This is a genomic window from Rheinheimera sp. (assembly GCF_030690345.1).
Lineage (GTDB): Bacteria > Pseudomonadota > Gammaproteobacteria > Enterobacterales > Alteromonadaceae > Alishewanella.
Window position 1 is genome coordinate 461,374 of sequence record NZ_JAUYGV010000008.1, and the last position, 57,126, is coordinate 518,499.

General features: G+C 51.6%; 55 protein-coding genes and 1 riboswitch (2 of these 56 cut by a window edge). Of the genes, 20 read left to right on the forward strand and 35 right to left on the reverse strand.

The features are described from left to right. The 4 genes from Q8O77_RS17065 to Q8O77_RS17080 form a co-directional block, all read right to left on the reverse strand. Positions 1-2,201, reverse strand: the 5' portion of a protein-coding gene (locus Q8O77_RS17065) for an insulinase family protein (protein ID WP_305556081.1). The gene continues 679 nt to the left of window position 1, outside the view; only the first 2,201 of its 2,880 coding nucleotides appear in the window; the start codon lies at positions 2,199-2,201; the stop codon falls past the left edge of the window. Between the two features lie 160 nt (positions 2,202-2,361). Continuing rightward, on the reverse strand, positions 2,362-4,257 hold the full coding sequence (locus Q8O77_RS17070; protein ID WP_305556085.1) for a hypothetical protein: 1,896 nt from the start codon (positions 4,255-4,257) through the stop codon (positions 2,362-2,364). Between the two features lie 144 nt (positions 4,258-4,401). Then, the gene (locus tag Q8O77_RS17075; RefSeq protein ID WP_305556088.1) at positions 4,402-5,292 is read right to left on the reverse strand and encodes a ZIP family metal transporter; all 891 of its coding nucleotides are present in this window, start codon (positions 5,290-5,292) and stop codon (positions 4,402-4,404) included. Continuing rightward, positions 5,289-5,897 carry a superoxide dismutase gene (locus Q8O77_RS17080; protein ID WP_305556091.1) on the reverse strand — a complete coding sequence of 203 codons (609 nt, stop codon included), beginning with the start codon at positions 5,895-5,897 and terminating at the stop codon, positions 5,289-5,291. Before Q8O77_RS17080 ends, Q8O77_RS17075 begins: the two co-directional genes overlap by 4 nt. Before the next feature lie 97 nt (positions 5,898-5,994). Here Q8O77_RS17080 and Q8O77_RS17085 point away from each other — a divergent pair, with 97 nt between their 5' ends. Together Q8O77_RS17085 and Q8O77_RS17090 are read left to right on the forward strand one after the other, a co-directional pair. Continuing rightward, on the forward strand, positions 5,995-6,456 hold the full coding sequence (locus Q8O77_RS17085) for a hypothetical protein (protein WP_305556094.1): 462 nt from the start codon (positions 5,995-5,997) through the stop codon (positions 6,454-6,456). A gap of 32 nt (positions 6,457-6,488) precedes the next feature. Beyond that, positions 6,489-6,857 (forward strand): hypothetical protein, encoded by a 369-nt coding sequence (locus Q8O77_RS17090; protein ID WP_305556097.1) that lies wholly within the window; start codon positions 6,489-6,491, stop codon positions 6,855-6,857. A gap of 34 nt (positions 6,858-6,891) precedes the next feature. Here Q8O77_RS17090 and bfr (Q8O77_RS17095) read toward each other — a convergent pair whose 3' ends face one another. Further along, the gene (bfr, locus tag Q8O77_RS17095) at positions 6,892-7,359 is read right to left on the reverse strand and encodes a bacterioferritin (RefSeq protein WP_305556100.1); all 468 of its coding nucleotides are present in this window, start codon (positions 7,357-7,359) and stop codon (positions 6,892-6,894) included. Next, a complete protein-coding gene (gene bfr / locus Q8O77_RS17100; protein WP_305556103.1) occupies positions 7,360-7,833 on the reverse strand; it encodes a bacterioferritin in 474 nt (157 codons plus the stop codon). 258 nt (positions 7,834-8,091) lie between these two features. On the opposite strand from bfr (Q8O77_RS17100), the gene Q8O77_RS17105 reads away from it, so the two are divergent. Next, positions 8,092-9,594 (forward strand): S10 family peptidase, encoded by a 1,503-nt coding sequence (locus Q8O77_RS17105; RefSeq protein WP_305556106.1) that lies wholly within the window; start codon positions 8,092-8,094, stop codon positions 9,592-9,594. A 90-nt stretch (positions 9,595-9,684) separates the two neighbouring features. Here Q8O77_RS17105 and Q8O77_RS17110 read toward each other — a convergent pair whose 3' ends face one another. Then, entirely contained in the window at positions 9,685-10,074 is a 390-nt protein-coding gene (locus Q8O77_RS17110; protein ID WP_305556109.1) for a RidA family protein, read from the reverse strand. Positions 10,075-10,286: 212 nt separating this feature from the next. On the opposite strand from Q8O77_RS17110, the gene Q8O77_RS17115 reads away from it, so the two are divergent. Further along, complete coding sequence (locus Q8O77_RS17115; protein WP_305556112.1) at positions 10,287-10,862, forward strand: TetR/AcrR family transcriptional regulator; 576 nt, start codon at positions 10,287-10,289, stop codon at positions 10,860-10,862. A gap of 34 nt (positions 10,863-10,896) precedes the next feature. On the opposite strand, the gene Q8O77_RS17120 is transcribed toward Q8O77_RS17115, so the two are convergent. Beyond that, the gene (locus Q8O77_RS17120) at positions 10,897-11,187 is read right to left on the reverse strand and encodes a hypothetical protein (RefSeq protein WP_305556115.1); all 291 of its coding nucleotides are present in this window, start codon (positions 11,185-11,187) and stop codon (positions 10,897-10,899) included. A 149-nt stretch (positions 11,188-11,336) separates the two neighbouring features. Here Q8O77_RS17120 and Q8O77_RS17125 point away from each other — a divergent pair, with 149 nt between their 5' ends. Then, positions 11,337-11,969 carry a hypothetical protein gene (locus tag Q8O77_RS17125; protein ID WP_305556118.1) on the forward strand — a complete coding sequence of 211 codons (633 nt, stop codon included), beginning with the start codon at positions 11,337-11,339 and terminating at the stop codon, positions 11,967-11,969. A 59-nt stretch (positions 11,970-12,028) separates the two neighbouring features. On the opposite strand, the gene Q8O77_RS17130 is transcribed toward Q8O77_RS17125, so the two are convergent. From Q8O77_RS17130 to Q8O77_RS17165, 8 genes are all read right to left on the reverse strand, one after another. Further along, positions 12,029-13,864 (reverse strand): hypothetical protein, encoded by a 1,836-nt coding sequence (locus tag Q8O77_RS17130; protein ID WP_305556121.1) that lies wholly within the window; start codon positions 13,862-13,864, stop codon positions 12,029-12,031. Positions 13,865-13,947: 83 nt separating this feature from the next. Then, positions 13,948-14,358 (reverse strand): biopolymer transporter ExbD, encoded by a 411-nt coding sequence (locus tag Q8O77_RS17135; protein WP_305556124.1) that lies wholly within the window; start codon positions 14,356-14,358, stop codon positions 13,948-13,950. After that, the gene (locus Q8O77_RS17140; RefSeq protein WP_305556127.1) at positions 14,359-15,087 is read right to left on the reverse strand and encodes a MotA/TolQ/ExbB proton channel family protein; all 729 of its coding nucleotides are present in this window, start codon (positions 15,085-15,087) and stop codon (positions 14,359-14,361) included. Beyond that, positions 15,084-15,773, reverse strand: coding sequence for an energy transducer TonB (locus Q8O77_RS17145; RefSeq protein WP_305556130.1), 690 nt, complete (start codon positions 15,771-15,773; stop codon positions 15,084-15,086). Before Q8O77_RS17145 ends, Q8O77_RS17140 begins: the two co-directional genes overlap by 4 nt. 68 nt (positions 15,774-15,841) lie before the next feature. Then, the gene (locus Q8O77_RS17150) at positions 15,842-18,175 is read right to left on the reverse strand and encodes a TonB-dependent hemoglobin/transferrin/lactoferrin family receptor (protein WP_305556133.1); all 2,334 of its coding nucleotides are present in this window, start codon (positions 18,173-18,175) and stop codon (positions 15,842-15,844) included. 27 nt (positions 18,176-18,202) lie between these two features. After that, a complete protein-coding gene (locus Q8O77_RS17155; protein ID WP_305556136.1) occupies positions 18,203-18,811 on the reverse strand; it encodes a hypothetical protein in 609 nt (202 codons plus the stop codon). Positions 18,812-18,841: 30 nt separating this feature from the next. Beyond that, the gene (locus tag Q8O77_RS17160) at positions 18,842-19,651 is read right to left on the reverse strand and encodes a DUF4198 domain-containing protein (RefSeq protein WP_305556139.1); all 810 of its coding nucleotides are present in this window, start codon (positions 19,649-19,651) and stop codon (positions 18,842-18,844) included. Between the two features lie 154 nt (positions 19,652-19,805). Then, a complete protein-coding gene (locus Q8O77_RS17165; RefSeq protein ID WP_305556142.1) occupies positions 19,806-21,929 on the reverse strand; it encodes a S9 family peptidase in 2,124 nt (707 codons plus the stop codon). Positions 21,930-22,119: 190 nt separating this feature from the next. Here Q8O77_RS17165 and Q8O77_RS17170 point away from each other — a divergent pair, with 190 nt between their 5' ends. Beyond that, positions 22,120-22,302, forward strand: a complete 183-nt coding sequence (locus tag Q8O77_RS17170) for a MerR family transcriptional regulator (RefSeq protein WP_305556145.1) — start codon at positions 22,120-22,122, stop codon at positions 22,300-22,302. On the opposite strand, the gene Q8O77_RS17175 is transcribed toward Q8O77_RS17170, so the two are convergent. The 4 genes from Q8O77_RS17175 to Q8O77_RS17190 are packed head-to-tail and all read right to left on the reverse strand — an operon-like array spanning position 22,297 to position 26,107. Beyond that, positions 22,297-23,163 carry a phosphotransferase gene (locus Q8O77_RS17175; RefSeq protein WP_305556148.1) on the reverse strand — a complete coding sequence of 289 codons (867 nt, stop codon included), beginning with the start codon at positions 23,161-23,163 and terminating at the stop codon, positions 22,297-22,299. The genes Q8O77_RS17170 and Q8O77_RS17175 overlap by 6 nt on opposite strands. Further along, positions 23,115-23,744, reverse strand: a complete 630-nt coding sequence (gene pnuC / locus Q8O77_RS17180; RefSeq protein ID WP_305556151.1) for a nicotinamide riboside transporter PnuC — start codon at positions 23,742-23,744, stop codon at positions 23,115-23,117. Before pnuC ends, Q8O77_RS17175 begins: the two co-directional genes overlap by 49 nt. Next, the gene (locus Q8O77_RS17185; RefSeq protein WP_305556154.1) at positions 23,741-23,989 is read right to left on the reverse strand and encodes a YkoF family thiamine/hydroxymethylpyrimidine-binding protein; all 249 of its coding nucleotides are present in this window, start codon (positions 23,987-23,989) and stop codon (positions 23,741-23,743) included. Before Q8O77_RS17185 ends, pnuC begins: the two co-directional genes overlap by 4 nt. Positions 23,990-24,019: 30 nt before the next feature. After that, the gene (locus Q8O77_RS17190; protein WP_305556157.1) at positions 24,020-26,107 is read right to left on the reverse strand and encodes a TonB-dependent receptor; all 2,088 of its coding nucleotides are present in this window, start codon (positions 26,105-26,107) and stop codon (positions 24,020-24,022) included. Positions 26,108-26,146: 39 nt separating this feature from the next. Next, positions 26,147-26,243, reverse strand: a riboswitch (TPP riboswitch). A 112-nt stretch (positions 26,244-26,355) separates the two neighbouring features. Here Q8O77_RS17190 and Q8O77_RS17195 point away from each other — a divergent pair. After that, on the forward strand, positions 26,356-27,204 hold the full coding sequence (locus Q8O77_RS17195) for a hypothetical protein (RefSeq protein ID WP_305556160.1): 849 nt from the start codon (positions 26,356-26,358) through the stop codon (positions 27,202-27,204). Here the strand turns inward: Q8O77_RS17195 and Q8O77_RS17200 are convergent. After that, positions 27,201-28,847: a methyl-accepting chemotaxis protein gene (locus tag Q8O77_RS17200; RefSeq protein ID WP_305556163.1), complete on the reverse strand. Its 1,647-nt coding sequence runs from the start codon at positions 28,845-28,847 to the stop codon at positions 27,201-27,203. The genes Q8O77_RS17195 and Q8O77_RS17200 overlap by 4 nt on opposite strands. Positions 28,848-28,989: 142 nt before the next feature. Between Q8O77_RS17200 and Q8O77_RS17205 the strand changes: the two genes are divergently transcribed. The 8 genes from Q8O77_RS17205 to Q8O77_RS17240 all read left to right on the forward strand — a co-directional run bounded on the left by Q8O77_RS17205 (position 28,990) and on the right by Q8O77_RS17240 (position 38,969). After that, positions 28,990-29,763 carry a metalloregulator ArsR/SmtB family transcription factor gene (locus Q8O77_RS17205; protein ID WP_305556166.1) on the forward strand — a complete coding sequence of 258 codons (774 nt, stop codon included), beginning with the start codon at positions 28,990-28,992 and terminating at the stop codon, positions 29,761-29,763. 17 nt (positions 29,764-29,780) lie between these two features. Continuing rightward, positions 29,781-30,791: an ArsJ-associated glyceraldehyde-3-phosphate dehydrogenase gene (locus tag Q8O77_RS17210; RefSeq protein ID WP_305556170.1), complete on the forward strand. Its 1,011-nt coding sequence runs from the start codon at positions 29,781-29,783 to the stop codon at positions 30,789-30,791. 23 nt (positions 30,792-30,814) lie between these two features. Then, complete coding sequence (gene arsJ, locus Q8O77_RS17215; protein ID WP_305556172.1) at positions 30,815-32,017, forward strand: organoarsenical effux MFS transporter ArsJ; 1,203 nt, start codon at positions 30,815-30,817, stop codon at positions 32,015-32,017. 58 nt (positions 32,018-32,075) lie between these two features. Further along, on the forward strand, positions 32,076-32,939 hold the full coding sequence (locus Q8O77_RS17220) for a cation diffusion facilitator family transporter (protein WP_305556175.1): 864 nt from the start codon (positions 32,076-32,078) through the stop codon (positions 32,937-32,939). A 68-nt stretch (positions 32,940-33,007) separates the two neighbouring features. Further along, complete coding sequence (locus Q8O77_RS17225) at positions 33,008-34,906, forward strand: bifunctional diguanylate cyclase/phosphodiesterase (RefSeq protein ID WP_305556178.1); 1,899 nt, start codon at positions 33,008-33,010, stop codon at positions 34,904-34,906. A 300-nt stretch (positions 34,907-35,206) separates the two neighbouring features. Further along, entirely contained in the window at positions 35,207-36,592 is a 1,386-nt protein-coding gene (locus Q8O77_RS17230; protein ID WP_305556181.1) for a hypothetical protein, read from the forward strand. Further along, a complete protein-coding gene (locus Q8O77_RS17235) occupies positions 36,589-37,917 on the forward strand; it encodes a glycosyltransferase (RefSeq protein ID WP_305556184.1) in 1,329 nt (442 codons plus the stop codon). Before Q8O77_RS17230 ends, Q8O77_RS17235 begins: the two co-directional genes overlap by 4 nt. After that, positions 37,917-38,969 carry an HlyD family secretion protein gene (locus Q8O77_RS17240; RefSeq protein WP_305556187.1) on the forward strand — a complete coding sequence of 351 codons (1,053 nt, stop codon included), beginning with the start codon at positions 37,917-37,919 and terminating at the stop codon, positions 38,967-38,969. Before Q8O77_RS17235 ends, Q8O77_RS17240 begins: the two co-directional genes overlap by 1 nt. 7 nt (positions 38,970-38,976) lie before the next feature. Here the strand turns inward: Q8O77_RS17240 and mgtE are convergent, their stop codons facing one another. Beyond that, positions 38,977-40,320 carry a magnesium transporter gene (mgtE, locus tag Q8O77_RS17245; RefSeq protein ID WP_305556189.1) on the reverse strand — a complete coding sequence of 448 codons (1,344 nt, stop codon included), beginning with the start codon at positions 40,318-40,320 and terminating at the stop codon, positions 38,977-38,979. A gap of 354 nt (positions 40,321-40,674) precedes the next feature. Between mgtE and Q8O77_RS17250 the strand changes: the two genes are divergently transcribed. Next, entirely contained in the window at positions 40,675-42,294 is a 1,620-nt protein-coding gene (locus tag Q8O77_RS17250; RefSeq protein ID WP_305556191.1) for a BamA/TamA family outer membrane protein, read from the forward strand. Here the strand turns inward: Q8O77_RS17250 and mutM are convergent. The 5 genes from mutM to radC all read right to left on the reverse strand — a co-directional run bounded on the left by mutM (position 42,291) and on the right by radC (position 44,920). Further along, entirely contained in the window at positions 42,291-43,100 is an 810-nt protein-coding gene (mutM, locus tag Q8O77_RS17255) for a bifunctional DNA-formamidopyrimidine glycosylase/DNA-(apurinic or apyrimidinic site) lyase (RefSeq protein WP_305556194.1), read from the reverse strand. The two genes, Q8O77_RS17250 and mutM, sit on opposite strands and share 4 nt — an antisense overlap. A 2-nt stretch (positions 43,101-43,102) precedes the next feature. Beyond that, positions 43,103-43,585, reverse strand: coding sequence for a hypothetical protein (locus Q8O77_RS17260; protein ID WP_305556197.1), 483 nt, complete (start codon positions 43,583-43,585; stop codon positions 43,103-43,105). A 92-nt stretch (positions 43,586-43,677) separates the two neighbouring features. Continuing rightward, positions 43,678-43,833 (reverse strand): 50S ribosomal protein L33, encoded by a 156-nt coding sequence (gene rpmG / locus Q8O77_RS17265; RefSeq protein ID WP_008219722.1) that lies wholly within the window; start codon positions 43,831-43,833, stop codon positions 43,678-43,680. 11 nt (positions 43,834-43,844) lie between these two features. Beyond that, positions 43,845-44,081, reverse strand: coding sequence for a 50S ribosomal protein L28 (rpmB, locus tag Q8O77_RS17270; RefSeq protein WP_040551802.1), 237 nt, complete (start codon positions 44,079-44,081; stop codon positions 43,845-43,847). 164 nt (positions 44,082-44,245) lie between these two features. Continuing rightward, the gene (gene radC, locus Q8O77_RS17275; protein ID WP_305556223.1) at positions 44,246-44,920 is read right to left on the reverse strand and encodes a DNA repair protein RadC; all 675 of its coding nucleotides are present in this window, start codon (positions 44,918-44,920) and stop codon (positions 44,246-44,248) included. Between the two features lie 82 nt (positions 44,921-45,002). Between radC and coaBC the strand changes: the two genes are divergently transcribed. The 3 genes from coaBC to slmA all read left to right on the forward strand — a co-directional run bounded on the left by coaBC (position 45,003) and on the right by slmA (position 47,493). Continuing rightward, entirely contained in the window at positions 45,003-46,214 is a 1,212-nt protein-coding gene (gene coaBC / locus Q8O77_RS17280) for a bifunctional phosphopantothenoylcysteine decarboxylase/phosphopantothenate--cysteine ligase CoaBC (RefSeq protein WP_305556226.1), read from the forward strand. 48 nt (positions 46,215-46,262) lie between these two features. Next, entirely contained in the window at positions 46,263-46,721 is a 459-nt protein-coding gene (gene dut / locus Q8O77_RS17285; RefSeq protein ID WP_305556229.1) for a dUTP diphosphatase, read from the forward strand. 181 nt (positions 46,722-46,902) lie between these two features. Beyond that, the gene (gene slmA, locus Q8O77_RS17290) at positions 46,903-47,493 is read left to right on the forward strand and encodes a nucleoid occlusion factor SlmA (protein ID WP_305556232.1); all 591 of its coding nucleotides are present in this window, start codon (positions 46,903-46,905) and stop codon (positions 47,491-47,493) included. A gap of 173 nt (positions 47,494-47,666) precedes the next feature. Here the strand turns inward: slmA and Q8O77_RS17295 are convergent, their stop codons facing one another. The 3 genes from Q8O77_RS17295 to rph all read right to left on the reverse strand — a co-directional run bounded on the left by Q8O77_RS17295 (position 47,667) and on the right by rph (position 49,608). After that, positions 47,667-48,038, reverse strand: a complete 372-nt coding sequence (locus tag Q8O77_RS17295) for a diacylglycerol kinase (RefSeq protein ID WP_305556235.1) — start codon at positions 48,036-48,038, stop codon at positions 47,667-47,669. A 185-nt stretch (positions 48,039-48,223) separates the two neighbouring features. Next, on the reverse strand, positions 48,224-48,871 hold the full coding sequence (gene pyrE / locus Q8O77_RS17300; protein ID WP_305556716.1) for an orotate phosphoribosyltransferase: 648 nt from the start codon (positions 48,869-48,871) through the stop codon (positions 48,224-48,226). Between the two features lie 23 nt (positions 48,872-48,894). Then, a complete protein-coding gene (gene rph, locus Q8O77_RS17305) occupies positions 48,895-49,608 on the reverse strand; it encodes a ribonuclease PH (protein ID WP_305556238.1) in 714 nt (237 codons plus the stop codon). Positions 49,609-49,733: 125 nt separating this feature from the next. Between rph and Q8O77_RS17310 the strand changes: the two genes are divergently transcribed. Then, positions 49,734-50,594, forward strand: a complete 861-nt coding sequence (locus Q8O77_RS17310; RefSeq protein ID WP_305556241.1) for a YicC/YloC family endoribonuclease — start codon at positions 49,734-49,736, stop codon at positions 50,592-50,594. Positions 50,595-50,599: 5 nt separating this feature from the next. On the opposite strand, the gene Q8O77_RS17315 is transcribed toward Q8O77_RS17310, so the two are convergent. From Q8O77_RS17315 to Q8O77_RS17335, 5 genes are all read right to left on the reverse strand, one after another. Beyond that, on the reverse strand, positions 50,600-51,061 hold the full coding sequence (locus Q8O77_RS17315; RefSeq protein ID WP_305556244.1) for a very short patch repair endonuclease: 462 nt from the start codon (positions 51,059-51,061) through the stop codon (positions 50,600-50,602). Between the two features lie 10 nt (positions 51,062-51,071). Next, the gene (locus tag Q8O77_RS17320; RefSeq protein WP_305556247.1) at positions 51,072-52,214 is read right to left on the reverse strand and encodes a DNA cytosine methyltransferase; all 1,143 of its coding nucleotides are present in this window, start codon (positions 52,212-52,214) and stop codon (positions 51,072-51,074) included. A 98-nt stretch (positions 52,215-52,312) separates the two neighbouring features. Then, positions 52,313-53,764, reverse strand: a complete 1,452-nt coding sequence (locus tag Q8O77_RS17325) for an NAD-dependent succinate-semialdehyde dehydrogenase (RefSeq protein WP_305556250.1) — start codon at positions 53,762-53,764, stop codon at positions 52,313-52,315. 110 nt (positions 53,765-53,874) lie between these two features. After that, a complete protein-coding gene (locus tag Q8O77_RS17330; RefSeq protein ID WP_305556253.1) occupies positions 53,875-56,301 on the reverse strand; it encodes a TonB-dependent receptor domain-containing protein in 2,427 nt (808 codons plus the stop codon). A gap of 88 nt (positions 56,302-56,389) precedes the next feature. After that, on the reverse strand, positions 56,390-57,126 hold the 3' portion of the coding sequence (locus tag Q8O77_RS17335) for a sugar MFS transporter (RefSeq protein ID WP_305556256.1). The gene runs 517 nt beyond the window's last position; the window shows 737 of its 1,254 coding nt (coding positions 518-1,254); its start codon lies beyond the right edge, outside the window; the stop codon is at positions 56,390-56,392.

The following is a 57,126-nucleotide window of genomic DNA, read 5'->3' on the forward strand; positions in this document are numbered from 1 at the left end:
TATGGCAGTTCAGTGCGCTGTGCCGGTAAGGCTTGTTTTACCGTGGTTACTACTTGCTCTACCGCGGCCTTATCGTAGTTACCAAAAGCAAAAATACGCAGTTGGTTATGCGCCAGCGTAGTGGCAATAAAGGCCTGTAGCTCATCTGCAGTTAACGCATTTGTAGTTGCTATTAATTGCTCTGTTTCATAATTGCCGTTGCGGATCAGGCTATTGTAAGCGTTAAATGCCTGATAAAACGGGAACTGTTTAGCCTGATTTTGCAAGCCGCGTACGTAGCGATCTTTGGCCTGAGCAAAGCTTTGCCCATCGCTGCTTAGCGTTAAACCGGCCAACGCTTGCTGCAATAGCTGCGGTTGTTTGTCGGTAAAACCGGCTACCGTCAGCGCCATGCCACTGCCGGCAGTAAGGCGTAGTTGCATACCGGCAATATCGGCTTCAGTGGCCAGGGCGCTTTGCTGCAGGTTGTATAAGTCGTGCCACAGTGCCAGCAATACTTTGGCTTTAATGTCCTGTTGCGGCGCACCGGTATTAAAGAAAATCTCCAGCACACCGCGTGGCTGGCCGGCAAACTGTTGGCTGGGATACAACCAGGCGCTGATGCCATCCTGTTGCAGCACTAACTCCGGCTTTTGCTGTGCCTGTGGCGCTTTAACGGCAAAGTTCTCCGGTAGCAAGCGGTTTACCGCCGGCAGTGTCAGGGCCAGTTGCGGGCTTTGTTGCCAGCTTTGCTGCTCTTCCGCGCTGATATCGGCAATTTTGTATTTGCCGTCATAAAAATGCAGGCTGCTGTTATGCGGCTCCTGCTTGCTGATATACCACACCCGTAAGCGCTGTGGCGTTAACTGCGCCAGCACATCGCGGATCGCATCAGCGTCAAAACGTTGATAGTAAAACGGCGCATTAACAGCGTGGCGCGCCGGCACTTTTTGCATTGCATCGGCCAGGTTAGACACATAACCAAACTCATCGCCCTTTTCTAAAAAGCGGAATTGGTTATTCAGGCTGGTTTGAATTTCGCTGAAGTATTTGCTGTCCACGCCCTGACGTTTTACCAGTTCAATATACTGCATAATAGTGGCCACTATGCCTTCACGCGCTTGCATACCGGCATCGGTTAACTCGACATCAATGCTGAGCGAGCCATAATTGCCGTATAAGTCCGGCGTGGCACTGGCATTTAAGTTAGAAATAAGCCCCATGGCTTTTAATTGCTCTGCCGGGGTGCCGGGCATCTCTGAACCCAGCAGGTAGCTGATAAATTCGTTTGGTTTAACCGCAAAGCGGTCGCTGTTATTACTGATGGTAAAATCCAGCCGCAGCTGTTTTACATCCTGGTTCGGCACATAGTGAATGCGTTTGGCACCCAGCTGGCTGAAATCTAACTGCGCCGTAACGGCTGGCTTCTGAATGTTTTTATTCTCAATGCTGCTGAAATGTTTTGCCGCCAGTTGCTCCATCTCAGTCAGCGGTAAATTACTCAACAGCGCCACTTTCATAATATTGGCTGAATAATATTTTTGGTAAAACGCTACGGTTTCCGGGTGTAGCTTGCTGTCGTCTTTGTCGCCGAGCGTTTCCAGGTTACCAATTAAAAACCGGTTTGCCGGATGGCTGCCCATCATACCGCGCGATAAATTGTACTGGCCGAAAAAGTCCATCTCACGGCGCATTGACCACTCAGCATTGACCGCATTTTTCTCTTTATCGGTGTATTCCGGGTATAACTTGGGCGCTTTAAAAAAGTCGGAGAAGCGGTCCAGCGCTTCGTCGTAAGCGCCATTATTTACCTTAAACATATAGTTGGTAATATCAAGCCAGGTGTAGGCATTTTGCGCACCGCCATTGGCGGTCATAAATTCGCTGTAGCCCTTGGTATCCGGGTAGCGTTCAGTGCCCAAAAACAGCATATGCTCTAAATAATGCGCCATGCCTTGCTGGCTCATCGGGTCTTGTAATAAACCCACACCAACGCTTAAGGCAGCAGCAGATTTCTCGGCCGTAGGATCAGACACCAGCAGCACTTCCAGTTTATTTGGCAGCAGCAGAGTTTTATAAGCGCGGTTATCATTCGGGCTTACCAATACCTGGCCCTGCAGCTGTTGCTGAGTGGCTTGTGCATCGGCAGATAAACTACGTTCACCGGCACAACCGGTCAGCACTGCCAGAGCTACTGCACTGATAACAAATAATTTTTTCATCTTAATACCTGTAGATAAACAAAAGGTGGGTGTCTGTTTGCTTTAATGTAATGAATTGGCCGGCAGGCTGCCAGCAAAGGCTGCTGCGGGATTGTAATAAAATGTGTCGGTAGCCTGACGATGAGTCAAGCTACCTTAGATAAAGCATAAAAACCGGCTGTTATTCGTTACACGTTACCCAGCTTTGACCTTCATCAGTACTACAGGTTTTAATGTAAGTACCATCGGCTTGATATTCCAGTTTCTCCCACGGCTGGTCGGAATATTTATCCACTTGTACACGGTTAGTTGTACGATCATCGGTGGCGTTTTTGTGCCAGCTGCTGACATCCAACAAGACAGTGTCATCAAACTTATAGCCGCTGTTGTTCAGGTGCGTAGTTAAATCTGCCAGATTTAATATACCAGCTTTAGCCTGCAGGTCATTCCATTGCACAAAGGTTTGATATTCAGCTGTATCTTCTGCGATAACAAACCTGGTGTGATAAACAACAGCGTTTTCAACATAGTCGACGCTGTAATATTTGTAAGGGCCATTACTAAAGCTAGTATTTACACATTGTGCCACAGAGGCCGCAGTAGCCGAACTGCCATCGTTTGACAGGCCAAAGGTTATGCCATCCAACGTTACCGATACGGCTTCAGTATTAGTACAGCTATAATCCGTACCATCACCACCGTAGCTGTAAATATCCCTGGTTTGGCTTAACACACCAGCCCCCCAGGTAGTTTCAGTATTTTCACGCAGGTAAATGTCACGCAGCACTTCCGTCAGCTCGTCATTCATTTTTACCAGCTCGGTACTGTAGCCGCTATCGAATGACAACATAGTGTCGCGATACCATGCCTGTGGGTAGGCATTATTGTTGTCTATGTCGCTGCCCTGATAAAACTGGCTGCGGATATAGTTTGCTGTCGGGTGCTGTTGCTTCAGTTGCTGCTTGTAGGCATAAGCGGCTTTTAAGCCTTTAACGATACTTTGTGCCAACTGGTAACTTGCCTCATCATCAGCAGCAATAAAGTCAGCGAAGATTTTATCCGCGGCAATATTATATTTACTTACTGTCGTTTGAATAATGTCTTTAACTTCGTTGCTGATTTGCACACCCAGTTCATTATTTGCAATAAGATCTGCACACGACAAACTCTGTTGTCCATTGTTTGACAATTGCGCCTGCACCTGTTGCCATAACACCGACGTTAACGGCGAAATATGCAACAATGCCGCTTCATCTAACGGCTGTAACTGCGCCGGCCGGGCCATTTGATAGGCTGCGGTTACTTCACCGCTGTCTTCATCTATTGCACCTACCGGTACATCAACATACAAGGTGGCATAAGGTACGCACTCGCGCTGCTCTTCGGTTAATTCCAATGCATACTCACCGGCCGCGATTGATACAGTAGAAGGCTCATCTTCATCCTGTACGCCGTTGCCGTTAATATCCAGCCATACCTTAGCACCACTGACATAGCCATCAATAACCTTGCCATTTAATAACGACGTTGCCACAGGCAGCAGCTCAAAGCCTGCTGTCACCGTACAGGCAGCACTGACAGGTGCAGTAGTAAAAGTAGTGCCGTCTAATGCTCCACCACAGCCGGTTACCGACGTTATGCCATAACCGTCATTAGCACTAACCGTAAAGCTGGTACTTTGACCGGCAGTAACAGCACGATCACCTGGCGAGATAGTACCGCCAGCGCCCGCTGTTGCAGTTACAGTATAGCTAACGGGTAGCTGTTCAAAGCCGGCAGTTACCGTACAAGCAGCGCTGATTGACGCGGTAGTATAAGTAGCGCCATTTAATGTTCCGCCGCAGCCGGTCACTGACGCTATACCATAACCGTCATTAGCGCTAACCGTAAAGCTGGTGCTCTGGCCGGACGTAACAGCACGATCACCGGGCGAAATAGTACCGCCGGCACCTGCTGTAGCGGTTACAGTAAAACTCAGCGGCGCCGTCTCAGAGCTGCTACCGCCACCACAAGCCGCCGTGCCACAGGCCAACGATAATATTAGAACCGCTTTAAACGCGTTATATTTAACTTCCATGCTAATTCCGTAAGTTGATGTAAAAGAATAATTTTTAGCAGTACATATTCATTTCACATTACAAAATAAGCAAGAATTTTATTTAAACAAATCAAATTAATTACATAAACACTTTAGTAGTAACAATAATGCCCGTTTTCACTGTCAGCCCAGGGCGGTATCCAATAACATCATCAAGACAAAGCCCAACATTAAACCATTAGTAGCAGCCAGTTCGTGGCCCTGCCGATGTGACTCCGGGATCATTTCATGGCTTATGACAAACAACATGGCACCGGCGGCCAATGCCAGACCCCAGGGTAACAACAGGCTGGACTCGCCCAGCACCGCGGCCCCAATAATCGCCATTACCGGCTCAGTTAAACCAGACAATACTGCTATAGCTACCGCCAGTGCGCGGCTGTACCCCACCGCCAACAACGCCATCGCCACCACCAGCCCTTCGGGAATGTCCTGCACCGATATGCCGGTAGCCAAAGCTGTAGCCGCAGCGGTGTCGCCACCGGCAAAAGAAGCGCCGATGGCCAAACCTTCAGGGATATTGTGCAGCGCTATGGCAAACACAAACAGCCAGCTGCGGCGCAGAGTTTGGCCGCGCAGCCGGTCTTCATCTTTAATAAAATGCTGATGCGGTACCAACCGCTCCAGCAGCAGCATAAAGGCACCGCCAAGCAAAATAGCCAGCGCCACACTGGCGGAGCTGCGCCAGGGCGACGCGCCACTGTCGGTTAATAAGGCCAGCGCCGGTACGATCAGCGAGAACATGCAGGCGGCCAGCATCACACCGGCACCAAAGCCCAACATTACATCCAGCAGCTTTTGCGATAACCGCCGCATAAACAAGGCCGGCACAGCGCCGGCAGCGGTGGCTGCAGCGGCCACCATACCGGCATAAAAGGCATAGCGCACATTAGCTTGCTGTTGCATCAGCATTACCAGCTGCTGCAAGCCATAGCCGGTGCCCAGCAATACAATGGCCGCCCCCGACAGCTTGCGGCCACTGCGCCAGGGCGACTGCAACAACGATAACCTCATGCCTGCTCCGAATACCACTGTGCAACCTGTGGCCAGTTAATTACATTGAAAAAAGCCGCGACATAGTCCGGCCGCTTATTCTGATACTGTAAATAATAAGCATGCTCCCACACATCCAGTCCCAGTATTGGTGTCAGGCCGTCCATCAGCGGGCTGTCCTGATTCGCGCTGCTGCTCACCGCCAATTTACCCTCTGCATCTGCGACCAACCACGCCCAGCCGCTGCCAAAGCGGCTTAGTGCCGCCTGAATAAACAGCTGTTTAAATTCGGCAAAGCTGCCAAAAGCCTGTTGTATTGCCTGTGCCAGTTGTCCTTGCGGTTCACCACCGCCATCCGGTGCCATCACCTGCCAGAACAAGCTGTGGTTAGCATGGCCGCCACCATGGTTACGTACCGCCTGTTGCAACCCTTGTGGCAGGGTGTGTATTTCACGCAGTAAACGCGTTAACGACCAGTCAGTATAGGTGCTGCCTTGCAGCGCCGCATTTAAGCCGTTGACATAGGTTTGATGATGCCGGCTGTGGTGGATTTGCATGGTTAAGGCATCCAGATGCGGCTCCAATGCGGTATAGGCATAAGGTAAATCCGGCAGGGTAAAAGGCATAATGCGCTCCTTAATTTATTAATGATAACCATTATCATTTGCATTTAAGTGAAAAACAAGCCATATTTTTAACCGGACTTCCGACAGGGTGAGTGATATGGATGCAATAGAACACTGGAAACACATTATTCGTCAGGCAAACAGCGCCTTTGCCCACGACCATTACGCACTGGCCGCCGATTTATACCAGCAAGCCACACTGCTGCTGGCGCAAAGTTGGCCACAATATGAAGCCAGGTTGGCCGGCCCGGCCTTAGCGCCCAATCAGGACGGCACCGCGCTGCTGATCATCTGTTTATCCATCAGTGTGCAAAATCTGGCCGAAACCTATGCCAGGCAACAGCGCTGGCGCCGTTGCCTCAGTACCTTAAACCGTGCTTTGCAGCAAGTAATACAGCTGCAGCAACAAATTCCGCCGGCGCACCCGGCCAATATCGCCCTGCTGCGCGAAAGCTGTAACCTGCGCCGCGAGCTGTGCCGCTTTAGTCAATTGGCTGCGCCGACGGCGCCTTACGCTGTATTGCCGCATACGCTGCCGGCATCGCGCGCGCTGCATTAACTGTTTAACATTGAAACCGGGGGTGAACCTTTATGCTGATCGATACCGCACTGTGGCAGGATTTCAGCCGTCTTAGCCGGCTGTTAAAACAAAGTGATGTGCAGCCTTGCGATTACTACCGGCTGGTGTCTGATTATTGCGGTTGCTGTTGCCGGCTGGCCACGCAGTTGGCATTGCAACGCAACAGCCTGTTGCAGGAATGGTGTTTGCGTTATGCCTTGTTTACTCTGGCCGATGCGGCGGTAGATGCCGGCCATAGCGACGAGCAAAAACGTCTGTGTTTGGATATGCTGTATATGCCGCTGATAGCCCTTACCAGACTGTATCGTTGTCAGCCGCAGGGCCAGACTGAACTGGCGGCGTTACATGCAAAACTAAAACAGTGTTTTGCATGTAACTAAAAACATATATTACAACTGCGATTGCAGCCGGCAGTTACATCTGTGATTGCAAATAGTTGGGCAGACCCAGCAGTTTAATCAGGTTAAGCTGTTGCTCCAGCCAGTGCGCGTGGTCTACCTCGGTATCATCCAATAGCTGCTGCAGCATGGCGCGGGTAACGTAATCCCGCTCTTGCTCACACAGTGCCATGGTTTGCTTTAACAGCTTTTGCACCGTGTATTCCACGTTTAAGTCGTTTTGCAGCATGGCCGGTACATCTTTGCCAACGTGAATAGCATCACGCTTGCTCATATCCGGCACACCTTCTAAAAAGATAATGCGTTCAATCAGTTTGGATGCATGGCCTTTTTCATCATCGAACTCGTGGTCGATACGCTCAAACAGTTTATGCAAACCCCAATCGTGGTACATGCGCGAGTGAATAAAATACTGATCCATTGCCGCCAGCTCATTGGCCAGCAGTACGTTCAGTGCGTCAATAATCTTGTTGTTGCCTTTCATTTACTCGCCTCCCAGCTGCGCTTGCAGGTAATTTGCCAGCCCCATAATACCAATTTGATGCTGCTGCGTTTCCAGCCAGTCCAGGTGCTCTTCTTCGTATTCCAGTATTTCTGTCAGCATATCGCGGCTGACATAATCCTGCTCTGCTTCACACAGCGCTATGGTAGCGCGCAGCAACGGCAGTTGCTCCAGCTGAAAATCCATATCGCACTGCAGCATTTCTTCGCTGTCTTCACCAATGCGCAGCTTGCCCAGTGCCTGTAAATTCGGCAAGCCTTCGAGCATTAAGATGCGTTCAATCAGCTCATCGGCCTGCTTCATATCTTTAATCGACTTTTTATAGCAGGCGTCGTTAAGCGCTTTTAAACCGCGGTTTTTATAAATACGGGCATGTAAAAAGTATTGATTAATCGAGGTTAATTCAGCTGTCAGCACCTCGTTCAGTTTTGACAGCACCTGTGGATTGCCTTTCATTGCGTTAACCTTGTTTATCTAAGCAGAAAATATGTTGCCAAGTGTAGAGTAAAAAGCTGCCTTAAGCAAAATTATGTTTAAATTCAACAGCATACTACTGATAACAATTCGCGTTATTAACTTGTTTCGCTTCCCGTTTTCGCTGAGGTATATGGCAGCGTTTTTTCGTCGGCTGGTCTCAAGCCTTTTGTATTTAAGCGCATTTTGCGCTACACAGAGCAACGATAATATTTTTTATAATAATAATCCGGGGGTCCGATGAAACTGTTTCAACCTTTTGCCCTGCTGCTATTGCTTTGCAGCACGGCTTTAATGGCCACTGAGCGCCAGATAGAAATTGACAGCACTGTGGTAAGCGAACATAAAACCGAAGTCAACGGCAAGCGTTTCAGCTACAGCGCCACTACCGGTACCCAGCCGGTGTGGGATGAAGACGGCGTGCCTACTGCCACGCTGTTTTATACCTATTATAAGCGTAGCGATATTAAAGATCGCAGCAAACGCCCGCTGCTGATCTCCTTTAACGGTGGCCCGGGCTCTGCCTCGGTATGGATGCATGTCGCCTACACCGGACCTAAATCGCTGGTAATTGACGACGAGGGCTACCCGGTACAACCGTACGGCGTAAAAACTAACCCCTATTCCGTGCTCGACGTGGCCGACATTGTGTTTGTTAATCCGGTAAATACCGGTTACTCGCGCGTGTTACCGGGCAAAGACGGCAAAATGCCGTCAAAAGAGCAGCAGCAAAAAATGTTCTTTGGCGTAAATGCCGATGTGAAATACCTGGCCGAGTGGATCAATACCTTTGTAAGCCGTAATGAGCGCTGGCAGTCACCGAAGTTTTTAATTGGTGAAAGCTACGGTACCACCCGCGTATCCGGTTTAGCGCTGGCACTGCAGAACCAGCAGTGGATGTACTTAAACGGCGTGGTACTGGTATCACCTACCGATTTAGGCATAGAGCGCGCCGGCCCGGTAAAAGCCGCTAACCGCCTGCCGTATTTTGCCGCTACTGCCTGGTATCATAAAAAGCTGAGCAACGAGCTGCAGCAACAAGATTTATACGACATTCTGCCGGAAGTAGAAGCCTTCACCTTAAACCAGTATTTACCGGCGCTGGCCAAAGGCAATGCGATAAGTGCGGAAGAAAAACAACGCGTAGCGCAACAAGTGGCCACTTATGCCGGCCTTTCCGTTGAGGCCGTGCTGCAAAATAACCTGGATATCCCCACCAACTTCTATTGGAAAGAACTGCTGCGCGACCGCGGCCAAACCGTTGGCCGGCTGGACTCACGCTACTTAGGTATTGATAAACGCGATGCCGGTGACAAGCCGGATTATAACGCTGAGCTGACATCCTGGCTGCACTCGTTCACCCCGGCCATTAACTACTACCTGCGGAATGAGCTGAATTACAAAACCGACATTAAATACAATATGTTCGGCCCGGTGCACCCGTGGGACAGAAGTGACGACAGCACCGGCGAGAACCTGCGCCAGGCGATGGCACAAAACCCCTATCTTAAAGTAATGACACAGTCGGGCTACTTTGATGGCGCCACCAACTATTTCGACGGCAAATACAATATGTGGCAGTTGGACCCAAGCGGTAAAATGAAACATCGCCTTAGCTTTAAGGGCTACCGCAGCGGCCATATGATGTACCTGCGCCGTGAAGATCTGAAAAAGTCGAACGACGATCTGCGCGAGTTTATCCTCGGCGCTTTACCGGCCGAAGGTGTAGCAGCCAAATACTGATAGCGTGATAAAACAGTTTTGTATAACAAAAACCCCTGCAGTGCAGGGGTTTTCATTTCAGCGCTAAGCCGGTGGCGCAACGGTATGCCGCTACGGAATACGCGCAATAACCTTGATTTCAAAATCAAACCCCGCCAACCAGGTAACACCAACCGCAGTCCAGTTTGGATAAGGCTTAGCAGGAAACACTTTTTGCTTCACCTGCATAATGGTATCAAACTGGTTTTGCGGGTCAGTATGAAAGGTTGTGACATCCACAATATCATCCAGGCTACAACCTGCAGCAACCAGCGTAGCCTGCAGGTTGTCAAATGCCAGCTCAACCTGGCGGGCAAAATCCGGTTCCGGGCTGCCATCAGCACGGCTGCCGACCTGGCCGGAAACAAACAGTAAATCACCGGAACGGATGGCGGCAGAGTAGCCGTGTTCTTCATACAGTGCATGCCGGTTGGCAGGGAAAATAGCTTCGCGCTTGGACATAGTTTTCACCTCAGGTTAGATAATTAGGCCAGACAGCCACAACAATGCACTGCGGCTCTTCACAAGCGGCTGCTGTTTCTGGTATACGATACACAGAGAAAAACAAACATACGCCGCGTATATAAACTACAGTTATACGCAGCGTATGTCAAATTAATATACGACACGTATGTGACATTAAGGATAAACCATTGAACCGACGCGCTGTAACAATGGCAGATAATCGCGCCAAGCTAATCTCCGCGGCAAGAAAAGCTTTTGCCGAAAAAGGCTATGCCGCAGCATCTATGGATGAGCTAACGGCAGAAGCAGGCTTAACCAGGGGCGCGCTGTATCACAATTTTGGTGACAAACGCGGGCTGCTGGCGGCGGTGGTCGATCAGATAGACTCTGATATGGCACAGCGTGCCCAACACATTGGCGCGCAGGAAAAAGACGACTGGCAAGCGCTGTTGGCCGAAGGCGCAGCCTATATCCGCATGGCACTTGAGCCTGAAGTGCAGCGCATTGTATTGCTTGATGGCCCGGCTGTACTGGGCGACCCGTCGCAATGGCCCAGTCAAAGCAGTTGCCTGCAGGCCACCAGACAGAAGTTGGAGCAGCTGATGGCACAAGGTGTATTAAAAACGGTAGATGCCGAAGCCGCGGCTCGGCTACTGAGTGGTGCGGCACTGAATGCCGCGCTGTGGATTGCCGCCAGTGCCTCGCCGGAAGATGTTACCGCCAAAGCTGTTGAAGCGTTCAGGTTGTTAGCATCCGGTTTGCTGAAGGCCCCTGCCGGCTATTAGTTCCGAGCTTGTTGTTGCTATTGGATTAGGCGAATCACTGCCACAGATAAGCTAACAAGGTACCGACGGCAATAACACCTACCACTCCAAGCAGCGGCAGCCAGGAGCGTTTTTGACCATCCGCTTGCTTTGCACCAATCAAGTGGTATGAAGCCGTGCCAAGCACTGCAGTTACCACAACAAAGCCGGCAATAGCAGCATACACAGATCCGGTCTGCCACCAGATCACCGCAGCAGAAATTAAGCCGGCATACAGAAAAATCTCAAAAGACAGGTCCGCCAGAAAACGACGCACCCCGAATACAAAGCGAGAGGTTCCACTCATTTAAAAAGACCCTTATTACATACCGGTGATTAACTCAGGGGCAGACAGCCGCTGAGTTTCAACAGCCATTTTACCGGTTATGTGGCCGGCAATTCCAGCCCTCAAATCCTTGGCTATACTCTGTTTACCTGCTTATCCCGGGCGTCTGTGTGAAACCATCTGTGCTTGCTTTGCTGTTACTGGCCTGTAGTTGTGCTTTGGCGCAACCGGTGCGTATTGGCATGCCGCTGGGTGACTCCGCGTTGCGGCAAAAGCTGCAGCAACAGCTGACGCAGGCTTATACCGCCCTGGGTTATCAACCACAGTTTATTGCCCTGCCGTCGCAGCGACGCTTCCGGCTATTAAAAGACGGGCTGATTGATGCTGATTTGTTCCGCATTTGCCAATTAGATGAAACACATGCTGAACTGCTGGTGGTGCCGGTACCTTTAGATACCTTACGGCTAAATGCCTACAGTTTATCGACAGAAAAGCTGACTAACTGGCAACAGCGCAGCGATTTGCTGATAAGCCATATTCGTGGTTTTAAGATGGCAGAGCAGCAGGAATTTGCCGGAGTAAGAGTACTGGTTAACAGTGACGAACAAGCGTTTGGCCTGATGTTGCAAGGCCGGGTAGAAATAGTGCTGGAAGACAGCCGCACCGCAGAGCGGTTTTTAACACAGCAGGCTGAATTGGCCGGTATTGCCATGCAGCAGGTGGCTGATTTTGATGTGTGCCATATCCTTAACCACAATTGGCAGCAACTGTTGCCTGCGCTAGCAGAGCAACTGCAACAATAAACCAGATCAATGTTAAACCGAAAAAAAGCCCTGCGAATTCGCAGGGCGTTAAAACACTTTTATTGCAGCGGCACGTTTATCAACCGCAACACACTTTGCACACTCTGGTTATACGAGCGATTGCGATAGTCATAACTGGACTGGATAAAAGTTTCCCGCTCAGTTTGCTTGATGACTTTGAAGTTCCGATAATTGACGGTTACATATTCACCATCTGCCAGCCGTTGCTCCAACTCTGTTGCACACTGGCTGAACGTCTGCTCATCGCCACAGGCTGCGCTGTATACAAACGTGACAGAACCGTCGTTTTCTTGCTGCCATTTATAGGACTTGTAATTGTAGCCATATACATCTTTGCTATTACTAAACAACGACGCTGTATTATCTGCAAAAATATTATGGTAATAAGGCGTCACGTTTACATACTGCTCGGTTAAGAAGTTGCCAATTAACGCCTGCGCATTGTATTGCTGCTCTGCAACCAGCAGCGGAGAATACAGGTTATTCTGGTCAACAATACTAAGCCCATTTACCGGGTGCTGAATAAACCGGTAGCGATAAACTTCACCAGCTAAAGTGATAACCAGCTGCTGACCGTCAACAGTCCAATCAAATTCACTTTCTTGCTGTGCAAAAGCCTGTGGCACACTAAAACGTGCTACACCTTGCGAATTGTTGGTGAACAACACTTCGCTACCACCGAATAACATATTTTGGCCATCAAAGTCGGGTTTTAGCCTGAATGATGCGTAATATGATGTATTTAAAACAAATTGTGGCACCGCCAATTGTTCATTTAAGCCAAGCTCGAGATGTCCGGTATAAGGCTGTGCTAATGCTTCTGTCATACCGTCAAAATCTTGCGGATCAACAGTGCTGTCGTTAAGCACGAAAGAAAGTTGGTATTGAATGGTTAAACGCCCGTCAGCTGATGGCAATATTTCACCAACGACAAAATTAACCCCAAATTCAATATTGACATAATCATCGGTAGTGTAGCGATAGAGGTTCATCGTAAACTGATCAATATTGCTTTGTGCCTGCAATCCCCCATCTGCTGTAAGCTGCGTTTCAATCTCGGCCCACGAATTTAAACTACTTCCTGACACCATAAACTTAAACGGAGCATAAATATGTGCACTTGAACCATCGATACTGTACACATAATCTACTGCTAAATGATTTAAACTATACAAACCTTCCTGCAATGGCTTGGTATTATAAGGCGTCACTGTAACAGCAAGCATTTCCTCGTCTGACTCCAGCACCAAACGTTTTCTGCCTTCTTCAGTGGCGATTACGTAGACTTCAAAATAATCATAACACTCGTCTGAGACGCAATTCACCTGCGTCGAGCTGATTTCAATATAGCCATTCATGCCATACCAAACCAAATCAAACACATCACCGTCTGCAGCCAGGTAACGCCCGGTTTCATTGGCATACAGATGCAAGCTGTCGCCGTTATCCAATGCCCACTGGCCGACAAAATCCACTTTAGGCGTGCTAATTTCAACCCATTTCGACGGGTCGTCTGCCACATTCAATGTAATGGTATAGTCAGAGTGCAACTTACCATCCGATACCCGCACCTCAAACTGATGTGCGCCTACACTGAAAAAGTCCGGTGTCGCTGTTAACTGCAACTGATTACTGCTCAGCGTACCCTCAACCCAATCGGGTTTATTGGTGTAACTGACTGTAAGTTGATCATTTTCTGCATCCAACAAAGCAAAATTCACACTACCGGCAGCGGCGGCAGTTAATTGCAGACTAAGCTGCCCGGTAAGCACCGGTGCAGTATTGGTTGTGGTATTAGCTGTATCATCTGAACCGGAAGAACCTCCGCAACCAGACAATATACTTAACAATAATAACCCTGTTAAAGCGCGCATTATTCCCTCTTTTATGTTTATATCCTTTACAGAAGCAAAGAATAATACACAGTATTTTATCAATCAGCTATATGCTGCATAACTTATTCAACCGGCTTAGTAACAAACCCCAATTGGGTAATACCTAACTGCTGTGCCAGCGCCATTACCGTTAGCACATGCTGGTATTGTACCGCTTTATCGGCCATTAACTGCAGCGGTGGTTGCTGTGGTAACTGCGCTATTTGCGCCAGCTTTTGCTGCAGTTGCTCAGCTGTTACCGCCTCGCTGTTCCACTGCACAGTGCCATCGCGCAGTACGCTGATGGCGATGCTGTCGGGCTGTGTCGTAGTGGGCTCTGCACTGGCTTGGGGCAACTCCACCAGCACCGATTGAGTTAATACCGGCATGGTGATCATAAAAATAATCAGCAGTACCAGCATCACATCCACCAACGGCGTCATATTAATTTCACTGATGATGTCATCATCCGGCGAATCAACAGAAAACGCCATTTACGCACTCTCCTGCTTATTGGTTAACACACTGACACTGGCTTTAGGCGCCGCGCCGGTTAGAAAATACGCATGCAACTGATGGGCAAAGCGGTTAAGCCGGGTAATAACACCTTTATTGGCCCGTTGCAGCGCGTTATAACCCAGCACCGCCGGTATGGCGACGGCCAGACCTACTGCCGTCATAATTAATGCCTCACCTACCGGGCCGGCTACCTTATCAATACCGGCCTGGCCGGATACACCTATGCTAACCAAGGCATGATAGATGCCCCACACAGTGCCAAACAAACCGATAAAGGGCGCGGTTGAACCCACCGACGCCAGCACCGGCAAGCCACGCTGCAGGTGTTGAACATTGTCGTCAATAGCATTGCGCAAACAGGCGCTGAGCCAGTCATTTAAACTAAGCTGGCCGTGTAAATCGGCTTTGTGCAGCCGGTGATGATCGACTGCCGCCAGGCCTTCTTCTGCCAACATGCGATACGGGCTGGCACTGTTGCCGGGTTGCAATAACTGCAGGCCTTGGGCAAAACTTTGTGCGTGCCAAAAGTCACGTGAAGCGTTATTGGCCGGGCGCAGGCGCCACAGCTGTAGGCTGCGCCAGAGAATCACGCTCCAACTGGCGACGGACATTAACAGCAGTAAGATTGCCACGCCTTTGATCACCCAATCGCCCTGCGCCCACAGTGTTGCCAGGCCATAGGGGTTATCTGCTAATGCTGTCATTGTTTCACTCCTTCGGTTAAGGAAAATTCTATCCGCTGGCGGTAGCGGTAATCTATTGCCTTGCCGGCACACTGTGCAGGCTGATAGCGCCAGTGCTGCACCGCCGACAACGCCGCCTTGTCTAATCTGGGGTAACCGCTGCTTTGCTGCACGGTTACGTCGGCTACCTTGCCGCTGGCCAGCACAGTAAGCTCCAGCACAACCGTACCCTGTTCACGTAATTTGCGTGATAAGCGCGGATAGTGCGGTGGAGCGTTATAGTGCGCCGTGGCGTTGAGCACCGGGGCCGACACCGGCACCGCGCTGGCAGCGGCACTGTCTTTTGCTGCGGCCACGGGGGTGGCAACGCCGGCCGGCGGCGGCCCGGGTTCGGCTTGAGTAACAGGCGCCATCTGACGTACGGCAGGTTCTGCCGGCTTAACCGCTTTGGCTGCAGCGGGCCTGACATTAGTTGGCTTCGCGCTAAGGTGTTTAACCTCCGTTTGCTTTAGCTTTGGCTGCGTCTTTAGCTCAGGCTTTGGCGGCGCGGCCTGTTGCGCAGCTGGGGCGGCCTGCGAGGCCGGTTGCTGCACAAATACCCCGGTTAACAGCGGCGGCGTTACGGTTACCGCGCTGCTGCTGTTTGCCGTCAAATACCACAACAGCGGCAATAAATGTGCGGCTAATACGCTGCCCAACGTAAACAAAAAGCCCCCTGCTTTAACAGCAGGGGGAAGGCTTTGCGCCAGCGGTTGCATAGCGGCGGGAGAAAACACTAGAAGCTGTAGCTGATAGCCAGTTTGGCGTAACGGCCGGGTTCGCTGTAACGCTGCAAACCTTCACCGCCGGGCAGTACACCGCCACGCACCCCACTGCCTACCCAGTTGGTAACGAAACGCACGCGTTGCCATTGATAGTATTCTTCGTCAAACAGGTTATAAATACCGGCACTTAAGCGCCACTGCGGGCTGATATCATAGTTGGCCATTAAGTCGACTACGGTGTAGCTGTCGGTTAAATAGGGTTTAGCTTCAAATGCACTTTCTGTTGAATCGTAGGCATCTGCTGCTTTTTTTGCCGCACTGTGGGTAATATTCGCTGTCAGATCCCAGTTGGCCGCGTCGTAGCGCAAACCCAATACGGCAGAAGCCGGGTTGATGCTGCGCAGCGGATCACCGTTTTCTTTTTCACCTTCGTTCCAGGAATAAGCTAGACGCGAACTGACGGCACGACTGATGCGCCAGAGCGCTTCCAGCTCTACGCCTTTTACGTCGGCTTCACCAATATTCTCAATGGTGTTGTACTGGTTGCCCTGTGACTCGGTGCAAACGCCACGGCTACAGCTTTCATACACCACATCGGGGTTTTGCACCCGGGCAACAGTGTCAATCATATCGCTGTACTGATCGTTAAATACCGATATGCCAAGTAACAGCTTATCGGTCTGGTAACGGTAACCCGCTTCCAGGTTCAGGCTACGCTCCGCTTTTAGATCCGGGTTGGCAATACTGCTCCATAAGTCATCTACCACTACGCCGCTAGCCTGTTCGGTGCGGCTGATAAGCGAGGTTGGTGAATACATTTCTGCTACCGTCGGTGCGCGGAAACCCCGCCCGGCTTGCAGCCATACTTGCTGTGTAGTGCTCAGCTGATAGGTCAGGTTACTCTGCCAGGTAAAGGCAGAGAAATCGACATCGCTGACCGTATCGGTATTATCGGCGTATTGCTCGTCAAACTGCGGGCTGTATTTTAACGTATCAAAGCGGCCGCCCAGACTTAATGTCCAGCGCGGAGCCAGCTTAATAACGTCGCGGGCATACAGGCTTATTGCCGTTACGTCGGTTTCAGGCACCTGATCCGGGTCAATTACCGGCGGGCTGGCCTGCTCGTCAGTCTGGCCGATATAACGCCGGTCTATCGCAGAGTATTCCACTTTACGCTGTTCAACTGAGCCACCATACAGCCATTGCTGCTGCACAGTGTTACCAAACAGTTCTTTATCCAGTGCTACCGCCAGTTTCAGTTGCTGCTGTTTAAAATCGCGATCTTCACTGCGCAGGCAGGGCGATACTTCGCCGTTAGTTTCACCGCTGCAGCCGGTGGTCAGCATGCTGGTGACACCATTGGTGTAATTGGACTGGTAGTCCAGGGTGGCATTTACGCTATCGGCAAAAGCTTGCGCTGCCAGCCACTCATACTGCAGGCCAAAGCGCTTGCGCTCAATGTCATCATCGCCGTGGCGCGATAAATAGGTGCTGTCCAGCCTGGATTGGTTATCCAGCTCACTGCTTTGGTTAAAATATTCACCGGTCCAGCCAAGCCGCTGACGGTCAGTTAACTGATACTGCAACTTGGCCAGAATGTTATCACTGCTGTAATCCAGCGGATCAGCAATGGTGCGACCGGCACCGCTGATATTTTCGCCGGAGCGGGCGCTGCGGTTTTCTTCGCCGTCCCTTCGGGTGTACACCAGCAAGGATTCCAGCTTACCGCTGCGGTTCGCCACTGTAGTACTGAACGAGGTTTCATCATTTAAGCCGCTGAAACCAGCTTTTAACCCCAGATGGCTGTCGTCGCCCTGCGGCGCAAGATAGTCGGCCGGATCTTTGGTAACAAACAACACTGCGCCGGCCAAAGCGCCGCTACCGGCAGCAATAGCATCAGCGCCTTTAATAATCTCTACCTGTTTTAACGCATCAATATCCACGCCACCGCGGGCCGAGCGGAAAAACTCGTAAGCAACAAAGGTTGGCGGGTCCAGGGTTTCCCCCAGTGCTAAACCGTCGACGGTAATAGCAACCCGGTCGCCATCCAGGCCGCGGATATTAAAACCGTTACTGCCAAAACGGCCCATATCGGTGGTGGTAACACCAGGTACAAAGCGCACCACATCGGCAATATTTTGTGCCTGTTGTTGTTGCAGCTCAGTAGCACTAAGCTGCTGCGCTTGTTTGCTGTTGGCCTGTGTTTGCACCGCCTGCGCGGTTACCGATACGGTGTCCAGCTCCGGTGTTGCGGTTTCTGCCTGCACGGCTTCAGCCGTTGTTGCCGCCAGGGCACTGCTGATGGCCAAAGCCAATAAGGGGTACTGCATAGACATGTTTTTCATAAACAAGCTGTTCTCCTGAGGCAGGCGTTACTGCGCTTTTACTGTACGGGCAATTTGTTGGTCCAGCCAGCCGGCAAATTCACTGACATATTCGTCGTAGCTCAATACACCGTCACGGTTAACGTCAACGCCGGCAAATTGGCTCGCGCGGCCTTGTTCATACTCTGCGCGGCTTACCACGCCATCGTTATTGCTGTCGTACATCGCCAGCATGCCGTCAACTGAATGGGTAGTCGGCATTTGCAGCAGCCGCTCACGCCTTGGCTGTGCTGCACGCTGAGCTTGTTGCCGGGCTTGCTCTGTGCGGGTTTGCTCAGAGCGGGTATCCTCGCCACGCGGCGCCGGTTTAGGGTCGGCGGCGGATAACACGCCGTCTTTATTGGTGTCCATGCGCTCAAACGCCAAATCACCGGAGCGGTTAAACTCTGCGCGGCTGATATAACCGTCTTCATCTTTATCCAGTGCATTAAAACGCACATGGGTTTGGCGTAAATGGCCGGCGCGCTCGGCAGCCAGTTGCTGTTGCTGTGCTTCGTCTAAACGCGGTTTGTCTGCGGCAACAGAGCTGCTGCAGGCGCTAAGGTAGGCACTGCTCAGGGCCAAAAACAACGTGGTATATAAATGCTGTTTATTCATCAGTAAAACTCCTGCGGTAACGGGTGAGCGCTATTGGGTAACTTCAAGCACGACGCTGTAGCTGTAACTGTATTGCGGAACTTTGGCGCCGGCCGGCGCATCGGCACGGTAGCGGCTTAGCAGCAAATAAGTACCGGCTTTTGCCGGCACAAAGCTGATAATACCGGCGGCATCGGTAGTCAGTTGATGTGTCACTTTTTCATCATTCGCGTCGGCTTCCACAAAGTAGGCATTCACCGCCTGCTGCGGCAGCGGCTTGCCGTTAAACAGCACACGCGCCCTTAAGGTGCTGTCGCTGTACAGATCATTCGGGTGGCTGAGAAACTCCAGTTCCAGCGCTTCGCCACCGGGTTGTAACGCCCTATGGTCTGGCGCACCTTTGCTAACGTAGGTTTCAGCCCGGGTTACTGCCTGAAAGTGCGCAATAGATTTAGCCCCGGCCGGTAACACGAAGTTTTCATCGCGGCTGTTTTTGCGCTCACCGTTTTGCTCATAGGTATGAAAGGTCGCGCCGTAACGCAGCCCGGTACTGAAACGGTAAGTGCCATCGTCGGTTAGCTGATGCTCTGCCGTAGTGCGGGTATGGCTGTACTGCACTAATGTTGGTGTAACAGCTGTGCCGGCGGGTGTCAGCACACTGAAACTGCTGTTATCAAAGGCGACTTCGGGAATAAAAAAGCGGTCGGCAAAGGCGGCGTCCAGGCTTACCCAGCCACCACGGATCGGTTCAAAACTGGCAGGCTGCAAATACGGCACATGGGCTTGTGCGGCAAAATGGGCGGCAAAGCTGCCCCCCAGCATAGCGGCAACTAAAATGGCACGGTTAAGCGGCAACGACATAACGGCTCCTTAATGATAATAGTTCTTATTAACTTTCGAGCCGCACTTTAATCTAATTGAGAATTAGTTGCAAATGATAATTGATCTTATTTACATGCTTTAAGGTAAGAAAAAACCGGGCACAGGCCCGGTTCAGTTGTACCGCTAAGGCAGACTAGTCTGTTATACCCAGCAGGTTAAGAATAAAGGCATACTCTTCACCCGTTTGCGCCTGACGGGCAAAACGGCCGGATTTACCACCGTGGCCGGCTTCCATCGTGGTTTTAAACAGCAAGGGGTTAGCATCGGTTTTGTGAGTACGTAACTTAGCAACCCATTTTGCCGGTTCAAAGTACTGCACCTGGGAGTCATGCAAACCGGTGGTGACCAGCATGGCTGGATAATCCTGCTTGCTGATTTGATCATAAGGTGAGTACGACAGCATATAGTCGTAATAGGCCTTTTGCTTCGGGTTACCCCACTCGTCAAACTCATTGGTGGTTAACGGAATGCTTTCATCCAGCATAGTGGTAACCACATCGACAAAAGGCACATGCGCCACTAAGCCACGGTATTTCTCTGGTGCCATATTCGCTACCGCGCCCATCAGCAGGCCGCCGGCACTGCCGCCCATACCAAATACTTTGTCTTTGGCCGCATAGTTGTTGGTTACCAAATAGTCGGTTACGTCGATATAGTCGGTAAAGGTATTAATCTTGTGCAGCAGTTTACCGTCTTCATACCAATGCCGGCCCATTTCCTGACCGCCGCGAATATGCGCGATAGCATAAACAAAACCGCGGTCTACCAGCGACAATACCGTTGCACGAAACGACGGATCCATTGAGGCGCCATAAGAGCCATAGGCATACTGATACAGCGGCGCTGTGCCATCGCGTTTAAAGTCTTTTTTATACAACAAGGATACCGGCACCTTTACGCCGTCGCGCGCGGTGGCCCATACCCGATCGGTAGCGTAGTTGTTTTTATCAAAGCCACCGGGCACTTCGGTTTGTTTTAACAGCTGCTTTTCGCCGGTTTGCATATTCAGCCGGTAGACACTGGCCGGGGTAGTCAGCGAGGTATAGGTATAACGCAGCCAGTCGGTGTTTTGTTCCGGGTTAATCTCAAAGCCGGTAACGTAAGCGGCTTCATCCGGGGCAATATAAACCGATTTTGCCGGTGCGGCCCAGGGCATGATTTTCATCCGGCGTAAGCCATCACTGCGCTCGTTAATTACCAGGTAATTGTTAAAGGCAGTAAAGTCCTGAATAAACACATCGTCGCGGTGCGCAACCAACGGTTGCCATTGGGTACGGTCACCAATGTTATCGGCAGCAACCGCCATAATACGGTAGTTAGGTGCCTGCCAGTCAGTTTGGATAATCCAGCGTCCGTTCAAATGATCAGCGCGATATTTAATGTCGCGCTCACGCGGGGCCAGGCTTTTAAATGCGCTGCCCGGCTTGCTGGCATCCATAACCTGCATTTCGCTTGAAACCGTGCTGCTGGTATAGATCACCACATAGTTATCATCGGTAGTATTACCGACGCCCATATAAAAGCTGTTGTCTTTTTCTTCGTATACCAGCTGCGCCTGCGCCGGGTCATTGCCCAGGCTATGCTGCAGCACTTGGGTACTGAGCAAGGTTACCGGATCATTTTTTACCAGGTACAGGGTTTTACTGTCTTTGGCCCAGGCCAGACTGGACGACAAGCCGCTCAGTTGGTCAGGTAAATCTTTACCACTGCGTAAATCACGTACTTTCAACGTGTACTGGCGCCGGCCGCTGTCATCTTCCATATAAGCAATAAAGTTTTGATCCGGGCTAACCTGCCAGTTAGATACCGCATAATAACTTTTGCCTTTGGCCAGCTCGTTTACATCCAGCATGATTTGCTCGGTGCCATCGGCTAAGGCTTTGCGGGCATAAATCGGGTACTCTTTGCCGCTTTCAACGCGGCTGTAATAGCTGTAATCGCCCTTGGTATAAGGTACTGAACTGTCGTCTTGTTTAATGCGGCTGATAATTTCGGCTGTCAGTTTATCGCTCAGCGGCTGATAGGCACTGGCATAACTGTTGGCATAGTCATTTTCGCGATGCAAATAATCCAGCACCGTGGGCGAGGTGCGGCTGTCATCGCGCAGCCAGTAGTAAGGGTCTTGCCGGTCACCGTTTGGCGAGGCTACGGTGTAAGGTTGTTGTACTGCCAGCGGCGCGCTGATTTCAGCGGCGCTCAAGCAATAGCTGTTGAAACAACTGGCACCCAATAACAGGGCGAGGTAATTTTTATACATTTTTGCGTTTCTCCTGATCTTAACTGCAGGAAATTAACATAATAAAAACATTCAACCTACAGTGCCACGGCAAAAAAGTGTAACTGAGTATGTTTGGCAGTAAATATCGCTGAGTGTTGTCAAACTGCTATTCACAAATGGCTGATTTTAAGCTATTACTTCTAAGTTTATTAGAGATAAGGAAAATAGCATGGCGTTAATGACCGTCGACCAGGTAGCTGAGTTTCTGGGCGTGCAAACTATAAGAGTAGAACGATTAGCCCGGGAAAACTTGTTGGTGCCGGCAGAGAAAGATGCCAACGGCAAACCAATGTTCAGTGAAGAAGACGTAAAACGCTACAAAACTCTGGCCGAGCGCTTAGGCGGCTTATAACGCCGTTAATTGCTCAATTCTGTGCTGCCAGTAAGCGGCCTGCGCTTGCGCATCGGGTAAACTTAAATACCATAGCCAGCAAAAGCCGCTATACAACTGTTTTGCCGGCAGTATTTTTTGCTGCAACTGCGGCATTAATTCTGTAGCACCACGACAAGCCGTATATTGGCTTAACAACCGCTGCTCTTCTGCTGCATCCAGTTCAAAGTGTAAACTCAGCGCGGCCAGATCCAGGCTGCTGTCGGCCAGTTGGCTGTATTCAAAATCCAGCAGCCACAGCCGCTGCTGTGCCCAAAGTAGATTACCGGCATGCAAATCCAGATGGCACAATACGATATCTGCTGTCTGGCTTTCTAATGCTGCCGCCGCGTGGTACAGCTGCGCCAATACTGCAGGAGCTGCCTGCACCGTTTCCGGCAACATGGCTAACTGTTGCTGCAAGTAATTGCGCGGTTCCAGCACTGCCGTTTGTACGTTTAGCTGATGAAAGGCAGCCAAAGTCGACAATAACGCGGCACTGCCATAGCGTTGATAATCAAATGGCTGGCCGGAACTGATATAGTCGCTCAGCATAACCTGATAATGATTATTCAAACACAAAGGCGCCGGGGCCAGGCCCAGGGCGGCGGCGGCATGTTGGCAGCGCAGTTCCTGTTGGCGACATACGGCAGAATCAGCCGGATAGCAGCGCAGTACATATTCGCCCTGCGCCGTTTTGACATAATAGCTCTGGTTACTTTCGCCGTGCGATAACGGCCTTACTTGTAGCGGTGGCCTGGCGACAAAAAACTCCAACCGCCGACATAACCGCGTTACACGCTCAATCTCGCTGCCGGCTGTTGCTGATAATGACTGCGCCAAATAAAGTACCCTGCAATAGCGATAACCGTATACAGCATAAACAAGCCAGTGAGGAAATACAGATGTTTTTGCGCATAAACGTAAATGGATACCGCATCTATCACTACCCAATACAACCAGTTTGATACCAGTTTCCGCGCCACCAGCCAGGTGGCCATTACGCTGAATACCGTGGTTTGCGCATCCAGATAAGCAAATTCAGCGTGGGTGTAATTAGCCATCAGGGCGCCCAGTACCAGCCCCGCCAAAGCAGTAACGGCGACTAACCAGGCATGACGCTGCCAGGGCCACTCATACACCGGGCCACGTGCGCCGGCGCTGCCCTGCTTCAGTTGTTGCCAGCGCCACCAGCCATATAGTGCCATGCCGGCATAATACAGCTGCAATAAGGCGTCAGATAATAACGCCGACTGCCACATCACATGGGTAAATAATATGGTGCTTAACAGCGCGGCCGGCCAGCACCACAGGCTTTGTTTTAATGCCAGAATCACATAAGCCAGCGCCAGCAAGGTTGCTACCAGCTCTATGCTGTGCATCAGCTGCCATTGCTGTATCGCCTGGCTTAGCAGTTCATTCATGGCCGCAGGTCACCGTGAATAAACTTACAAACAAATACCACCTTGCCATACTGCTCAAATGACCATTTAATACAGGCCTGCAGCGCCTGCATTACCGCATCATAGTCGCCAAACAGCTGAGTGCTCATGGTATTGGTAAGCACTGTTACGTCCGGGTACTTGTTCAGCTCGGCAATAAAACCTTTAATCGGCGTAATATAATCTTCTGCTAACGGGTACTTACTGATCTCAACTGATAATTGCATAGCACACTCCTTAATAGGTGATCACGGGCCTCAGAACTGATAGCTGGCGCTGGCACCAAAACGGCGCGGCTCAGCAAATTGCTCGTATACATGGCTCTGGTAGCCATCCCGCGGGTCGTTACCAAAGTAAAAGCCGCGCACGCCGATATCCTGATCCAGTGCGTTGCGCGTCCATACTGCCAGCTCCCAGTTACTCAACTGATAGCTTAACCGCGCGCCCAACAGCTCATAGCGTGATGAACGGGCATTGTGGCCGTCGGAGTAAAAGAACGCGTCTTTGCCTTGCAGGCTCAGGTTAAAGGTCAGCGCTTCAGTGATATACCAATCGGCGGCCACACTGTACGAAAAACGCGGTGCCTGCGCCTGCTCACGACCACTGAAATTTTCTTCATCCAGTGTAATATAGTTACCCAGTTTGGTTTTCAGCCAGCTGGCAGATAAAAACAGCGCCAGCTGCGGATCTAGCTGCAGGCGGTTTTCCATTTCAATACCGTAGTTGCGGCCACTGCCGGCATTGTCGATAAAGCCGGCAAATTGCGGCCCGCTATCCGGGTTCAGCCAGCCTTTTACCTGCATATCGTCGCGCCACATATAAAACGCCGCCACCCGTGCGGTAATGCTTTGGTCCAGCGCACTGCCTTTAACACCAAATTCGGCGTTATACAGGGTTTCCGGTTTAAAACTGGCTTTGCTGTTTAACTCACTTAAGTTGCCATCGGCAGCTTTGGCCAGAGCATCGCCGTTTACACCTCCGGCTTTATAGCCACGAGATGCCAGCAGATACACCAATGCCTGCGGGTTTACCTGATAATTCAGGCTTAATTTGGCGCCCCACATGCTGTCGTGGTTTTTAATCGCATTGCCGCTGCTGTCGCTGTAGTCATCGTCGTAACGCTCCAGGCGCAGGCCCGACACCAAACTCCAACCGGCACTAAAGGGCGTGGTCAGCTCGCCGTATACGGCAGCATTGCTGCGGCTTAAGCTGCTGACAAAACTGTCGGCCTGCCATAAGTCCCAGTTCCAGAACTGCCGGGTTAAATCAAAGCTTTTATTGGCTGCATACAGCCCCAGCACCCAGTCGCTGTTGCCCAGCTTGCCTTCGGGCGTAGAGATAAAACGGTAGTCCAGCGTTAGTTGATCGCGCGTGCGTAAGTAGCGGTCGGTGGTGGAATATTCATCCGGGTGAATACCCACATAACTCCAATCTTCATCAAAGCCGTAATCGCTATCGGCGGTTAACCAGCTAAGCTGCGCCTGTAAGGTAGCAAAGCGCAACGCACTGTAATCCGCCTGCAATGCTATTGCTTTACTGCGGATCTGATCCTGACCGGGCTGATCAGATAAGGTGGTGCGGTTACGGTCCAGCGAGAAAGCATCGTAGCCGTTGTCCTGGTCAACAAAATGCGTAACCAGCTGCAACGCCAGTGTATCCATTGGCTGATAACGCAGCTTAAACCGGCCGGTAAATTCGTCGATATTGTTGGTGTCGTCACGGTTTAAAAAGGCATTGTCGATAAAGCCATCAGAGTTTTGCTGCTCCAGCGCCAGGCTGTAACCCACTTGCTGTTTAATGCTGTTACTAAACTGCGCGGCCAGCTGGCGGCTGTCATAGTTAGCCAGGGTAGCACTGAGTTTGCCTTCCGGCGTGGCGGTTGGGCCTTTAGTTGTCAGGTTAAGCATGCCGGCCAGCGCATTGGCGCCAAAGCGGCTGGCTTCCGGGCCACGAAACACCTCCAGTTGCGCCAAATCACTGATACCGCTGATGCCCAAACCGGAGTAATCAATACCATCAATTAAAATACCGACCGACGGGTTAATGGTATCAACAAACTCACTGCGCTCACCAATACCACGCACCTGAATATAGCGGCCGCGCGAGGCGCCGGCACTGAAGTTTATATTGGCAAACTGGCTGAGCAAATCATCCAGATGCTGCGCCGAGGTGCGTTTGGCATCTTGCTCGCCAACAATGGCAATGCTGCCGGCAACCTGTTGTACCGATTGCTGCCGGAAATCGCCCTGCACGCTGATACGCTCAACCGAAGCTTCTGCTTCATTGGCTTGAATAGAAAAACTGCTGCATACAGCCAGAGTAAGTAACGAAGGTATAAAACGCATTGTTGTATGAATCTCCAAAACTTCAGAGATCACACCAGCTTGAGGAGTTAGCACCATCCCTCCGCCGGTATAATCCGGATCAGGTTCTAAGGGTTCGCCTTACGGCATCTCAGCTATTGCACCCCTTGGTTGCGCGGCAAGTGTAAAGCGTTTTATTTGCGCATGCAACGTGCAAAGGACGGCTAAACGCCTATAGTTGTTACGGAGTCATGCTGTATCCGCGTATCAGCCGCTGACAAGGACACACTATGAAAAGCTATATAGAGCGCGTTATTGCTGAAATTCCGCTGTTTTTTTCTCACTTCAGCCAGTGTTTATTCCGCCCCAAGCGCTTTATTCAGCAGCAATTGGCTATTGCTGAACAGCCGGATGAGATCAGCAAAGGCGTCGAGTTTTTAATACTGTCGTTTCTTATTGCGTTGTTTATCAGTCAGGTGTTACCGGAAGCCGTCAATCCGGTGTCGCTACCCGCTGATGATGCAGCTTTCACCCATCTGGCCAGCAGCGCGCTGTTTGATTTATTTCTGTTGTTCTTCGCCGCCGCCATCGCTTTTGGCTGTCTGAAAATGGTCGGCGTTGCCGGCAGTTTCTTTGCTTTTTTCCGCCTGTTTGCCTTTTTTTGCGGTATTACTATGGTATTGCTGGTGTTTGCCAATGCGCTGACCAATATTGGCATGATAGACCCGGTTGTTGCCAAAAGCTGGATCCAACTGGAACAAAGCGCTCAGGCCTTGCAGCCAATGACAGCGCAGTTACTGTGCAATACCGATACAAGCGGTGAGTTAGTGGCCGACGAGGCATCCAGCGATGCGCTGCAGCAACAACTGCAGCAGGCACAGACGGTATATCAACAGGCGACAGAGCGGACACTGTTTCTGCTGGGGGCCGGCTTGCAAGCCTTAATCCAGCTGATTCTGGCCTGCTGGTTGTTTATTGCCTGGTTTGCCTACGGCAAACAGCAACAGCTGAGCAGCGGCAAAATTGTATTTTCTGCGCTGCTGAGTTTGACGCTGATTTATGCCGCCAGCGTGTTGCTAAGCCTGATGCAAACCGGCAGCCAAATGATGGCGCTGTACCGTGCCTGCCCGGCAAGTTAACCCTGCTTAGCAACGGTATTAAACACCTGCCAGTCATCGGTTAGCTGCATCGCCAGCTGGTTTAATTGCTCACTGGCGCCGGCAGCACGGGCTGCGCCGTCACTAAGCTGCACAATATCACCGTTTAGCAGATGAATATTTTGTGCAATATCTGCCGAAACTACCTGCTGCTGCTCCGTCGCCGTGCAAATGGTTAAATTGGCATCTGCGATTTTCTCCACCGCCGCTGCCAGCTCGGTAAAGCGGGCCCCGGCATCTTGCGCCAATTGCACATTGCTATCGGCATCTTTATGCGCCCGTTGCATAGCTTCTACTGCACTGGCGGCTTGCTGTTGTAACTGGCTGATCATCTTGTTAATCGACTCTGTCGCTTTTTGGGTATTGGCCGATAAGGTGCGAACCTCGTCTGCCACTACCGAAAAACCGCGCCCCGCTTCGCCGGCCCGTGCTGCCTCAATGGCCGCATTTAATGCCAGTAAATTGGTTTGTTCTGAAATTTTACGGATCACGTCCAACACGCCGGAAATCTGACCGGATTCCTGCTGCAGCTGACGTACTACCTGCGCGCTGTGGTCAAGCTGCTGCGCCAGCTCAGTTATCCCTGTTGCGCTTGCTGTGGCAACCCCGCGCCCGGAAACACACAGCGACTTTGCCTGTTGCGCCGCATCAGCGGCGCCTTTCGCATTAACGGCAACGTCCTGCACGCTAACACTCATCTGCTCAACGGCTGTCGCCAACTGATTAGCCTGGCCGGCTTGGCGCACCGCACTCTGGCTGACATCATCACTACTTTGAAACACCAATGCTGCCTGCTCACCTAATACCGTCAAGCTGCTACCCAGCTTCACCACCAACTGCTCAAAGTGGCTGATCATTTGGTTCAGGGCCTGCGCAGCTTCAGCCACTTCATCTGTACCTGAGTCGCCGGCTCTTAAACTCAAGTCTGAACTTTGCTGCACCTGTCTGAGAATATCGCGCAGTGCCCACAGTGGACGGCATACAGAGCGTTGTACCGCCCAAATTAAACTACCAATCAACAGCAGCAACACCCCGGCTCCAACGATATAAGCCTGTATTAACTGTGTGGTAAAACGCTCTGCCGAATCTCTTACAGTGGCCGCAGCTGCAATTTGCTGCTGAATAAATGCCTCCGTTAGCGCCGTAAATCCGGTAATACGCAGCTCGATTTCACTGTTAACGGTAGACTCATTTAAAATACGTACCAGCAGCGCATCGCTGCCGGCATAACTAATCCACTCCTGATAGTGTTTCACGGCCGCCGCAAACGCCTGATCCAGTGCGGCATAGAATTCAGCGTCCTCCTGTACTGGCCGGCTGTGTACAAAGCCTTGCCAATGCTGCTCTGCCGTGACCAGATGTTGTTTAATCAGCTGCTCGGTCGCTGCTGCAGAGGCCCAGCCGGTACGGTATTTCCGAATATCCTGTAGCGCCGTTTGCTGCAGAATTTGCTGCACTGCCATCACATCAGACAGAATGGCCAGATGGTTATCATACAACTGATTAAACAGCTTATCTTTTTGTTGCGCCGACCAAAACGCAGCAACAATAACCAGCAACAACATCACCAAAGGTAGTACGCCCAGCAACAGTACCCTGCCGGAAATTTTCAACTTAGACAACATCACTGCTCCTGACATACGGCTTAAAATCGGGCGCAGTGTAAAGCGGTCAAGTGACACTTGCATGACATCGTACCAGCTAACATTGACATACCCCAATATAGATATATGATATTTCGCATATCTAAAATAAAGGATATGCGACATGCAGAAAAAATCACTGCTGTTTATCTGTACCGGTAACTCGGCCCGCTCGCAGTTAGCCGAAGCACTGTTCCGCCAGATGGCCGGAGCAGAGTTTGAGGTATACAGCGCCGGCACCGCCCCGGAGCCGATAGACCCACGGGTATTTACAGTACTGGCTGCACGAAATATTTCAGCTGAACACCTGCACAGCAAAGACCTGTCCAGTCTAAGTGAACGTTACTTCGACCATGCCATTACGCTGTGTGACAAAGCCCACCAAAGTTGCGTTACTCAGGTAAAGGCAGCACAAATTCTGGCGTGGGATTTTGCCGACCCTAAAGCCAAAACGGGTACCAAAGCCTTTGATGTCGTGCTGAACGAGCTGAGCGAGCGGATTAAATACTTTTTACTGTTTAGCCAGAAATACCGCGCTAAACCAGAGCAGCTGAGCGATGCATTAAGCTTTTATAAAGCATTGGCAGATGATACGCGGTTAAAAGCCCTGCTGCTTATTCACCAGCAACAAGAGCTGTGTGTTTGCGAGCTTACCGCAGCACTGGATGAAACCCAGCCGAAAATTTCCCGCCATTTGGCGCAACTGCGCAAAGCGGCCATCTTGCAGGACCGCCGCCACGGCCAATGGGTGTTTTACCGCTTAGCCGATAACCTGCCGGCCTGGGCATTAGAAGTGCTGCGGCTTACCGCGAGCAATAACGGCGGCTTTATCGCCGCTAACCTTAACAAACTGAATCAAATGGGCGACCGGCCGCAACGCGCCGCGCTGTGTAACTGAGACTAAGGAATAGCTAAATGACAATTAAAGTAGGCATCAATGGTTTTGGCCGTATTGGCCGGCTGGCCCTGCGCGCGGCGTTTGATTGGCCTGAATTTGAGTTTGTACAGATTAACGACCCGGCCGCCGATGCCGCCACCTTCGCTCACCTGCTGAACTTTGACTCGGTACACGGTATCTGGCGCCATAATGCCGCGGCCGATGGCGATAACATCGTCATTAACAGCAAAACCATTAACGTAAGCCAGAACAAAGCTATAGCCGACACCGACTGGTCACAATGCGACGTGGTAATTGAAGCCTCCGGTAAGATGAAAAGCACAGCCGTGTTAGAGGCTTATTTAGCTCAGGGCGTAAAACGGGTGGTGGTCAGTGCGCCGGTAAAAGAGCCGGGCGTATTAAACGTAGTTATGGGCGTAAACCAGCAGCTGTACAATAAAGAGCTGCACCGCATTGTTACCGCTGCCAGTTGCACCACTAACTGCCTGGCGCCGGTGGTAAAAGTCATCCACGAACAACTGGGTATTAAACATGGCAGCATTACTACTATTCATGATTTAACTAATACGCAAAGCATTCTGGATACGCCGCACAAAGACTTACGCCGCGCCCGCGCCTGTGGCAGCAGTTTAATTCCCACCACCACCGGTTCGGCTACCGCCATTACGGAAATTTTCCCTGAGCTTAAAGGTCGCTTAAACGGCCATGCTGTGCGGGTGCCATTGGCCAATGCCTCGTTAACCGACTGCGTATTTGAAGTAGAACGCGCCACCACCGCAGAAGAAGTGAATGCTCTGCTAAAAGCCGCTGCAGAGGGGGAGTTAAAAGATATTCTGGGTTATGAAACCCGGCCTTTGGTGTCGGTGGATTACAAAACTGATCCGCGCTCAAGCATTATCGATGCGCTCTCCACCATGGTCGTTAACGGCACCCAGGTAAAAATTTATGCCTGGTACGATAACGAATGGGGCTACGCCAACCGTGCGGTGGAACTGGCCAAACTGGTTGGCCTGCAGGACAAGCACTAAGTCATGCATATCGGAACAAGCCTATGCTAAGCACACTAAGTCCGCAGCTACGGCAGTATATGCTGGTAACGGCGAATTACTGGGCCTTTACCTTAACCGACGGTGCGCTGCGCATGCTGGTGGTGCTGCATTTTTACAGCCTGGGTTACAGCGGCCTGGCCATTGCCATGCTGTTTTTGTTTTATGAAATTTTTGGCGTTATTACTAACCTGGTCGGTGGCTGGCTGGGTGCGCGCATCGGCTTAAATAACACCATGAATATCGGCCTGTTGCTGCAAATATTGGCGCTTGGCATGTTGTTACTGCCGGCAGAGTATTTAATTGTGCCTTGGGTAATGGCCGCCCAGGCGTTATCCGGCATCGCCAAAGACTTAAACAAGATGAGCGCCAAAAGCAGCATTAAACTGCTGGTGGCCGATGATGCGCAAAGTACCTTGTTTAAATGGGTTGCCATTCTTACCGGCTCGAAAAACGCACTGAAAGGCATTGGCTTTTTCCTCGGCGGCTTACTGCTGAGCCTGTATGGCTTTAGCCTGGCCATCCTGCTGATGCTGCTAATGCTGGCTGCGGTGTGGCTGTTCAGCTTATGGCGTTTAAAGGCTGATCTGGGCAAAAGTAAAACCAAGCCGAAATTTACTGAGTTGTTGTCGAAAAGCCGCGCCATTAATGTGTTATCCGCCGCCCGTATGCTGCTGTTTGGCGCCCGTGATGTTTGGTTTGTTATTGCGCTGCCGCTCACCCTGGCCAGCCAGTTTGGCTGGAGCCACTGGGCAGTGGGCAGTTTTTTGGCACTGTGGGTTATTGGCTATGGCGCAGTGCAAAGCATAGCGCCCATGCTTACCGGCAAAACCCGCCTGCCTGATGGTCGCATGTTAACATTATGGGCACTGTTATTGTGTGCGATACCGGCCGCTATTGCGGTAGCACTGCAGCAACAGTGGCAGGCCGAAACCGCCCTACTTGGCGGTCTTATGCTGTTTGGTGCCGTGTTTGCCATTAACTCTTCCTTACACAGCTATATGATTGTCAGTTATGCCAACAGCGATGGGGTGTCACTGGATGTCGGTTTTTACTATATGGCCAATGCCATGGGTCGCCTTATCGGCACTGTGCTGTCGGGCTGGGTGTATCAAGTGGCGGGCTTAACCGCATGTTTATGGATTTCGTCCGGCATGCTGGTAACTACCGTGCTGGTATCACTGCTGTTGCCACGGCGCAGCGCATGACATTCATCAGCGGCTGCTCTACACTGCAGCAAGCCGCTGATACCGATTGGAATACTTCATGCTAAACCTGCGACCGCGCCAGTTATTGCTGCTGTCTTTGCTGGCCGCTTTTGCCACTATGGCGCTGAAAACTCTGGCCTGGTATCTAACCGGCTCGGTCGGCTTTTTATCTGATGCAATAGAATCACTGGTTAATGTCGCCGGCGCCGGTTTTGCACTGTTAATGGTTACTATTGCCCGTCGCCCGGCAGACGACAGCCACCCTTATGGCCACAGCAAAGCCGAATATTTATCGGCCGCTTTTGAAGGTGGTATGATTTTCCTTGCTGCGCTGGCCATTTTTATCACGGCCAGCGCGCGCTTAATTAACCCGCAGCCGCTTGCCAGCCTGGGCTTAGGCACCGCCCTTACGGTGCTGGCCAGTTTAATCAACCTCGGCATTGCCCTGCTGCTGTTACGCGGCGGAAAACAGCATAACTCGCCGGCACTGGAAGGAGATGGCAAACATTTAATGACCGACGTCTGGACCACAGCAGGGGTTGTCGCAGGTGTGGGCCTGGCAGCAATAAGTGGCCAATACTGGCTGGATCCGCTGGTGGCCATAGCGGTAGCGCTGCATATATTGCATGAAGGCGGCGGCATCTTGTATCGTGCCGTTAATGGTTTAATGGACAAAGCATTGCCACAGCAGCGCATCAGTGACATTGAACAAGCCTTAGCGCAGTTTGCCAGCGGCAAGGTACAGTTTAGTAATTTACGCACCCGCGCTGCGGCTACCTTACAATTTGCCCAGGTAGATATGCAGGTACCACCACACTGGACCGTGCAACAAGCGCATCAGTTAGCCGATGACGCTGAACTGGCGATACAGCAGTTGGGGGTGGAGCTGGTGGTACATATTGAACCAAAAACCACTGATTAGCTGGTATTTTTAACATTCAGCGCTACAGTTAATCAGACCCAGCTAAACTAATATGGCGCCAGCGCAGTATGCCGGAACAGTACTTTTCCGCTCATGACACCGAAGATTTCCAGCAGCAAATCAGCCATTTCCGTATCCGTCGTTTACTGCAAATTACCGGTTTTACTTTATTTGGCTTAATTTTGGCGATGGCCGTCGCCAGCGGCACCACTAAGCTGCTTATTTTGGCCGGCTGTATTGCCCTGCTGCTTGCCGGCGGCTTTGCCCTGAAACAACAAGCGCTAATCTCTGCCTATATCTTGCTGTGGTCGATGGCACTGATGTTGTCGGCCCTGGCCTATGTCTCCGGCGGCCTGCGAGATCTGGCCCTGCTGGGTTTTCCCGGTTTATTAGTCTATGCCGCCATTTTGGGCAGTGTAGGCTTGTTCTATTCGCTGTTGTTATTCGTGATGGCATTTTGCAGCCTGGTTACCGCCTTAACCCTTAGCGGCCAGCTACACCCGGTGATCCCCGCACTGGGTTGGCAACATTTGCTGTTTGTGGCCGTTATTTTGGCGGTAACCGGCTTTAGCGTGTATTTAATGGTGCGCGATATGCGCCTGCTAATGCTGTCACTGCAACAGGAAAATGACAAAGTGCGCCACAGTCGCAAGGAGATTGAACGGCTGGCTCATCATGATCCATTAACCGGCTTACCTAACCGTATTTCCGGCGAACAGCTGTATAACCAGTTACTGCAACACTGTCGCGAGCAACAGCAGCAACTGGCGGTGTTGTTTCTTGATCTGGATAACTTTAAGCCGGTAAATGATTCGTTAGGCCACTCCGCCGGCGACATATTGTTGCGCCAATTAGCCGGGCGCTTGCAGCAGGCATTAAACACAGAACAAAAAGTCGTTCGTTTTGGTGGCGACGAGTTTCTGTTTCTGGTACCGACCGACGCCGACAAACAACAACTGAGCCAATTAGCAGTGCAGCTGATTACAGAAGTCACCAAGCCGTTTAGCATTATGCAAACCGACGTCAGCGTATCCGGATCGATTGGTATTGCCATCGCACCAGGTGACGGTAGCGAATTTAACGTCTTGTGCCGCAAAGCCGATTTGGCCATGTATAAAGCCAAAGAAGATGGCCGCAATACCTTTCGCTTTTACGACGACAAATTGGATCAGGACAATGTCGACAAGTTTAACTTGTTGCAGCGCCTGCGACTGGCCATTAAGGAACACGGCTTTGAGCTGCATTATCAACCGAAAGTAGATTTACGCAGCGGCTGTATCAGCTCAGTTGAGGCCTTGCTGCGTTGGCCACAAAGCGACGGCAGCATGATAAGCCCCGCCGAATTTATTCCGTTGGCTGAGCAAAGCGGCTTGATCAGCGAACTGGGCAATTGGGTAATTGCCGAGGCCTGCCAGGCTGCGGCACGGTTAAGAGCACAAGGCTTCAGCGAGCTACGCATGGCGGTAAACCTGTCTTACGTGCAATTTAAAAACACCGGGCTGGAGCACACAGTGCAACAGGCGCTACGCCGTGCCGGCCTGCCGGCGGCAGCGCTGGAGTTGGAGCTGACCGAATCCTTGTTAATCGGTGATACCGACTTTATTCAACACCAACTTAATGCGCTAAGCCAATTGGGGGTAACGTTTGCGATTGATGATTTTGGCACCGGTTATTCTAATCTGAGTTATTTGCGCAGCTTTAATGCCACTACCTTAAAAATAGACCGCTCTTTTATTGCCTCATTGTGTGTATCTGAACGTGACGAGCCGCTGGTACAGGCCATTATTAATATGGCCGCCAGCTTAGGCCTGAAAACGGTGGCCGAAGGCATTGAAGACGCCGCCACCCTGCAACGACTGCAAGCGCTGGGTTGTGATGAGGGCCAGGGCTTTTACTGGTCTGCCGCCGTAGCAGAAACAGCCGTAATCCCCCTGCTTAACCGCCACAATCAAACAATAAACAAATAAAATAACACTATATAAACAAACAATATACTTAATGCTTTCATCACTATAAATAAGCCGGCGTTATTTTCTTATTAAACCGACCTGCTACTTAAAAAACAATCAAATTGTGTATATAATCGCCGGCCTGATACAGGCTTATTACCTAAATTAGATAAAGTTTATTTAAACCAGTAGCGCATATTCAACGTATTAAAAAGCTTAAGCAATTAATACACAATCATTATGCAGCCGGCAGTGACGCCAGCCAAAGTATGCTTCACGGACAGTAGTAGTACCCTAAGTTGTAGATCAGGTTGTAGCATGTCAGACGTTTCCGGAAAGCCGCGCACTTTAACACTACCCCACCCTTATTTTGTCTGGTTGGGGCAGCATAATGCCGAGCCCTGGCACCCCTGGTTTGATAACTTTCACTCTGCCGATGAGGTAATAGCAGCCGGCAAAACGCCGGAGCTGATTGTCATTGCTACTCAGGCTGAAGAGCAGGATGCGCTGTTAATCAATTTACGCCGGGCCGATCTCACCTCGCATTGCCTGATCCTGACGCGACACGAAAGCGCTTTGTCGCCTTTTCTGGCCAACGGCTTATGGCAAAACGAGTACAAAGAGCAATATCAGGCTTATCAGCTGCGTAAACAGCAGCTGAAGCTGACGTACCACGACGATACCGGCCACAAACTACTGGCCTACCTGTGGCTGCATGATGAAACATTACAACCGCATGCGGTACCGGCCAAACCCTGGCTGTATCAATACCCGCTGTTAAAAGCATGGGGTATTAAACCGGAAGACAGTTTCAGTTGGCTCAGCGGCTTAAAACAGCAAAACTGGCTCGACGCCGGCAAGCTGGAAAACCGCGTGCGCTTTTGCCCCTGCTGCCATTCCGGCCACTTAAATTACATTGATGTCTGCCCGCAGTGCCACAGCATAGATACCGAAGCACAAAGCAGTTTGCATTGTTTCAGCTGCGGCCATGTCGGCGCTCAGGCATCTTTTCGCAAGATGTCGACCTTAAGCTGCCCGAACTGTCTGCAGCAATTGCGCCATATCGGTGTAGATTACGACAGGCCGATTGAAAACCAGCACTGCAACAGCTGCGATACCTTGTTTACCGATGCGCTGGTGCAGGCAGAATGCTTACATTGCCACAGCAACAGCAGCCTGACCGATTTGCAGGTGCGCAATGTCTACAGCTATAAACTGGCAGCCAGTGGCCGCAGTCTGTTACGTCAGGGCCGCAGCCACAGCGTGTTTAGCCTGACACCCGGCGAGCAGATGCCGATGGCGCAGTTTTACTGGCTGATAGACTGGCAAAACAAACTGGCCAGACGGCATAAACAAAGCCACTGCATTTTGTCGGTACAATTGTTAAATCTGGACCAGTTCCTCGCCAACGCCGGCGAGGCCAAAGGCTTTGCGCAATTAGATGCACTACAGGACCGGTTGCGTAATATGATTCGGATCACCGATGCCTGCAGCAACTACAGCCGTGACGGCCTGCTGATGTTGCTACCGCTGACCGGACTGGCGCAGATAAAACATGTCTACACTAAGCTACTGGATATTCAGCAAAAGCAAGAAACACCGGCGCTGGAACTCAGTGTTAAAGCCATTACCTTGCCGGCCGATACCGGCGACAATATTGCCGACTGGTTAACCGACGAGCTGATCAAAGCCACGCCGCTATGAGTGACCTGAACACCCTGGCCTATATCCTGTTGGGTATGTGGCATACGCTGGCAACGCATTTATCCTTGCTGGTGTGGCTGCTACCTTTGGTATTGCTGTACGAGTTGCCGCTGATGCTGTTGGTAGTAAGTGGCATAGTGCGGTTTTATCATCAACGCTATCTTAGCGTACCCAGGCAATCGCTGTACCGGCCTAAAGTCAGCTGCATTATTACCTGCTACGCCGAAGGCGAGGCCGTAAAAGCCACCATAGATTCGCTGGCCGAACAAAGCTACGACGGCGAAATAGAAATTATTGCCGTGGTAGACGGTGCCGTACAAAATGCCCTGACCTACAGCGTAGCCAAAGCGGCCGCAGCGGCCTGTAAGCTGCCGAACCGGCGCGTTATTGTCTTGCCGAAATGGCAGCGCGGCGGTCGGGTGTCCACCCTGAATGCCGGGTTAAGCATTGCCAGCGGTGAAATAGTAATGAACGCCGATGCCGATACCTCGTTTGATAACAATATGATAAGCGAGGTGGTACCCTACTTTGCCGACCCCAACGTGCCGGCTTTAGGCGGTGCACTGCGAGTGCGTAATGTGCAGGACAGCCTGCTGACCCGGATGCAGGCCATTGAATACCTGATCTCCATGCAGGGCGGCAAAACCGGCCTGAGCCAATGGAACCTGCTGAATAATATTTCCGGTGCCTTCGGTGCTTTTCGCCGCAGCTTTTTGCAACAAATCGGCGGCTGGGATACCCATACTGCCGAAGATCTCGATCTAACCGTACGCATAAAACAGTATTTTGGCCGCCACCCCAAGATGCGTATACCCTTTGCCACTCTGGCCATTGGCCATACCGACGCCCCGGCCGATTTAAAAACCCTGGTGCTGCAACGGCTGCGCTGGGACGGTGATTTACTCTTTCTGTACCTGCGTAAACACTGGCCGGCGTTTAGCCCGCGCCTGCTCGGTAGCGGCACCTTTATTTTTACCCTGCTGTATGGCGTAGTGCAAAACGTATTAATGCCCTTTGTCATAGTGGCGTACAGCATAGGGCTGGCGCTGAGTTATCCGTGGCAAATTTACGCCACTATCGGCATCAGCGTGTACCTGCTGTATTTAGCAATCCTAAGCTTTTTTTATGCGCTGGTGCTTATCGCTATCTCCGAGCGGTTAAAGCAAGACCTGCGCCTGCTGCCCTGGTTACCGCTTTACCCTTTTTATGCCTTCTTTATGCGGCTGGTGTGTTTATTCGCGCTGCTAAATGAAGTGGTACGCCGCTCACATGAAGAAAGCTCAATGGCGCCCTGGTGGGTGCTCAAACGTGGAAGAAAGTTTTAATGAAGATCAGTTACTCCGCCGGCGCCAAAAGCACCAAGCCGACCATAGAGCAAGGCCTGAAAGTAGACTACGCTGCCGCGAAGCGAGGCGCTTATAAAGCCCGTTGGTATATGTTGCTGGCTGTGATCATTCTGCCGATGCTGCTGATCCTGTGGCTGCTGCTGCGGCCCAAGCTGTTGGTATTGGCACCAGGCATAGTGACCACCGACCCGATAGAGCTGCGCGCGCCGGTGGCCGCCAGATTGCTGAGCATAGAGGTAACCGAAGGTCAGCAACTGCAGGCCGGCAGCTTGCTATTACAGTTACATAACCCACAGTTAGATGCGCAAATTGCCGAACTGCAAAACCAGCTGGCGCAGCTGGCACTGCCGGTGGATACCAGCGACCTGAGCGTATTACAACAGCGTGAAGCTGCCATCGCCATTGCCGGCGACGCCGTCACGCAACAAGCAGCTTACCTGCAAAGTTATCAGGATTTTAAGCGCTCCGGTTTGGTATCAACCCATGAGATGGCGGTAGTACAACAAACACTGACTAACGCTAAGCTGGCCTTAGAGCAGGCCAAAACAGAAGTAGTGCAACTGCGCCAGCAACAGGAAATTCAGGCGCTGGCCGGCACTGTGGCTCAAGCGCGACGCCAGTTGCAGCTTAGCTTGGCACAACTGCAGGCGCAGCGAAGCCAGTTACAACTTCGCGCCACCCAGCCGGGCAAGGTTATTGCTGTTCAGGTAAAGCCCGGCGAATACCTGCGCCAGGACCAACCGCTGCTGATTTTATCCAACCGGCCACAACCGGTTATTTTCGCTTACCTGCCGCCTAAGTATATGAACTACGCCAAACCAGGCCAACAGGCCAGTGTAAAACTGCCGAACGGTGATAAGGTGCGCGCCAGCATCACCGAACCAGCCGAGTTACTGCAGCGCCTGCCGGCTAATCTCAGTGGCCCCTTCGACGGCGAGCAAGCGGTATTGCGACTGACGTTAACGCCACAGCAACCACTGCCGGATATTGAAGGTTTACCGCTGGAAATCAGCTTTGATTATTTGTGGTAAAAGCCGGTTACAACGCCAAATACCAACTGGCGATGGAGAAATACAACACCACGCCGGCGACGTCGGCTATTGAAGTGATTAGCGGGCCGCTTGCGGTGGCCGGATCGAGTTTAAAGCGGCTGAGCAAAAACGGCAATGATAAGCCAATTAAGCTGCCGGCCATGACGACCAGCATCATGGTGAGCGCCACGACCACGGCAATATCGTAACCGCCGCGCCACCAGCCTAAACCCACCACAGCGGCTGCCATGGTTAAACCAAGCAAGCCGGCCACCAGGCATTCTTTACCGAGTAAATAACCCCAGTCGCGAAGTTTAATGTCGCCTGTGGCCAATGCCCGCACCATCAGGGTGCCTGCCTGGGCGCCGGCATTACCGCTGCTACCGATTAACAGCGGCAGAAAGAATAACAAAGCAATGTGGCTGGAAATGGTACCTTCAAAATAAGCAATGCCGGCGCCGGAGAAGATATTGCCAAACACTAAAATAACCAACCAAAACACCCGCTTGCGATACAAGAGCCCGATGCCGGCGTCTTTAACGCTGGTTTCAAGCTTACCGATGGTGGCGGTTTTGTGAAAGTCCTCGGTGGCCTCGGCGGCGGCCACGTCCATCGCATCATCGTAGGTAACAATACCCACCATCTGGTGTTCATTGTTTACAATCGGCAGCGCCAGTAAGTCGTACTTGGCAATAAGGGCCGCGACTTCTTCCTGTGGCATATCGACAACGGCATAAATCGGGTCGTGGTTAATCAGCTCTTCCAGCGGCATTTGCAGCGGTGCCAGAATAAGATCCCGCAATGACACTACACCGATAAGCTTGCGCGCAGCATCTACCACATAAGCGGAATAAATGGTTTCTTTATCCGGCGCTTCACGGCGCAATGAGTCCAGCGCCAGGGTTACTGTCAGTTCCGCCGCCAGGATGGCATAGTCTGAGGTCATAATGGCACCGGCGGTGCCTTCTTTGTGTGACGTCAGCCGCAACAAATCTTCCCGCTCGGCTTGCGCCAGCGCTGGCAGCAGAGTTTCGCGCTGTTCGTCGTCCAGGCGGTTAAATAAGTCGGCGCGTTCATCTGATGACATCTGGCGGATAATAGGCGCCAGCTTGCGCCGGCTGATGCTGATAGACAGCTTTACCTGCTGTTCAGCCGGTAAATAGCCGAATACTTCAGCTTGTTCAGCCCGTGGAAATACAGTAAGCAGGGTCCATAGATCATTCGGAGCAAATTCGACCAGCGCAGAGGCTAAATCGGCCGGGTGTACATCGTCCAGTTGCTCACGCAGCAAAGGCACCGTATTTGACTCCAACGCGGTGCGCAGCGTGCCGATCAGCACAGGTAATTCCATAGCAACCTCTTACTAAACAGGCTTAGCAAGGGCCGCTATTCGCGCAGCTTACCAAGCAGAATTCTTATCGGGGGTATCAGTTGTCAGGCCACGCCTGCTACCGGGTATATCCATACCGGGCACGTCCATACGGGTACTCGCTCTATTTTACTGAATTAACATATTGCTGAATAAGCAAAATTTGGCGCTATTGTATAAAGCATAGCAACTAATCTCAACCAGGCTGTGGACAATAACGCACAGTATAATATCAGGCCGTGCAACGGCTTAACTTGCCAACAGAGTTGAAATAACGTTAACTGATAGCAATTGTGCAAGCGCTTGTTTCAGTTTACCGGCCAGGAGGGCAGGCTTATGTTACGCAGTCTAAGCTGCTTATTTACCGTGCTTTTTTCCTGCGCCGTGCAGGCAGAGTGTACTGACATCAGCCCGCAGCAGCAGGCTGAGCTGCCTGATGATGTCACTATCGGCAGCATCAGTTACCGGCGTAACAATGTGTTCGACCTGACAGAAAAAGGCACCTTTTGGCTGCACCGTTTCGCCAATTACAGCCATATTATTACCAAAGAACCCACAGTGCAGGATGACTTACTGTTTCTGCAAGGTGCAGCGCTAAACCTGCAAGAGCTGGAAGAAACCGAGCGTTTGCTGCGTAACCGCGCTTATATCCGCGATGCTGCAATATCGGTGAGCCAATATTGCCCACAGAGCAACAGTGTTAATGTGCTGGTAGAAACCTGGGATAACTGGTCGCTGCTGCCAAAGATAGATTTCAGCAGTGAAGGCGGTGAAACTGATTACTCCATTGGCATCGCCGATGACAACCTGCTGGGTAGCGGTAATCAGCTACAGCTGGATTATGCCAAAGACAGTGAACGTACCGGTTATCTGCTGAGTTTTGCCTCGCCGAATATCTTTGGTACCCATTGGAATGCCCTTACCCGCTACGCTGATAACTCCGACGGTGAAAGTTACCACTTTACTCTGACCCGGCCGTTTTACCGCTTGTCATCGCCCTGGGCTTTCAGCCTGGATCTGGAAAAAAACAAAGAAGAGATCAGCGATTATTTACTCGGCGATGAAATTAACCTGTACGACCGCGAGTTAAAGTGGTTTGAAAGCTACGTTGGTTTTAAACTGGCTCAGCGTGCTAATCATATTCACCGGCTGAATATCGGCTTTACCCTGAACGACACCAACTTTCAACAAACTGAGTTGACGGTGTATGACTTACCGCCGGAGCGCAACCTGTCAGCCATCTGGCTGGAGTATCAGCTGCTGGTCAGCGATTATCGTAAGCTGTTTAATATTAATCAGTTTAACCGCGTGGAAGACATTAATTTGGGCTGGCAGGCGCGGCTGCGCTTGGGCCGTCTGCAATCCTGGTTGGGTGCTGACGACGCCGGCTGGCAACTGGATACGGAACTGGCCAAAGTGTGGCAACTTAACAACGACATTTTTTTGTTGGGTAACAGCCGCTACCAGGCGCTGTGGTTAAGTGGTGTTAATCAGCATTTATTCAGCAACCAGTTGCAACTGGTGTATCAGCTGAACAATAACAGCAGTGCTGTGGGCATAGTTAACGCGGAATTTGGCCGCCAGCTGTTTCAGGACGAAGCGCTGTACTTAGGTGGTGATACCGGTTTGCGCGCCTTTCCGTTGTACTATCAACGCGGTGACAGCCGCATTGTGGCCACCGCAGAGTACCGCTACTTTACCGACTGGTCGATATTACAGCTATTGGATGTCGGCTTTGCCGGTTTTGCCGATGCCGGCCGCAGCTGGGGTGCAAAGCAGGATTTTGACAGTAATATTGATGACGGTGTGCTGTTTGGTGTCGGTGGTGGTATCCGTTTACTGTCGTCACATTCCAGCCGCGGCACCATGATCCATATTGATCTAACCCATCCTTTTAGCGACAACCCCAAGCTGGATGCCTGGCAATGGCGGGTTACTGCGAAAAAACGGTTTTAACTCTGGCACTTCGGGCAAAACACAGTACTACGCTGGCCAAGGCGGAGCTCACTCAACACCGTGCCACAGGTTAAACAGGGCTGGCCACCCCGACCATATACCTGTAACTGCTGGGCAAAATAGCCCGGCTTACCGTCAGCCTGGCTAAAGTCTTTTAATGTGGTACCACCTTGTTTAATCGCAGCAGCCAGGGTGTCTTTAATCACCGGCAACAGTTTTGCTAACTGCGGTGGGGTTACCGCTTTGGCTGGTTTAGACGGCAAGATGCCGGCTTTAAACAGCGCTTCGTTGGCGTAAATATTACCCACGCCCACCACCACGTGGTTATCCATCAGCACCAGCTTTGCCGCACTACCGCGTTTGGCAAAAGCCGCCGTTAAATGCGCCAGGTTAAAATTGTCACTCAGCGGCTCCGGCCCCAGGCTGGCCAACAACGGGTGTACTTCACCTTTTTGCTGCCAAAGCACTGCACCAAAACGGCGGGTGTCGTTTAACCGCAACAGCATGCCGCTGTCTAACAGCAGATCAATATGATCATGCTTGGTCGCCGGGGTGTCAGCCGCCAGTACTTTTAAATGGCCCGACATACCCAGGTGCAAAATTATGTCGCCCTGTGGCAGCTGAACAAGCAAATACTTAGCGCGGCGGGTAACCGACAAAATAGGCTGATTCAGCTGCGCCAATACTTCATCCGGCACCCACCAGCGCAGTTGGCGCTGGCGTGCTACCACTTCAACTAACTGCCGGTTTTCCAGATAAGGGCTGATGCCCTGGCGCGACACTTCTACTTCAGGTAATTCCGGCACTGTTACTCCGCCATATCGATTAAAAACAACTGCGCCGCCTGCGCTGCGCTTAATTGATAAAACTGCTGCTGCCCGGCTTGCTGCAATAAGAACTGGCCGTCACCGGCATCAGAGGCCGGATACAACAACCAAATTAACGGCGCCGTTTGCCCCACCAGTTGCACGCTGGCTTGGGCTACCGGTACGCGGCTTTTATCTGCGGCCACCTCAACGGGGGTAAGTGAACTGTGCTGCCAGGCTACGGCAAGCTGGGCAGCATCTACCGCTTTAGCGCCTTGCGGCTGCAATTGCCACTGAGGGCCGGCTTTAATTAAACGTTGGTTGGCAAAGGCGACCATTAATAATTCGCTGTCAGCGGGCAGCAAGCGATGCTCGGCTGTATTCAACTGCGCTAAACGTTGCGGTATGCCATATAGCGCAAACATCAAAATCAGCACGGCAAAAATCAGTACGTTATTCCAGTTACGACGGGACAGTTTTAACATGATAATACCTGTCAGCTAAGGCGACGCGGCATAGTAACGCAGGCGGGTATTAAAAAGCAAAAACCCGGCGTTGGCCGGGTTTCTGTGTTCGATTACTTGATTTTCGCTTCTTTGAAAATCACATGCTTGCGCACTTTAGGATCGAACTTTTTGATTTCCATCTTTTCTGGCATGGTGCGCTTGTTCTTCGTAGTTGTATAGAAGAAACCAGTGCCTGCAGAAGAGACTAAACGGATTTTATCGCGCATTATTTATTTCCTTACACCTTGTGACCGTTAGCACGCACTTCGGCTAATACCGCATCGATACCTTTCTTATCGATGATGCGCATACCACGGGTAGAAGTACGTAATGTAACAAAACGGTTTTCACTTTCAACCCAGAAACGGTGAGTTTGCAGGTTAGGCAGGAAACGGCGCTTAGTAGCATTGTTGGCGTGTGAACGACGGTTACCTACCATCGGACCTTTGCCGGTTACTTGGCACACTCTAGACATGTCAATAGTTCTCCAAAATTACATCAGCTCGAGCTGTCATCACCCTTCCGGCCAAGAAGGTTGCCCCAAAACAAGAGGGCGCAATTTATACACGAATAAGCCACCTTATTCAAGCGAAATCTTTCGCCCGCGCGCAGAGATCCGGCAAGGATCTCTGCAGATCTTCACAGCCAGCCACGCTCAGCAAAGGAGATTACATCGGCATCGCCCACTATAAAGTGATCCAATACCTTGATATCTACCAACATTAGCGCCTGAACTAAGCGTTCAGTAATCGCTCTGTCCGCCCGGCTGGGCTCGGCCACGCCGGATGGATGATTGTGCGCCAGAATAACAGCGGCGGCATTATGCGCTAAAGCCTGCTGAACTACAATACGCGGATACACCGGGGAGGCATCTATAGTGCCGGCAAATAACGGCTCGGCTTTAATCAGCCGGTGCTGGCTGTCTAAATACAGCAATAAAAATACCTCGCGCTGCTCGCCGCTAATCGCATGTTGCAAATAGCGCTTCACGGTACCGGGATCGTTAAACACGGTATCGCGCTGTATTTGTTGCTGTAAATAGCGCTTACTCAGCTCCAGCACCGCCTGCAATTGCACAAATTTGGCTTCACCCAAACCTTTAGCCGAGCAAAAATCAGCCTGGCTGGCGCCAAGCAGACGCCGTAACGAGCCAAACTGATTTAATAACTGCCTTGCCAGGGTTACCGCATCGGTACCGGCGATGCCGGTGCGTAAAAAGATTGCCAGCAGCTCAGCGTCTGACAGCGCCATGGCGCCTCTGTCGAGCAATTTTTCCCGCGGCCGCTCGGTAGCGGGCCAGTGACGAATACTCATGCAATCACTCCCTGAATTGATGCTGAATTTGTGTTTCCATGCTATCTTAGCGCCAGTTTTTTCCACTTCCGGTGGCTCTGTTATGCAGCAAACCCTTGCGCAAAAACGTATTTTACTTGGTATCAGCGGCGGTATTGCCGCCTATAAAAGTGCTGATTTAGTGCGCCGCTTAAAAGAGCGCGGCGCTGATGTGCGGGTTATTTTAACCGACGCCGCCCAACACTTTATTACGCCACTTACCTTGCAGGCTGTATCCGGCAACCCGGTCAGCACCAGTTTGCTTGACCCGGCTGCCGAAGCGGCTATGGGCCATATCGAATTGGCAAAATGGGCAGACATCATCTTAATTGCCCCGGCCAGTGCCGACGTTATCGCCCGCATGGCGCATGGCTTAGCCAACGACTTACTCACTACCTGTGTGTTAGCCACCGCAGCCCCGATTGCTGTAGCACCGGCAATGAACCAGCAGATGTATAAAAACATAGCCACTCAGCAGAATTTAGCCACACTTATAGCACATAATTTTTACATTTACGGCCCGGGAGTTGGTGACCAAGCCTGTGGCGACACCGGCGCAGGCCGTATGTTAGAGCCGTTGCAGCTGGTTAGCGCGCTAGAAGAACATTTTTTAGCTGAACAGCAACTTAATAACATAAAAATTACAATCACTGCCGGCCCGACGCGTGAAGCCATCGACCCGGTGCGTTATATCTCTAACCATAGCTCAGGCAAAATGGGCTTTGCCCTGGCTGCTGCCGCTGCAGCTATGGGTGCCAATGTTACGCTGATCAGCGGTCCGGTGCAGTTGGCCACGCCTGCTGGCGTTAAACGCATAGACGTTACCACTGCGCAGCAGATGCATGACGCGGCTTTAGCGCAGGCGGTACAGAGCAATATTTTTATCGGTTGCGCGGCGGTAGCCGATTATCGCGTAGCAGAAGTGGCCGGCGAGAAAATGAAGAAAAAAGCCGACAGCGCCCTTGAGCTGAAGCTGGTACAAAACCCGGACATTATTGCCAGCGTGGCGGCCCTACCCGCACAGCGGCCCTTTACCGTGGGTTTTGCCGCAGAAACACAAAATGTGCTGCAGTACGCCAAAGATAAACTGGCGCGCAAAAAGCTGGACTTAATTTGCGCTAATGACGTATCCAACAGCCAGTTGGGCTTTAACAGCGATCATAATGCTGTCACCCTGGTGTGGCAGTCTGGTGAGCTGGCATTGCCGGCACAACCTAAAGCCAGCCTGGCCAAAGCGATACTGCAGCATATCTACAGCCAATTTTCCGCCAACTAATTACCGTTAGAATACTATTTGTAATTAAAATAAAGAGTTAAGCCGTAAATGAAAAAAGCTATCGATTTAAAAATCCTCGACCCGCGTATTGGTACTGAATTCCCGCTGCCGGCGTATGCCACACCGGGCTCTGCCGGCTTAGACCTGCGCGCTTGTCTGGATAGCAGCCTGACGCTGGCGCCCGGCGACACTACGTTAATTCCAACCGGGTTATCGATTTTTATCGGCGACGCTAATTTGTGCGCCACTATCCTGCCCCGCTCCGGCCTGGGTCATAAGCACGGTATCGTGCTGGGTAATCTGGTGGGCTTAATTGACTCGGATTACCAGGGCCCGTTAATGGTTTCGATTTGGAACCGCGGCAATGACAGCTTTACTATTGAGCCGGGTGATCGTATCGCCCAACTGGTATTTATGCCGGTGGTGCAGGCAGAATTTAATATTGTTGACAGCTTTGAGCAGACAGCGCGCGGCGAAGGCGGTTTTGGCCATTCTGGCAAAGCCTGAGCGCTGAAGAACAAGAACTGAAGCTTAACAGTGCCGGAGGCCGGTGTACTTGTGTAGCAGCGGCATGGATGCCGCGGAGCCTGAGAGGGCACAGGGATGTGCTCCTTGAAGGCGGCGAAATAAGTATTTCCGGCTGCAGGCACCTGCACCAAACTCTAAGTTACTTTTTACAGGACATGCAATGCCGGCACCACGCAGTACAAACCGTAAAGAAGATATTCTGCAAGCATTAGCCGCCATGCTGCAAAGCAATAATGGCCAGCGTATTACCACGGCAGCACTGGCAGAAAAAGTCGGTGTTTCTGAGGCCGCGCTGTACCGGCATTTTCCCAGCAAAGCACGGATGTTTGAAGGCTTAATCGAGTTTATTGAAGATACGCTGTTATCGCGCATTAACGTAATTCTGGATGAGCATAAAGACACCGCCAGCCGCACCGAATTAATTCTGCAGCTGATATTAGTCTTTGCCGAACGTAACCCGGGCATTTGCCGCATATTAACCGGCGATGCACTGCAAGGTGAACAAGAGCGCCTGCAAGAACGCGTTGCTCAGTTATTTGAAAAACTGGAAACCCAGCTAAAACAATGCCTGCGTGAGCGTAAGCTGCGTGAAGGTAAAGGCTTTAGTATCGACGAAGGCGAGCTGGCCAACCTGTTGCTGGCCACGGTAGAAGGTAAGCTAAGCCAGTTTGTCCGCTCGGGTTTCACCCGGCTGCCAACCCAGCATTGGGCCAATCAGTGGGCATTGCTGCAACAGACGCTGTTTGGTTAAGTGATACCACACGTCAGGTAGTAATGTCAGGGATTAGGAAATGCTTTCTTCGCCGGCTTCAAGGATCACATCCCTGTGCCCTCTCAGCCTGCGCGGCATCCATGCCGCTGCTACGAAAGCACACCTAATCCCTTCCTTATCTAAAATCAGAAAATTCGGCTGGTCAACAACAGCTAAACGAAACGCTCGTACAGGGCCGCGCCCCATACCAGCGCCACTATTACTAAGCTGACAAACACCGCCGCCGAACCCATATCTTTAGCGCGACCCGACAATTCATGTCGCTCCAGGCCCACCCGGTCAGTCAGTGATTCGATAGCGGAATTTAACAGCTCCACCACCAGCACCAAACACCATACGCTAACCAACAGCGCAAACTGGCTGACAGACGTGGCCAACCAGGCGGCTAACGGCACAGAGATAACGGCTAAGGTAGTTTCCTGACGAAAGGCCGACTCAAACTTCCAACTGGCAGCAAAACCCTGCATTGAGCATTTTGCCGCTTTAATAATCCTGCCTAAACCGACACCGTTTGGCTTTAACATCTCTTTTTCCTTGCTACGCTGCGTATATTCGGGCTGCCACTAAAATATCAGGTATAGGGTCAGGTGTGCTTTCGGAACAGCGGCAAGGATGCCGCGCAGGCTGAGAGGGCACAGGGATGTGATCCTTGAAGCCGGTGCAGAAAGCATTTCCTGACACTGTGCCCTACTCTAAAGCCCGATTTTCCTTAAGCATTAACACCATATTGCGCCCGGTAGGCTTTCACCGCATCCAGATGCTGTGCCATTTCCGGCTTATCGGCTAAATAGCTGATCAGATCCGGCAGGCTGATAATCGAAATCACCTTGGTATTAAAATCACGCTCAACTTCCTGAATGGCCGACAGTTCACCCTGGCCGCGCTCTTGCCGATCCAGTGCAATAAGTACACCAGTAAGCTCAGCGCCCTGTGCCTGAATTAACTGCATAGATTCACGAATAGCAGTGCCGGCGGTAATCACATCATCCACCAGCATAATGCGGCCCTGTAACGGCGAACCGACTAAGTTACCACCCTCGCCATGGGTTTTCGCTTCTTTGCGGTTAAAGCAGTACGGCACATCACGGTTATAATGATCGGCCAATGCTACCGCTGTAGTAGTGGCAATAGGAATACCTTTATAAGCCGGGCCAAACAGTACGTCGAACTCCAGGCCGCTGTCCTGCAACGCCGCCGCATAAAAGCGGCCTAATTTGGCCAGATCACCGCCGGTGTTAAACAGCCCGGCATTAAAAAAATACGGGCTGGTACGGCCGGATTTCAGCGTAAAACTGCCAAACTTTAGTACCTGACGCGACAGCGCAAACTCAATAAATTCACGTTGAAACGGCTTGATCATGCTGTTGTATCCTTTGCTTGTTATGCCAGAACGCGCTTTTGCTCGTCGATAATTTCACGGATGGCGTGCTTGCCTAAATCCATCATCTGCTGCATTTCTTCAAAGCTAAACGGCGCTTCTTCAGCCGTGCCCTGAATTTCAATCACTTTGCCGGTTTCGGTCATCACGATATTCATATCGGTTTCGGCGTTAGAATCTTCGGCGTAATCTAAATCGGCCACAGCGGTGCCTTTATAAATACCTACCGATACCGCAGCTACCATAAAATTCAGCGGGTTGGTTTTAATAATGCCTTTAGCGCGCATATGGTTCAGCGCGTCAACTAAGGCTACACAAGCACCGGTAATAGACGCTGTGCGGGTGCCGCCGTCGGCCTGAATCACATCACAGTCGATAGTAATGGTATTTTCACCCAACAGTTTTAAATCCACTGCGGTACGCAGCGCACGGCCAATAAGGCGCTGAATTTCCATAGTGCGGCCACCTTGCTTACCCCGTGCCGCTTCGCGGTCATTACGGGTATGGGTAGCACGTGGCAGCATGCCGTATTCGGCCGTTACCCAGCCCTTGCCCTGGCCTTTCATAAAGCGCGGCACACCTTCAATTACGCTGGCGGTACAAATTACCTTGGTATTACCAAATTCAACCAATACTGAGCCTTCAGCATGAGCGGTAAATTGACGGGTAAAAGTAAGGGGACGGATCTGACTGGCGGTTCTGCCACTTGGACGCATAGCTGCACTCCTGAAATTAACAATGGCGGTTATTATAGGGGCTAACGTTACTCAGAGCCATCAATTCGCCAAATTCGATTGCCCTGCGGTATACTCTGGTTTTATTTGTCGCCAGAGAATTTATTATGATCCACAGCATGACCGCCTTCGCCCGTCACGAAACCAAAGCCAGCTGGGGCACCGCCCAGTGGGAGATCCGCTCGGTAAACCAGCGTTACCTGGAGTCCTACTTTCGCCTGCCGGAGCAGTTTCGCGGCTTAGAAAGCCTGCTGCGCGACAAACTCCGCAACAGCCTGCAGCGCGGCAAAATAGAAGTTAACCTGCGCTACCATGCTAACCAGGCCGCCGGCGAACTAACGTTAAACGAAGTATTTGCCGAGCAGTTGCTGCAAAAAGCCCAGCAGTTACTGCAAAAAGCACCGCAAGCGCAATTAAACATTGCCGACATCCTGCGCTGGCCGGGTGTAATGGAAACCCCGACTGAAGACTTAGACGCGCTGCAAGGCGAACTGCTGGCCGGTTTCGACGCTGCCTTACAAGACTTCTTAGCCGGCCGCGGCCGCGAAGGTGACGCCATCGATCAGATGATCCAGCAACGCTTAACGGCTATTGGCGAGCAAGTGGCTTTTGTCCGCACGCATTTGCCGCAAGCCATGCAATGGCAGCGCGACCGCATTGTAAACCGCTTAAACGAGATTAAAGCCGATATCGAGCAAGGCCGTTTAGAGCAGGAAATGGCGTTTTTAGCCTCTAAGTCTGACGTCGCCGAAGAACTCGACCGCCTCGAAGCCCACATCAAAGAAACCCGCCACACGCTGAAAAAAGGCGGCGCCTGCGGCCGGCGCTTAGATTTTATGATGCAGGAGTTTAACCGCGAAGCAAACACGCTGTCATCCAAAGCCATCAGCACTGAAATTACCAACGCTGCGGTGGAGTTGAAGGTGTTAATTGAGCAGATGCGCGAGCAAATTCAGAATATCGAATAACCGGTTTAGATACTATCCGGCGGCGGTAGCTCAGCAAAAGAGCCGCCGTGGCGGATCCAGTCATTAATTTGTGCTAACAGCTGCTGTTGCGGTAACCGCGTACGGCCTTTTATAGCGCATTGCCACAGTAACAGTACGCGCCAGCCCATTTCGCGCAGTTTGTCTTGTACCATTTCATCATGGCGCCGGTTGGCGGTGATTTTAGCGCGCCACCAGTCGACGCGGCTTTTCGGCCAGTGAAACTGCGCACAGTTATGCTGATGCCAAAAGCAGCCCTGGACAAAAATTACCGCGCGGTATTTGGCTAACACCAGGTCGGGTTTGCCGGGCAGAGCAGCCACATTCAGCCGGTAGCGAAAACCGGCGGCATGCAGCTGTTTTCTCAGCCATATTTCCGGTTGAGTATGCTTGTTTTTAATTGCCGCCATATTGCGGCTGCGGGTGGCGACATCATGTACGTCGGTCAAGGCGCATCCGTCAGGCGGCGTTGTTTTTGCGTGCTTGCGCACTGTTGATAAAACGCATCATCGCTTGTGCCACAGCGTCGACCACTTTGACACACACCGAGTTGCCAAACTGCTTGTAAATCTGGCCGTGCGATACCGCATCAACAATAAATTGCTCCGGAAAGCCCTGCAGCCTGGCGCACTCTCTGGGCGTCAGTTTGCGCGGATTCTTACCCAAAGCGGTTTGCTCAATCAGAATTTCCGAGCCGTCTTTATAGTATCTGGCGCTAATGGTATTGGTGTAAGCATCTTCTGCGCTAAACAGTGAATAGCCAAAGCCATTACCCTTTTGCTGATGCTCTGCTTTGCGCTTTTGGTGCCCGGCCCATAACTTATCAGAAATGGTGTATCGGTCTTGTGCCGGTGTCAGGCCGGATAAATCCTGCAAAATATCCCCGACGCGGGTTGGCGTTTTCGGTGCTTGCGGCCATTGGAACAGTGAAGCAAAATCCAGTTCGCCAAAATGGTTTTTATCAAAACCAACAATAAACACCCGCTCGCGGTTTTGCGGTGCGCCAAAATCGGCCGCCCGCAGCACTTTAAAATCCACCCAGTAGTTCAGCTTGTCCGACAGCGCATGGCGCGCTTCTTCGCTGAGCGGAATATCATCCGGCACGGCGTCGCTGTGTTCACCACGTAAAATTTGCAAGATGGTTTTTAAGGTGCGGCCTTTGTCATGACCTTTTAACTGCTTAACGTTTTCCAGCAAAAAGGCTTTCGGCCGCTTTTCGACTAAAATACGCTGGATCTCAAAAAACATGGTGCCGCGGGTATCGCTAAAGCCTTTTTTTAACCCTGCCTGGCTAAACGCCTGACACGGAAAACCACCAAGCAAAATATCATGGTCCGGAATATCACGGGCACTAATTTGGGTAATATCGCCATTAGGGATCTCACCATAGTTCGCCGCATAGGTTTTTTGGGCAAACTTATCCCACTCCGAGGTAAACACACACTTACCGCCGGCCTGCTGAAACGGCAGGCGAATGCCGCCAATACCGGCGAATAAGTCAATAAACCTGAAGCTGCAGTTGTTGTCATCTGTGCGCAGTGGCGCATCGGCTATGTTGTGTTGTTTATGCGCCGGTGTTGCCGGTTGTGTTGCCTGTTTCATTCTGCTGTATACCTGTGTGCTATTACCCGGGAGACTAGCAGCGTATGAAGCCGCAGACAAGCCGCCGGTTAAGGTTATTGCCGCAAAAACTGCCCGGCTTAGCTAAGCCCGCCCAAGCACAGGTATTTTAAATTGGTGTAGTCATCCAGGCCGTATTTAGAACCTTCGCGGCCGTAGCCGGATTGTTTGATGCCGCCAAAAGGCGCAGCAGCGTTAGACACTATGCCTTCATTAATGCCTACCATGCCAAACTGCAGCGCCTCTGCCACGCGAAATACACGGCCGATATCGCGGCTGTAAAAATAGGCCGCCAGGCCATATTCGGTGCTGTTGGCCAGCGCTATTGCTTCGGCTTCGGTATCAAACGCCATTAACGGCGCCACCGGGCCGAAAATTTCCTCATTACTTATGGCCATATCCGCGCTGACATCGCTAAGCAAGGTCGGCTGGAAAAACTGCTTGCCGGCGCTGTGGGTTTTGCCGCCCAGCAGCACTTTGGCGCCGTCATCAAGCGCGCTTTGCAGCAGTTTTTCTACTTTCTCTACTGCTTTGCCATCAATTAGCGGCCCGATCTGGCTATCTGCAGCCAGGCCATCAGCAACGTTAAGCTGGGTAACGGCAATAGCCAGCTTATCGGCAAAGGCCTGATACACGCTGCGCTGCGCTAAAATACGGTTGGCACAAACGCAAGTCTGGCCGGCATTACGAAACTTGGCCGCCATAAGGCCCTGCACGGCGGCGTCCAGGTCGGCGTCGTCAAATACGATAAAGGGCGCATTACCGCCCAACTCCATTGTTACCCGTTTTACGCTGTCGGCACATTGCTTTGCCAACTGCTTACCCACGGCTGTGGAGCCGGTAAAGCTGAATTTGGCTACCTTAGCGTGCCCGGTAAACACTTCGCCAATGGCTTTGGCGTTAGTGCCTACTACCACGTTAAACACGCCGGGCGGAATACCGGCCTGGTGGGCTAATTCGGCCAGTGCCAGTGCCGATAGCGGCGTTTGCTGTGCCGGCTTAACCACAAAGGTGCAGCCAGCTGCCAGCGCGGCGGCGGCTTTACGCGCCAGCATCGCATTGGGGAAATTCCACGGCGTGATGGCCGCCACTACACCAACCGGCTGGCGCTGCACAATAATGCGTTTATCGTTGGAGGGTGCCGGTATCGTATCGCCGTATAAGCGTTTGGCTTCTTCGGCAAACCACTGAATATAAGAAGCGCCATAGGCTATTTCGCCTTTGGCCTCGCTAAGCGGTTTGCCTTGCTCCAGCGTGAGTAAGCGGGCTAAGTCGTCCTGATGCTGCATCACCAGCTGATACCAGCTTTGCAGTAACTGCGCGCGCTCTGCAGCCGGTTTGGCGGCCCAGCCGGCAAAGGCGTTAGCTGCTGCCAGCACGGCTTGCTCAGCATCGGCGGCGCTGGCATCGCCAACTTTACCCAGTAACTGCTGATTAGCCGGGTTAACTACGTCAAAAGTATCAGTGTGCGATAACCAATCGCCATTGATGTAGGAACCCTGTTTAATCAGGGTTTTACTTATCTGCTGCATACGTCACTCCGCTTAGCTGAGGGTGTTAATGCATGTTAGCACACAGAAGTGAACACTAAATTAAACAAACGGCGGGCAAAGGCCCGCCGTTTCAGCAAACACAATTGTTATCAGAAACGGTATGCCAAGCCCAAAGAGGCATTGCGGCCATTAATGGTACGGGCACGGATAATGCCGTTATCCGGCACTGAGCCTTCTTCGGCTTCTGTCAGGCCAATTTCGTCAAACAGGTTGTTAATATTCAGCGACACGGTCAGGTTTTCGGCCAGATTGTAGCTGGCAAACGCATTTACCTGGGTGTAACCGCTGAATTTTAAGTCATTGTTATCCTGAGCATAGGCAGCTGTGGTGCCGACCAGGCTTACGCCAAGCTGGGCTTGCTCAAAGAAGTAACGCGCCAGCAGGTTATAAACAAAGTCCGCCTGGCGCCTGGGTGTATTACCCACCACGTCCGGGGTCAGCGCATCTTTGCTGATCTCAGCATCGGTCCAGGTAACAGAGCCGCGCATATCAAAATCGCCGATGCGGTAGCTGCTTTCCAACTCGATACCGTGCGCTTTGTAAGTGCGGTCAAAAAAGCGCTGGCTGGTGGCTTCAAAGTTTTGCTCTTCGGTTTCAGCGAAAAACAAGGTAGCAAACAGGTTTAAATTGCCATGCCGGCTTTTACTACCCAGCTCATATTGAGTAACTTCATCTACCGCATCTTCTTTGGCCACGCTGCCATCAGCATTCACTTTGCCAAATAATAAACGGTCGGCATTGGCGCGCCCGCCTTTGCTGATGCGGCCAAACATGGCCCAGTCTTTATGAAACTGATAGTTAGCCCCAGCCGAGTAGGAATTGTAACCCCAGCTGTAATTGACGATGCTGGCGTTGGCTAAATCAATACCCGATACGCTTTGCTCTACCTGGCTGATTACACCATCGCCGTTCATATCACGGCTGCTTTGTACCGCACCGGCATAAGTGCCTGAAGCACTGCCGATATCGCGGCGGATACTGGCATCGAGTGATAAATCACCATAGGCCCAGCTTAGGCCGGCATAAGGCGCTTTAATGCTGTAGTCGGTGTCGTAATTGCGCTGGCAACAGTTGCCGAAAAACGGCACGCCATAAGCTGTAAGGCCCTGTTCGGAAAACGCTGTACCATCTGCGGCAGTAACGTTTAACAACTCAGCATTGTCGCCTTTTAACGCCATTAAATACGAGTTCCATAACCACGACATGCTGATGCTTTGATCGGCGATGTAGTAGCCAACATTGACATCAACGTCACCAAAGCGGCGTGACAGCTTTAAATCGTTCACGATAGAGCCAAAATCGTCTATCTCAATATCAAAGGTGTGAATACGCATAGCATTTTCTGCGCTGTAAGCTTCACCGGCATTGGGCCCTACGGCGTAGGTTAAATTGGCACCGGCGCCGGCGATACTGTCGGCGATGTCCTGCGCATTGCCTACTTCTGCCGGAAACAGCGTATTAAAATTACCGCTGACATCACTAACGCGAAAACGGTTTTCCAGCGTCCAGCCTTCAACTAAGTCAAACACCGCCTCCACGCCGACGCTGTTTACTTTGGGATTCATGCCATCGCGCACATCACCGCGGGAGACTTGATTATCGCCGTTTAAGCGCACGGTTTGGGTTAAATACACTGACTGCAGCGTATCTGAGCCGGCGTCATAACCCGGCACTGAGCTGCCATCGGCAAACATTGGCATCGGCATATAGCTGGTGGCTTTGTCGTTTAAATGTTTAAAGTACAGCCGCACATAGCCGGTATCGAATTCTTTGGTCAGGTTGCCCTTTAACTGAAAACCTTTTTCGCCCTGGTAACCCGGGTCGCGCACGCCTTCGCCCTGACGGACAAAGCCGCCCAGATGAAAACGCATATCGCTGTTAATATCGCCGCCGTAATCAAAGTCGGTGCGAAAGCTGTCGTAATCCAGCCCGGTAGTAAAGGCGATACTGCCGCCGTTTTCTTCACCGGTTTTACTGACAAAGTTGATAATACCGCCCGGCGAGTTACTGGCAGTGGTGCTGGCCGAGCCGCCACGGATCACGTCCAGCCTTGACAAGGTGGCATCGGCGCGCAGAAAAATATCGGCATTACCAAAGGCGATATCGCCAAACTGCATTACCGGTAAACCGTCTTCCTGCAGGGTAAGAAACTTGGCGCCGCCCGACGCTACCGGCAAACCGCGCACGGCGATATTGGCATTACCTTCGCCGCCGCTGGCTTCACTGCGCACGCCCGGCAGCATGCGGAAAATCTCAGCAGTGCTGCGCGGCGTGGCCACGGCGATATCATCCAGTGTCAGGCTGCTGACCGACACGCTGGATTGCATTACCGTTTGATTACGCGATACCGCACCGGTAACCACTATGCGTTCAAAGCCTAAGCCAGTGCCGTCTGATTGTGCTGCGGCCGACTCGTTTGTATTAGTTTCTGCCTGTTGCGCCATCGCTACGCTGTTGCTTAGCGCCAGCGTGACAGCAAGAGCAAGTGAGCCTGGTGTCAAATTATACTGTTTCATTGTCTATCTCCCGTGTTGAAGTCGCGATCTATTCTTTGGATAGTCTGCTTTTGACTTAATCGTTTAAGTTTTTACTGCTATAAAAAAGCTAGCCGGAAGACATCTGCTCCAGCTTAGCTTTGGCTGGCTGTTTCAGCCAGTTGTATACCATTGCCAGTGCCAGTAAGGCGGAAAACAGCGTCGCCAGATAAAAACCGGCGGTAACATCGTTGGCGATATCGCCCAGCACGGCCATTAACGCCGGTGCCACCGCCGCTGCCAACGCGGTAAAAGCCAGTAACAAGCCTGCCACAGCGCCATGCTGTTGCCGGGCAAAGCAACTGATACCTTTGGAATTCAGTGTCGGGTAAATCATCGACATAAACAGCCCGGACAGCGGCATCAGCCATACTGCAACCTCTTTACCACCGAGCATGCTGGCGGCAAAGCAGACAAAAATACACAGCGTAAATACCGCCATCACGCTACTCCAGCAAAAACGGTTTAAAATGGCCGTTGCCAAAAAGCGCCCCAGCGCACGCAGAATAAAAAATACCGTAATCGCCTGGGCTGCCAGTAAGCTCCAGCGGCCGTCGTAATCAGCCAGCAAGGTGGGCAACCAGACAAAAATCGCCACTTCACAGCTGACATACAGCGCTATCGCCAGTGAAAACCCCAGCGCGTAGCGATCTTTTAACAGCAGCATGGAACGGCGCAGCGACACTTGCTCTGCAGATGCCTGATACGGCGGGTAAGGCAGCCGTGCCGACATCACCACTAACAAGGTGCACAGCAAGCCGGCCAGCAAATACAACGAGGTCCAGTGGATAGAAGCGGCGATCATCA

Excerpts from the sequence above, each read along its gene's own strand:
- Q8O77_RS17070 (WP_305556085.1), bottom strand. The coding sequence starts at position 4,257 with ATGGAAGTTAAATATAACGCGTTTAAAGCGGTTCTAATATTATCGTTG.
- Q8O77_RS17075 (WP_305556088.1), bottom strand. The coding sequence starts at position 5,292 with ATGAGGTTATCGTTGTTGCAGTCGCCCTGGCGCAGTGGCCGCAAGCTG.
- Q8O77_RS17080 (WP_305556091.1), bottom strand. The coding sequence starts at position 5,897 with ATGCCTTTTACCCTGCCGGATTTACCTTATGCCTATACCGCATTGGAG.
- Q8O77_RS17085 (WP_305556094.1), top strand. The coding sequence starts at position 5,995 with ATGGATGCAATAGAACACTGGAAACACATTATTCGTCAGGCAAACAGC.
- Q8O77_RS17090 (WP_305556097.1), top strand. The coding sequence starts at position 6,489 with ATGCTGATCGATACCGCACTGTGGCAGGATTTCAGCCGTCTTAGCCGG.
- bfr (WP_305556100.1), bottom strand. The coding sequence starts at position 7,359 with ATGAAAGGCAACAACAAGATTATTGACGCACTGAACGTACTGCTGGCC.
- bfr (WP_305556103.1), bottom strand. The coding sequence starts at position 7,833 with ATGAAAGGCAATCCACAGGTGCTGTCAAAACTGAACGAGGTGCTGACA.
- Q8O77_RS17105 (WP_305556106.1), top strand. The coding sequence starts at position 8,092 with ATGAAACTGTTTCAACCTTTTGCCCTGCTGCTATTGCTTTGCAGCACG.
- Q8O77_RS17110 (WP_305556109.1), bottom strand. The coding sequence starts at position 10,074 with ATGTCCAAGCGCGAAGCTATTTTCCCTGCCAACCGGCATGCACTGTAT.
- Q8O77_RS17115 (WP_305556112.1), top strand. The coding sequence starts at position 10,287 with ATGGCAGATAATCGCGCCAAGCTAATCTCCGCGGCAAGAAAAGCTTTT.
- Q8O77_RS17120 (WP_305556115.1), bottom strand. The coding sequence starts at position 11,187 with ATGAGTGGAACCTCTCGCTTTGTATTCGGGGTGCGTCGTTTTCTGGCG.
- Q8O77_RS17130 (WP_305556121.1), bottom strand. The coding sequence starts at position 13,864 with ATGCGCGCTTTAACAGGGTTATTATTGTTAAGTATATTGTCTGGTTGC.
- Q8O77_RS17135 (WP_305556124.1), bottom strand. The coding sequence starts at position 14,358 with ATGGCGTTTTCTGTTGATTCGCCGGATGATGACATCATCAGTGAAATT.
- Q8O77_RS17140 (WP_305556127.1), bottom strand. The coding sequence starts at position 15,087 with ATGACAGCATTAGCAGATAACCCCTATGGCCTGGCAACACTGTGGGCG.
- Q8O77_RS17150 (WP_305556133.1), bottom strand. The coding sequence starts at position 18,175 with ATGAAAAACATGTCTATGCAGTACCCCTTATTGGCTTTGGCCATCAGC.
- Q8O77_RS17155 (WP_305556136.1), bottom strand. The coding sequence starts at position 18,811 with ATGAATAAACAGCATTTATATACCACGTTGTTTTTGGCCCTGAGCAGT.
- Q8O77_RS17160 (WP_305556139.1), bottom strand. The coding sequence starts at position 19,651 with ATGTCGTTGCCGCTTAACCGTGCCATTTTAGTTGCCGCTATGCTGGGG.
- Q8O77_RS17165 (WP_305556142.1), bottom strand. The coding sequence starts at position 21,929 with ATGTATAAAAATTACCTCGCCCTGTTATTGGGTGCCAGTTGTTTCAAC.
- Q8O77_RS17170 (WP_305556145.1), top strand. The coding sequence starts at position 22,120 with ATGGCGTTAATGACCGTCGACCAGGTAGCTGAGTTTCTGGGCGTGCAA.
- pnuC (WP_305556151.1), bottom strand. The coding sequence starts at position 23,744 with ATGAATGAACTGCTAAGCCAGGCGATACAGCAATGGCAGCTGATGCAC.
- Q8O77_RS17185 (WP_305556154.1), bottom strand. The coding sequence starts at position 23,989 with ATGCAATTATCAGTTGAGATCAGTAAGTACCCGTTAGCAGAAGATTAT.
- Q8O77_RS17190 (WP_305556157.1), bottom strand. The coding sequence starts at position 26,107 with ATGCGTTTTATACCTTCGTTACTTACTCTGGCTGTATGCAGCAGTTTT.
- Q8O77_RS17195 (WP_305556160.1), top strand. The coding sequence starts at position 26,356 with ATGAAAAGCTATATAGAGCGCGTTATTGCTGAAATTCCGCTGTTTTTT.
- Q8O77_RS17200 (WP_305556163.1), bottom strand. The coding sequence starts at position 28,847 with ATGTTGTCTAAGTTGAAAATTTCCGGCAGGGTACTGTTGCTGGGCGTA.
- Q8O77_RS17205 (WP_305556166.1), top strand. The coding sequence starts at position 28,990 with ATGCAGAAAAAATCACTGCTGTTTATCTGTACCGGTAACTCGGCCCGC.
- Q8O77_RS17210 (WP_305556170.1), top strand. The coding sequence starts at position 29,781 with ATGACAATTAAAGTAGGCATCAATGGTTTTGGCCGTATTGGCCGGCTG.
- arsJ (WP_305556172.1), top strand. The coding sequence starts at position 30,815 with ATGCTAAGCACACTAAGTCCGCAGCTACGGCAGTATATGCTGGTAACG.
- Q8O77_RS17220 (WP_305556175.1), top strand. The coding sequence starts at position 32,076 with ATGCTAAACCTGCGACCGCGCCAGTTATTGCTGCTGTCTTTGCTGGCC.
- Q8O77_RS17225 (WP_305556178.1), top strand. The coding sequence starts at position 33,008 with ATGCCGGAACAGTACTTTTCCGCTCATGACACCGAAGATTTCCAGCAG.
- Q8O77_RS17230 (WP_305556181.1), top strand. The coding sequence starts at position 35,207 with ATGTCAGACGTTTCCGGAAAGCCGCGCACTTTAACACTACCCCACCCT.
- Q8O77_RS17235 (WP_305556184.1), top strand. The coding sequence starts at position 36,589 with ATGAGTGACCTGAACACCCTGGCCTATATCCTGTTGGGTATGTGGCAT.
- Q8O77_RS17240 (WP_305556187.1), top strand. The coding sequence starts at position 37,917 with ATGAAGATCAGTTACTCCGCCGGCGCCAAAAGCACCAAGCCGACCATA.
- mgtE (WP_305556189.1), bottom strand. The coding sequence starts at position 40,320 with ATGGAATTACCTGTGCTGATCGGCACGCTGCGCACCGCGTTGGAGTCA.
- Q8O77_RS17250 (WP_305556191.1), top strand. The coding sequence starts at position 40,675 with ATGTTACGCAGTCTAAGCTGCTTATTTACCGTGCTTTTTTCCTGCGCC.
- Q8O77_RS17260 (WP_305556197.1), bottom strand. The coding sequence starts at position 43,585 with ATGTTAAAACTGTCCCGTCGTAACTGGAATAACGTACTGATTTTTGCC.
- rpmG (WP_008219722.1), bottom strand. The coding sequence starts at position 43,833 with ATGCGCGATAAAATCCGTTTAGTCTCTTCTGCAGGCACTGGTTTCTTC.
- rpmB (WP_040551802.1), bottom strand. The coding sequence starts at position 44,081 with ATGTCTAGAGTGTGCCAAGTAACCGGCAAAGGTCCGATGGTAGGTAAC.
- radC (WP_305556223.1), bottom strand. The coding sequence starts at position 44,920 with ATGAGTATTCGTCACTGGCCCGCTACCGAGCGGCCGCGGGAAAAATTG.
- coaBC (WP_305556226.1), top strand. The coding sequence starts at position 45,003 with ATGCAGCAAACCCTTGCGCAAAAACGTATTTTACTTGGTATCAGCGGC.
- dut (WP_305556229.1), top strand. The coding sequence starts at position 46,263 with ATGAAAAAAGCTATCGATTTAAAAATCCTCGACCCGCGTATTGGTACT.
- slmA (WP_305556232.1), top strand. The coding sequence starts at position 46,903 with ATGCCGGCACCACGCAGTACAAACCGTAAAGAAGATATTCTGCAAGCA.
- Q8O77_RS17295 (WP_305556235.1), bottom strand. The coding sequence starts at position 48,038 with ATGTTAAAGCCAAACGGTGTCGGTTTAGGCAGGATTATTAAAGCGGCA.
- rph (WP_305556238.1), bottom strand. The coding sequence starts at position 49,608 with ATGCGTCCAAGTGGCAGAACCGCCAGTCAGATCCGTCCCCTTACTTTT.
- Q8O77_RS17310 (WP_305556241.1), top strand. The coding sequence starts at position 49,734 with ATGATCCACAGCATGACCGCCTTCGCCCGTCACGAAACCAAAGCCAGC.
- Q8O77_RS17320 (WP_305556247.1), bottom strand. The coding sequence starts at position 52,214 with ATGAAACAGGCAACACAACCGGCAACACCGGCGCATAAACAACACAAC.
- Q8O77_RS17325 (WP_305556250.1), bottom strand. The coding sequence starts at position 53,764 with ATGCAGCAGATAAGTAAAACCCTGATTAAACAGGGTTCCTACATCAAT.
- Q8O77_RS17330 (WP_305556253.1), bottom strand. The coding sequence starts at position 56,301 with ATGAAACAGTATAATTTGACACCAGGCTCACTTGCTCTTGCTGTCACG.